Below are 54,650 nucleotides of genomic sequence, written 5' to 3' on the forward strand. Positions count from 1 at the left end.
GGCCCGCGCGGGGGGGCGGGGGGGGGGGGGGGGGGGGGGGGGGGGGGGGGGGGGGGGGGGGGGGGGGGGGGGGCGCCCGGGGCCCCCCCCGCGCCAATGCACGAGCCGCAGGTACGGGGGGAACCCCGGCTCTGTGCGACGGCCGATGACCAGTCGGCTCACTCTTAACTGCGCCGCCGCCGCTGAAAACGTCACACCCTGCGGGAAAAAAGTTCAGCGACTTTAAAAACAGCAGGTCACAGCGTTGCCTAAAGGTCAAAGCGCGCTGTACGTCGGGTCCGGGGTGGCGACGGGCTGGTTCGGCAGCAGGGGGGCGAAGCCGGTCGGGGCGGGTGAGGCGGCGCCGTCCTCGTGGTGGTCGTTGCCCCCGCCGTTGCCGTTGCCGTCTCCGCTGCCGTCTCCGCCGCCGGAGCCGCCGGTGCGGCCCGGCCGGCCGTCGCCGTCACCGCCCTGGCCGTTGTCACCGCCCTGGCCGTCACCGTTGCCCTGGCCACCCGAGCCGCCCTTGCCGTCGCCGTTCGTGCCGTCCTTGCCGGCGCTCGCGCCGGAGCCGAGGACGGTCTTGCAGAACCTGTTCACCCGGCCGGCGCCGCCCGCCAGTCCCTCCAGGGCGCGCTTGCGGTCGGCGCCCAGCGGCTTGCCGTTCAGGATGGTCCGGCAGGAGGTCAGCGCACCGCTCCACCGGCCGCCCGGGGTGCCGGCCGAGTCGGTGTCCCGCCCCCGCGGCTTGCCGGACGGGGCGGGCGAGGACGTCCCGGAGCCGCCGGACGTGGTGCCGGAGGAGGGGGTGCCGCTCTCGCCGCCGAGCAGGGACTCGGGCGAGGTCGAGCCCTGCGGCTGTGCGGGGGTGCCGGCGGCCGAGACGGAGGCCCCCGGCGCGGGGCGGTCGTCGCCGAACGGGGTCGGCAGCACACCGGTGCCCACCGCCGCGGCGACCCCGCCGAGCATGCCGACGGTCAGCGCGGCGGCGAGGGCGAACCGCGCGGGGCGGGCCCAGCCCGGGGCGCGGAGCGGTCCGGTACCGGCGCCGATCCGGAAGAGCCCCGCGTCGGCGCTCCGCCCGGTCCTTCCCGGCTGCCGCGCCAGGGCGGTCCGCTGGTCCTCGGCGGATTCGCGCGCTTTGCGGAAGGCAGCCAAAGCGGCTTCCTCACCAGGGAGTTCGGTGTCGGCGGGCACCGCCGGCACGGAGAGCGAGCCGAGCCTGCGCGCGAGGCGTTCTGCCTGGTCACGGGCGGATGCGTCGACGGCTTCCAGCGACTCACCGCGCAGCAGACGTTCCGCCGTCGCCCGGTTCAGCCACTTGTCCTGCTCGTCGGCCATCACATGTCCTTCTGCGTCCGCGAACGCGTATGCGTCACACTCGCGGATGTCACCGCACGATCATTCGGTTCCCGCGGGGGCGGCAGCGCGTCCAGGACGCCCGCCTTGTCCGGGTCGGCGCCGAGGAGTTCCGCGAGTTTCCGCAGACCCCGGTGGGCCGCCGTCCGCACGGCGCCGGCGCGCTTACCGAGGGTATCGGCAGCGGTCTTGGCGTCGAGACCCATGACCACCCTGAGGACCACCGCCTCGGCCTGGTCCTGCGGCAGCCGGGCGATGAGCGCGAGGGTGGAGTCGGTGGTCAGCGCCTCGATGGCCTCGCCGGCGGTGTCCGACTCGGCGGCCCGGCCGGCCAGTTCCGTCTCGTCGCCGCCGATCGCGGGGCGGCGGCCGCGCATCCGTATGTGGTCGAGGGCGCGGTTGCGGGCGATCCGGGCGGCCCAGCCGCGGAACCGGTCCGCGTCGCCGCTGAACCGGTCCAGGTCCCGGGCGATCTGCAGCCAGGCCTCGGAGGCGACGTCCTCGGCGTCCGGGTCACCGACCAGCGTGCGGACGTATCCGAGCAGGCGGGGCTGGACCGCACGGTAGACGACGCGGAACGCGGTCTCGTCCCCGTCCTGTGCCGCACGTACCGCGGCGGTCAGCTCCGCGTCGTCCCCCAGCACCCGATATACCTACTCTGCGCCTAAACCGGCGCCGCTCTCGCGGACGTGGTTTCTCGCCGTCGTGGTTCCTCAATTGATGTTCGGGGCCGTGGATGGTTGCGGTGGTCATGCGTCTTCCACGGCCCGGCGCGAACTGCACGTTACGCACTGAATCCGTTCCCCGTCCATGTCCGTACAAGATGCAACTGACTCGTGACGCCGTGGGGTGTGACAGAAAACGCAGTCATGGCGCTGAACGAAGTACGGGCCGCCGCGCGGTCCGTGCCGCGCGACGGCCGGGGCCTCTCCTGTGGGGGGTGGCGGCCCCGGCCGTTGCCTCGGTGCCGCTCGGCGCGTCAACGCGGAGGCACCCGGGGCCTGTTGATCATCCGGCCGCCGGCCCGCGCAGTCAGTCGCCCTTGCCGCTCGCGGACTTGCCCTTGCCCGAGTTGCCCGTGTCGCCGGGCTTCTTCGTGTTGCCGGGCTTGGCAGCCTTCTTCCCGTTTGCCGCCGTCTGTGACAGCAGCTCGGCACAGTACGCGGTTACGTTCGTCTCACCGCCGGCGGCCTGGATCAGCCGCTGCCAGGCCGTCGAATCCATCGCCCGGCCGTTGTCCTTGACCTTCTCGTAGGCCCGGCAGTGGGCCTCGGTGTCCTGCGCGGTGACGGGGCGCCCGGACGGGCCGGTGAGTCCGGGGGTGCCGGGGTCGTCCGTGGCCGGCCGGCCGGTGGAGCCGCCCGGTGCGCTCGGCGCGGAGCCGGGCCGCCGGCCGTCGTCGTGGCCGTGGTCCGAGGAGTGCACGGACCCGATCGCGGCGACCGCGACGCCGCCCAGGGTGAGGCTCGCCAGGGCCATGGTCAGGGCCGCCTTCACCGAGCGGCGGACGCGGCGCTGCTCGCGCGGGCGCCAGTCGTCCCGGCGCCGGGTCCGCGCCCGGTGCGCCCCGGCGTCCCGGGCGGTCCGGAACGCGGCCACCGCCTGCCGTTCACCCTCGGCGCCGGGGGCGTCCCCGCGGATGGCGGCGGCGAGCAGCGCCTCCAGCGCCGGACCGGCGGCCCCGGCCTCGGGCACCGTGCCGTCGGGGTGCGCGTGCCGACGGCCGCGCTCGGCATCGTCGCTTCGCGGTTCACCCATGTCCCTGTCCGTCCCTGTCCGACGGCCGCCCGTCGTGGCCACTCCTGCCGCCCCTGACGTTCCTGCCGCCGGGGGCGTTCGTCGCGTTCTCGCCGTGCGCGCCGTCCTCGGCGTTCATGTCGACTCCCCCAGCGTCCGGGGATCCTCCTGCGTCACACCCGTCGCACCCAGCCGCCGGGCCAGGCCCTTCAGCCCCCGGTGGGCGGCCGTGCGGACCGCGCCCGGGCGCTTGCCGAGCACCCGGGCGGCGGCCGGGCCGTCCAGGCCGACCACCACCCGCAGCAGCACCGCCTCCGCCTGGTCGCGGGGCAGCGAGCGGACCAGTTCCAGCGCCCGCTCGGTGGAGAGCGACTCCAGGGCCTGGTCATGGGTGCTGTACGTGCCCGGCAGGTCCAGCACGTCCTGCTCCAGCGCCGTCGACCGGGGCCGTACCTTCAGCCGGCGCAGATGGTCCAGCGCCCGGTGCCGGCCGATGGTCGCCGTCCAGCCCCGGAAGCCGGCCCCGTCGCCCTTGAACCGGCCCAGGTCCCGGGCGATTTCCAGCCAGGCGTCCGCGGCCACGTCCTCGGCGTCGTCGCCGACGATCCCGCGGAGGTAGCCGAGCAGACCGGGCTGCACCAGCCGGTACGCGACCGCGAACGCGGCCTCGTCGCCTTCCTGGGCGCGCGCCACGGCGTCACCGAGCTCAGCGTCGTGGGCCTGCGCGCGGCGGGTCCGCCCTCCCTGGCTCAACACGTTCCTCGTTCGTACCGAGTGCGAATCGGGTTCCGCGAACCCGACCTCGTGCCGTGCGCCCCGTCCGGCGGTGCGCGCGGCCCCCACGATCACCAGCGTCCGCCCTCACAGAAGTGTCACAGTCGGCCGGATCCGGCCGCCGTGAGTGACGTTTGGTCAGCTGCGGACGCTGTGTCCAAGCGTTGCCTGTGCGACAGGCGTGACAGCGCCTGGCAGGTGTGACAGCGATGGTCTTCTTCTAGGGGTGGGGACGAGTGAGTCCACGCGGGACGCGTGCGTACAGACCGCTGAGCGTGAAGCGGCGGGTGTGGCTGACGCTGGGTGCGGTGGTCCTGGGCGGCGGGGGCGTGGTGTCGTACGCCGTCGCCAGCCCGTCCGCCGGTCACGGGGCCGGCGGACAGGCCAAGCGGCCGGTGCGGGTGTACGACCTGGCGCTGACGGGCGGCGCGAGCGGCGAGCGGAAGCTGCCGCGCACGGACACCAGACAGTTCTCGCTGCTCGGCGTCTCGTGGACCGGGGCGGCCAAGCGGCTGCACGGTACGGCCCAGGTGCGCACCCGGTCCGTCGGCACGGGTGAGTGGACCGCCTGGCACGACCTGGAGGCCGCCGACCCGCTGGAGGACCCGGAGGCCGGCGCCGGCGCGCGCGGTGCCTCCGAGCCGCTGTGGGTCGGCCCCTCCGACGGTGTCCAGGTCCAGGTCGTCCACCAGGACGGCTCCACCAGCTCCGGGCTGCCCAAGGGGCTCCAGGTGAACCTGGTCGACCCCGGGGTGGTGACCGACGCGGAGGCGAAGGCCGAGCCCGCGGCGTTCGTGGTGGAGGGGAGCCCGAGCGACAGCGCGTCACCCGCCGACTCGCAGTCGCCGGCCGGCTCCGAGTCGCCCGCCGGGTCCCCCTCGGCCACCGAGTCCGCGACGGCCTCCGGCTCCGCCGCCCCGAGCGGCTCGGCCTCCGCGTCCGAGTCGCCCTCGGCGACGGCCTCCGACTCGGCATCGGCCTCGGCATCCTCGTCGGCTTCGGCTTCGGCTTCGGCTTCGGCGAGCACGTCCGCCGGTACCCCCACCGCTCCGCCGTCCACCGTCCCCGAGCCGCCGATCGTCTCGCGGGCCGGGTGGGGCGCCGACGAGTCGCTGAGCCCGGACCCGTCGGACTACAACGCGGACGTGAAGGCCGTGTTCGTGCACCACACGGACGGCACCAACGACTACACGTGCGCGCAGTCCCCGGCGATCGTCCGGGGCATCTACGCGTACCACACGCAGACCGAGCACTGGAACGACATCGGCTACAACTTCCTGGTCGACAAGTGCGGCACGATCTTCGAGGGCCGCAAGGGCGGCGTCGGCCTGCCGGTGCTCGGTGCCCACACCTACGGCTGGAACCGGGAGTCGGCCGGTATCGCCGTGCTCGGTGACTACACCACCGCCGGTGCCACGGACGCGGCCCTGGAGTCGATCGCCCGGCTCGCGGCCTGGAAGCTCGGCCAGTACGGCGCCGACCCGGCCGGGACCGTGAAGCTCACGGCGGGCGCGACCCAGACCAACTACTTCGGCACCGCCTACACCTCGGGCACCGCGTACACCTTCAACCGGATCTCCGGTCACCGCGACGGCTACAACACCCAGTGCCCCGGCAACTCGCTCTACCCGCAGCTGCCGACCGTCCGCGCCTGGGCGGCCGGCCCGGTGCAGGGCCTGAAGCTCACCTCGCTGTCCGGCGCGGGCCTGTCCGGCTCGACGTACTACACCAAGGGCACGGTCACGGCGAAGTGGTCGACGACCACGCCCGGTTCGCTGATCTCGAAGTTCCAGGTGCTGGTGGACGGCAAGCCGGCCGCCACCGCCGCCGGTACGGCGACCTCGGCGAGCGCCACGCTCACCGCGGGCAGCCACACCGTCGCCGTACGGGCCGTGCACCAGTCGGGCAGGACCGCGACGACCGCCGCGCTGACCGTCGTCACCGACACCACCGCGCCCACCTTCACCACGGCGCCCAAGCTCTCCCTGCGCACCGGCACCGTCAGCGCCACCGCCGTCCCGGTCACCCTCGGCTGGAAGGCCGCCGACAACGCGGCGCTGAAGTCGGTGAGCCTGCTCTCCCCGGCGACGGCCGCCTTCGGCCCGACCACGACCGGCTCCAGCCGCACCGCCAAGCCGGGCTCGGCGTCGACCTGGTCGATGAAGGCGGCCGACTACGCGGGCAACACCCGCACCTCGTCGCCGTCCTTCACCCCGGTGATCCTCCAGGAGACCTCGGCCGTCAGGTCCGGTACCTGGACGGCCCGGTCGTCCACCAGCTACCTGGGCGGCAAGTCGTACTCCAGCGCCTCCAAGAACGCGAGCCTGAGCTGGACCTTCACCGGCCGGTCCGCGTCCTGGGTGGTCAGCCGGGCGGCCACCTCGGGCCAGGCGTACGTGTACGTCGACGGCGCCAAGGTCGCGACCGTCGACCTGAAGTCCGCGACGACCTCCTACCGCCAGGCGATCTGGACCAAGACCTGGTCGTCCAGTGCCAAGCACACCGTGAAGATCGTGGTGGTCGGCACCAGCGGCCGCCCGACGGTCACGACGGACGGCCTGGTGTACCTCAAGTAGCCGGAGAAACGGCTCAGGTGGCCGAGTCCACCGGTTCGGGCGTCCGCTCCCGCGCTTCCAGCGGGACGGGCGCCCGGTCCGCGTTCACCACCACTCCGGCGACGAGCGCGCCCAGCAGCAGCGCGGCCATCGCCCACCAGGTCGCCACGTTGAAGCCGTGCACCGCGGCCTTCGCCTCAAGGAGCGCCCGGTCGGGGATGCTCGCGGCGTGCGCGCCGGCGTAGCGGGTGGTGACGCTCGCGGCGATGGTGTTGAGCAGCGCGGTGCCGATCGAACCGCCCACCTGCTGGGCGGTGTTGAAGGTGGCCGAGGCCGCGCCCGAGTCGCGCGGGGCGACCCCGCCGGTGGCCAGCGAGACCGAGGTCATCATCGCCGTACCCATGCCGAGGCCGAGCATCAGCATGCCGGGCAGGATGTGCGAGGCGTACGCGGGCTCGACCCCGACCTGGGCTATCAGCGCGAGCGCCCCGGCCGCCAGCAGCAGCCCGGGGACCATCAGCACGCGCGGCGGGACCCGGTGCAGCAGCCGGGCGGCGACCTGGGTGGAGCCGGTGACCATGCCGACGGTGATGGGCAGGTAGGCGACGCCGGTCTTCACGGGCGAGTACCCGAGGACGCGCTGCATGTAGTAGGTGAGGAAGAGGAAGACGCCGAACATGCCGATGGTGGTGAGCAGCACGGTGAGGAAGGCGCCGACGCGCTGCCGGTCGCGGACCACGGTCATGGGGAGCAGCGGGACCGGGGCGCGGGTCTGCCAGAGCCCGAAGAGGCCGAGCAGGGCGACCCCGCCGATCAGCAGGGTCAGGACCAGGGAGTCGGTCCAGCTCCGGGACTCCGCCTCGGAGAAGCCGTAGACCAGGGCGAGCATGCCGGCCGAGCCGAGCAGGGCGCCGGGTACGTCGAGGCGGGCGTCCGGGTGGCGGCCGCCGCCGGGCAGCAGGACCCAGGCACCGGCGAACGCGACCAGCGCGATCGGCACGTTGACGTACAAGCACCAGCGCCAGTCCAGGTACTGGGTGAGGAAGCCGCCCGCGAGCAGCCCGACCGCAGCACCCGCGCCGATGATCGCGCCGAAGATGCCGAACGCCTTCCCGCGGTCCTTCGGATCGGTGAAGGTGGTCGCGAGCAGCGACAGCGCGGCCGGGGCGAGCAGCGCGGCGAACACGCCCTGCAGCGCCCGCGCCCCGAAGAGCATCCCCTCGTTGACCGCGGCCCCGCCGAGCGCGGAGGCGGCGGCGAAGCCGACGAGTCCGGTCAGGAACGCCATCTTCCGTCCCGCCAGGTCGGCGATCCGGCCGCCGAGCAGCAGCAGTCCGCCGAAGGCGAGCGTGTAGGCGGTGATGACCCACTGCCGGTTCCCGTCCGACATGTGCAGGGCGGTCTGGGCGGAGGGGAGCGCGATATTGACGATGGTCATGTCGAGTACGACCATCAGCTGGGCCAGTGCGATGACGACCAGGACCCACCAGCGTCGGTTTTCGGCCATGGGTCAATCGTGCCCCCGCCAGGGCCAGTTGGGAACGGCCGCGTCTCCAATTACGGGGTTTTTGCCGAACCCCGGGCGCCGGGGCGGCTATGCCACCGCGTCCCGGCACAGCAGCCGCAGCGAGCCGTGGCCGCCGTAGCAGCGCCGGGCCTCGTCGATGGGGTCCCACAGCCGTCCGTCGTGGGTGCGGATCCAGTGGTCGCCGCCCGACGCCCACCACTCGGCGCCGCCCTGCCGGACGATCACCTCGCCTGCGTAGGCCCCGAGGCCGCGGAGCATCTCCCGCACGGCGTCGTACGGCGCGCCCTCCCGGCGTATGTCCTCGATCGTCCGGTCGACCCGCCACAGGCTCTGCGCCGAGTAGTCGAGCCGGACCCGCGCACCCTCGCGCATCATGGCCACCGCGTCCGCCGCCCAGCGGGCCGGTTTCACGGCGGCGTGCGGCCTGGGCTGCTGCTGTGCTGTCACGTAGTGGGCTGTCACATAGAGAAGAGCGAGGTCAGCGGCGTTTTCGTCACCCGGATCCGGGCCGTTTCCGCAACCGGCGCAGGACCCCCTCAAGTCCACCGCAGCTCCACCGCACGACACGCACAGGAACCTCTCAGGTCCGGCGGCTCAGGCCCTGCGGCTCAGACCCGGCGCCTCAGACCGGACCGCGGGCCCGACATTTCAAGCCCGGCGGTTCAGGCCCGGCGGTTCAGGTCCCTCGGTTCAGGTCCCTCGGTTCCGGCCCGGCCGCGAGCCCGACGGCTCAAACCCGGCGGTTCAGACCCGGCGGTTCAGACCCGGCGGTTCAGACCCGGCGGTTCAGACCCGGCCGCGGGCCCGGCAGTTCAGGCCCGGCGACTCAGACCCGGCCGCGGGCCCGGCGGCTCAGGCCCGGCGACTCAGGCCCGGCGGTTCAAAACCCGACGGTTCAGGCCCGGCCGCGGGCCCGGCGGGAGACCACTGCGCGCAGCACGCGGCGGCCCTCGGTGGAGATGTCCAGGGCGCGGCGCAGTCCGGACGGGCCGTGGCCGGCGATCAGTTCGAGGACGGTGACCTGCCGGCGGAGTTCGGCGGCGACCAGCGGGGACATGCCCTCGGCACCGCCCTCGCGGCGGGTGTCGGCCGGGGCCGCCGCGCCCTCGGCGGGGTCCAGGAGCCGGTGGATCTGCAGCGAGGCGACGGAGCAGGCGTCGGCCCAGACCCGGATGCCGGCCGCCTCGTGCGACTCGGGCGCGGCGGCGAGCATCCGGCGGGCGAGCATCTCGGCCTCGTCGGCGCCCCCGGCGGCCGTCCCACCGGTGCCGAGCGAGCCGCGCGCCTTCTCCAGCCCCTCGCCCCAGTCGGAGCCGTCGGCGAGGCTCGTCCACAGCGGCCGCAGCACCAGGTCGTCCCCGCCGAGCAGTGGCACGCACCGATCCAAACAGGCCAATCCGCTGGCGGCCAGTCCGCGTTCATCGGCCTGCGCGATCAGCTCCACCAGGCTCATGCCACGCCTCCCACACCGGTCCATACCAAGGCGCCGACCTTTACGGAGCCCGCACTTCCCCTAACTGCGTGCGATCCGCCGGGAGTGTCACAGCGGTACGACGCCCAGCAGGTCGAGCAGCCGGAAGAAAGGGTTTTCGGCCAACGGCGCCGACGGGTCCGGGTCGGCACCGAGGACGGCGAGCAGCGCGTCGGCGCCGACGGTGTGCCCGGCCTCGGCCGCCCAGGCGACGGCGCGGCCGGCGGCGTCCCGGGGTTCGAGGAAGTAGTCCTCCAGCGACAGGCCCTGTTCGCCGACCCCCAGATACCGGCCCGCCGCGGCCCGGCCCAGACAGGTGGTCCAGCCGCCGCTCTCCAGCCCCGCCGCCTCGACGACCACACAGGCGCCGTCCATCACATAGCCGAACAGCGCGGGCGAACCGGTGCGCGCGGCGAGGGCGTTCATGCTGCCGACGTCGGCGTCCGGGCTGTCGTACTGCCACACCTGCCAGCCCTCGGGAGCCGAGGTCCGCAGCACACCCCCGTCGGGCGGCAGCCCGCCGCGTCCGACGACGAAATACCCCCAGTGCCCCATACCGGTCCCCCCTCGTCCCGGGCCGAATACACCACAGAGGCAAGGGAGTCCGCCAGACGCGTGCGACCGCGGATCAGGGCACGCATCACGCCGCAGATCCGTGCGCAGATCCGTGCGCGGATCCGTGCGCGGATCAGAGCGCGGCCGGGGCGGCGCCCGCCATCGCCTTCTCGTGCTGCATGCGGGTCAGCCGCACCACGACGAGGATCGCGAGGACGGCGGCGGCGATGTCGAGGGAGTCCGAGATCACCATCCGCAGGGCGCCGTCGCGGACCTGGGCCGCGCCCTCGGCGTCGCCGTCGCCGGTCGTGGCGAGGCGGTCGGCGAACAGCGAGCCCAGCCAGAGCGTCCACCAGGCGTTGACCAGCGCGTGCGAACGGGTCGTGCCCCAGGGGCTGCTGGCGTCCCAGATGTCGAGGGTGATCCGGCGCGGGAACCAGAGGTTCACGACGGGCACGAACCAGCCGCCGATCGCCCAGCCCGGCGACTTGCGGTGCCCGAGCGGGTTGAAGACCTGGGAGTTGGCCCGCACCCGCTGGAACCAGCACAGGTACACGATCACGCAGGCGACCAGCGCGACGGCCTGGGCCCCGGCGGCCGCGGCAAGCAGCGAGTCGGCGCGCCCGGCCCGGCGGAAGGCGGCGGCGCTCGGCTCGCCGTCGGCCAGCGCGCCCGCGGCGTCGTACTGGAGGAGGTCCGCGCAGACGGCGAACAGATCGGCGGCGATGACGACCCCGAGCAGCACCACGGCGGCCCAGCCGAGCCCGACCGGCGAGCGCAGCCACAGCCCCGGCGAACTCCCGAACGCCGGGACGGGCTCGGACGAGTCGCCCAGGCAGCGGTGGCACAGGGTGGTGCCGGGCGCGGCGGCGAAGTGGTGACAGCGGGCGCAGATCAAGGCGGAGTCCCCCCGGGGTAGGGCACGGAACCCTCCCCCGGTCCGCGCGCGGAAGCGGAACATACGGCCCGCCACCGCCGTACGTCCACCTCTGACCCCGTATCAGCCCAGCTTGTCCGCGAGTCCCTCGAACGCCGTCCAGGACAGCGCCGGGGTGCGCGGGTCCCAGAGTTTCTGCGCGGTGGCCCGCAGCGGCATCCGGATTCCGGCGGCCACCTGGTCCTGCGTCTGGGAGTCCGCGAGGTCGCACCAGACCGCGAACGAGCCGCCGAGGATTTGCGCGTCGTAGGCGGCGGGGACGGCCGTGGTGCCGCGCAGCACGCGCGGGGTCCACTGCTGGTAGATCCGCTGCCCGGTCGGATAGACGAAGGTGTTGGGCTCGCCGAGGACGTAGTAGAGGAACTCGTCGTTGTAGTTGAGGACCTTCCGCCCGGCGCTCAGGTACTCCGCCGGCTGCCGGGCGCCGATCTCCTTGCCGGTCCAGTAGGCGACCTGGAGGTCCTCGGCGGGCTGCACGGAGGTGCCCCGGAAGAAGCCGTCGTTCCAGGCCCGCAGGGTGCGGTCGTGGGAGCGGACGGTGTCGGCGCGGTCGCCCAGCCAGCCGGTGGTGAGGTCGGCGACGGTGCCCGAGTCGCCGTACGCCTGCCGCGCGGCGTCGGCGAGCTGCGGGTAGGAGGCCTCCGGGTCGGCGACGGTCAGGGCCTGGTACTCGTCTCCGCCGAGGTTCCAGTAGGAGCCGGGGAATACGTCGGCGTACTCGTCGAGCAGGTCGTCGACGAGCTTCGCGGAGGCGTCCAGGGAGATGTCGACGGCGCCCTTGGTGGCGACGCCCTGCGCGTTGCGCAGTTGCAGTTCGGGGTGGGCGGCGAGGACGGCGCCGAGGTGACCGGGCGAGTCGATCTCGGGGACGACCTGGATGTGCCGGCTCGCGGCGAGCGCGACGATCCGCTTGACCTGAGCCTTGGTCAGGTGGTCCTTGGAGACGATCTCGGGGTGGGTGGCGGACTCGATCCGGAAGCCCTGGTCGTCGGAGAAGTGCAGCCCGAACTGGTTGTACTTGAGATCGCCGAGCTCCTTCGTCCGGGCCTCGATCCACCCGGCGGTGAACGGCTTGCGCGCGATGTCCAGCATGAACCCGCGCTGCGGCTTGGCCGGCTGGTCCTTCACGACCCCCTCGGGGGCGGTGCCGCCGCCGCGCACCTCCTGCTTCAGCGTCCGGGTGCCGTAGAAGACACCCGCGTCCCCGGGCCCGACGATCCGCACCGACCCGCCGCGCACGGTCATGGTGTACGACTCCGGGTCCCCGGTGCCGCCGAGGTCGAGCCGCAGATCACCGGCGCGTACGTCCTCGTTCGCGCCCTTCTGTCCGGCGTACGCCAGCCCCAGTTCGCCCGCCGTCAGCCGCCCCTCGTCGGCCAGCGCCGGGTCGCTCACCACGACCCGCCCGTTCTTCGCGGGGCGCCAGCCGGGTCCCCGGGCGGCGGTGTGGGAGCGCACGGCGGGGATGGTGCGCGGGGCCTGGGAGAGGGGGTAGCTGCGGGTGGGCGCGGGAGTGGGGGTGGCGGCCCCGGCCCGGTCGGCGGACGAGGCGGCCTGGCTGCTCCCGGAGGGCCGCCGGGCCGATCCGGCCGCCGTCTCGCCGTCGCCGTCGTCGGAGGCGGCCCACACCCCGATGCCCGTACCGAGCGCAACGGTCCCCACGAAGGCGGCGGCGACCACCGCCCGCCGCCGCGCGACCTGCCGTCCCGAAGGCCTGCGCCTGTGCTGGCTCACGGCCCCAACCTACGACGCGACCACCGCACCGACGTCATCCACCCGCTCCGAAACTCTCCCGTTCGGGTGAAATTCAGGCAACCAACGGACACACCGTGAACGTCCTCGATAACGTCGACGACACATCTCTCCCAGCATCCCCTGCCACACCGCATGTGACGCGAGGACCCACGCTGCCCGCCCACCGTCTGCCCCATCTCCCCACCCCGCTGGACGCCTTCAACGCCGCCCCCGACGCCGAGGCCGGCGCGCTGCTCCTGCACTGCCTCCACAGCCTGCGCTGGTCCCGCCGCATCGCCGACCACCGCCCCTACCCCGACGTGGAGTCCCTCCTGGCCGCGGCGGACGAGGCGGCGTACGACCTCTCCCCGGCGGACCTGTCGGAGGCACTGGCGGGCGAGTGCCTGCCGGAGCTGCCGGAGGACACGTACTCGGCGGCCCACACGGCCCTGACGGCGGCCCACGCCGCCTACGAGGCCAAGTTCGGGCACGTGTTCGTCATCTACCTGGGAGACACGCCGCCCACCGAATCCCTGGACCGCGTCCTGGAAGGCATCCGGTCACGTTTGACAAACGATCCGGAAGAGGAACGGATCATCGCGGCAGAGGAACTCCGGCGCCTTGCCGGGCAACGGCTCGCCGAGAAACTCAGGGGCGCGGGGAACTGCGCGACCAGCCCAAACGCACCCGCATCCGGCAAATGACCGAACCCGGCACCCCGGACACCGCCCGGCTAACCCATCCGCGTGCCACTTTGATCACACCGGTAGGCCCGGCGTAAGCCCAGCGGCAGCGCATCGCTACGATGCTGGGGGCCGGTGGACCGTACCCGGCCGGGCCCGACCGACACCCACAAGCCGGCGCGGCCCCGATACCCCGCTCCCGGAGGGACTTCCGTGCCGGCTGGAACGCTGTACCGCGGCCGGGAAGGAATGTGGTCCTGGGTGGCTCACCGAGTCACCGGCGTCCTCATTTTCTTCTTCCTGTTCGTTCACGTGCTGGACACCGCTCTCGTCCGCGTCTCCCCCGAGGACTACGACAAGGTCGTAGCCACGTACAAGACGCCGATCGTCGCACTGCTGGAGTACGGCCTCGTGGCCGCCATTCTCTTCCACGCGCTCAACGGCCTGCGTGTCATCGCCGTCGACTTCTGGTCGAAGGGCCCGCGCTACCAGAAGCAGATGCTCTGGACGGTCGTCGGTGTCTGGGTCGTCCTCATGGTCGGGGCCATCTACCCCGTTCTCGGCCACGCCGCTCGTGTCCTGTTCGGGAGCTGACGCAGATGTCGACCACTGAAACCACCGCCGGCGTCGGCCCCGTCGAGGGCGCGCCCCTCTTCAACGTCGACAACCCGGCCCCCCTCATCGAGGCCCCGCGCAAGCGCACAAAGAAGACCCCGCGCTCCACCCGCGGCAACTTCGAGATGGCCGCCTGGCTGTTCATGCGCCTGTCCGGCGTCGTGCTGGTCGTCCTCGTCCTCGGCCACCTGCTGATCCAGCTGGTGCTCGACGGCGGCGTGTCGAAGATCGGCTTCGCCTTCGTGGCCGGCCGCTGGGCGAGCCCGTTCTGGCAGGTCTGGGACCTGCTGATGCTGTGGCTCGCGATGCTGCACGGCGCGAACGGCCTGCGCACGATCATCAACGACTACGCGGAGCGCGCGAACACCCGGCTGTGGCTCAAGGGCCTGCTCTACACGGCCACGGTGTTCACCATCCTGCTGGGCTCGCTGGTGATCTTCACCTTCGACCCGAACATCCGCTAGGCACGGGGCTGAGGTACTAACGACATGAAGATCCACAAGTACGACACCGTCATCGTCGGCGCCGGCGGCGCGGGCATGCGCGCGGCCATCGAGTCGACGAAGCGCAGCCGCACCGCGGTCCTGACGAAGCTCTACCCCACCCGCTCCCACACGGGCGCCGCGCAGGGCGGTATGGCCGCCGCGCTCGCCAACGTGGAGGAGGACAACTGGGAGTGGCACACCTTCGACACGGTCAAGGGCGGTGACTACCTGGTCGACCAGGACGCCGCCGAGATCCTGGCGAAGGAGGCCATCGACGCCGTCCTCGACCTGGAGAAGATGGGCCTGCCGTTCAACCGGACGCCCAACGGCACCATCGACCAGCGCCGGTTCGGCGGTCACAGCCGCAACCACGGCGAGGCCCCGGTCCGCCGGTCCTGCTACGCCGCGGACCGCACCGGCCACATGATCCTCCAGACGCTGTACCAGAACTGCGTCAAGGAGGGCGTGGAGTTCTTCAACGAGTTCTACGTCCTGGACCAGCTGATCACCGAGGTCGACGGCGTCAAGAAGTCGTCCGGTGTGGTGGCGTACGAGCTGGCCACCGGCGAGATCCACATCTTCCAGGCGAAGGCGGTCATCTACGCCTCCGGCGGCACCGGCAAGTTCTTCAAGGTGACGTCGAACGCCCACACGCTGACCGGTGACGGCCAGGCCGCGGTCTACCGCCGTGGTCTGCCGCTGGAGGACATGGAGTTCTTCCAGTTCCACCCGACCGGCATCTGGCGCATGGGCATCCTGCTGACGGAGGGCGCCCGCGGTGAGGGCGGCATCCTCCGCAACAAGGACGGCGAGCGCTTCATGGAGAAGTACGCGCCGGTCATGAAGGACCTCGCGTCCCGTGACGTCGTCTCCCGCTCCATCTACACGGAGATCCGTGAGGGCCGCGGCTGCGGTCCCGAGGGCGACCACGTCTACCTCGACCTCACCCACCTCCCGCCGGAGCAGCTGGACGCGAAGCTGCCCGACATCACGGAGTTCGCGCGCACCTACCTCGGTATCGAGCCGTACACGGACCCGATCCCGATCCAGCCCACCGCGCACTACGCGATGGGCGGCATCCCGACGAACGTCGAGGGTGAGGTCCTCATCGACAACACCACCGTCGTCCCGGGCCTGTACGCGGCCGGCGAGGTCGCCTGCGTCTCGGTCCACGGCGCCAACCGCCTGGGCACCAACTCGCTGCTCGACATCAACGTGTTCGGCCGCCGGGCGGGCATCGCGGCCGCCGAGTACGCGCACACCGTGGACTACGTCGACGTCCCGGAGAACCCGGCCGAGTTCGTCGTCTCCCAGATCGAGCAGCTGCGCACCTCCACGGGCAACGAGCGGGTCGCCACGATCCGCAAGGAGCTGCAGGAGACCATGGACGCCAACGTCATGGTGTTCCGCACCGAGCAGACGATCAAGACGGCGGTCGAGAAGATCGCGGAGCTGCGCGAGCGCTACAAGAACGTCTCGATCCAGGACAAGGGGCGTCGCTTCAACACGGACCTCCTCGAGGCGATCGAGCTGGGCAACCTGCTCGACCTCGCCGAGGTCATGGCGGTCTCCGCGCTCGCCCGCAAGGAGTCCCGCGGCGGTCACTACCGCGAGGACTACCCCAACCGCGACGACGTCAACTTCATGCGCCACACCATGGCGTACCGCGAGGTGGGCGACGACGGCACCGAGTCCATCCGTCTCGATTACAAGCCGGTCGTCCAGACCCGCTACCAGCCGATGGAGCGTAAGTACTGATGGCAACCCCCGTTCTGGACAAGGTGGAGGCGGAGGCCGCGGCCTCGGACCACCTGATCACCGTCACCTTCCGGGTCCGCCGGTTCAACCCGGAGGTCTCGGCGGACGCGGTCTGGGAAGACTTCCTGCTGGAGATCGACCCGAAGGAGCGCGTCCTCGACGGCCTCCACAAGATCAAGTGGGACGTCGACGGCACGCTGACCTTCCGCCGGTCCTGCGCGCACGGCATCTGCGGCTCGGACGCGATGCGCATCAACGGCAAGAACCGCCTCGCGTGCAAGACGCTGATCAAGGACATCAACCCCGAGAAGCCGATCACGGTCGAGCCCATCAAGGGCCTGACGGTCCTCAAGGACCTGGTCGTCGACATGGAGCCGTTCTTCCAGGCGTACCGGGACGTCATGCCCTTCCTCATCACGAAGGACACGAACGAGCCCACGCGCGAGCGTCTCCAGACCGCCGAGGACCGCGAGCGCTTCGACGACACCACGAAGTGCATCCTCTGCGCCGCCTGCACCTCCTCGTGCCCGGTCTTCTGGAACGACGGCCAGTACTTCGGCCCGGCCGCCATCGTCAACGCACACCGCTTCATCTTCGACAGCCGTGACGAGGCGGGCGAGCAGCGCCTCGAAATCCTCAACGACCGCGACGGCGTCTGGCGCTGCCGCACCACCTTCAACTGCACCGACGCCTGCCCCCGCGGCATCGAGGTCACCAAGGCCATCCAGGAAGTCAAGCGCGCCCTGATCACCCGCCGCTTCTGATCCCCTTCCCTCACCCCAGAGCCCCGTCTCCGCCACTTCGGAAACGGGGCTCTCTGGTGTTTCTGGCCAGTTATCGCCATCTACTGAACGAGTCGTTCCGTCTGTCACACTCCGGGGACATTGCCCAAAAGGTGGGGGGCGGTTCATGATCAGAAGGGCGAAGCCGGATCCGGGGCCTAGAGTTCCCTATCCGCTCGGTTACGCGGAGGCCACGACCTCAAGCCTCACGGTGGCGGCTCCTCTGCTCGCAGGAGCGGCGCTTTCCCTGGTCGGTGTGATCATCGTGGAGGGCAAGCACTTCCGGTACGCCGACCTGACGCTGTTGCTCGTCGTCGCAGCCGCCGTCGCGTTGATCGCGAGCATTCAGATCGGGGCGGACGCCCGCAGGTACCTCTACAACAAGGCGACGATCGAAGACTGGTACGGGAAGGACCGCGTCGACGGCAGCAAGGCCGCGAAGAGCCATGCGAAGCACTTCATCAAGTGGAGGTCACGGATCCGGAAGGCCGTCATCGCCTTCAACACCGGCACCATGCTGTTGATCCTCGCCGTGACCACCTCGCTGATTCCTCGCGACAACCACGCGATCGCGCGTTGGGGCGCTGTCGGCCTAGCGTTCACGGGCGCTGCCATCGAACTGTGGTGGATCCGCCGCCTGTTCCACGAGGAAATCGACCAGGCCGCCGAAGAACCCAAGTCACTGGACGGAGGCGCAAACTGATGCTCTACGACGTGACGCTCCCGGGCAACGCACCCCCGACAAACCTGTGCCCCCAATACGGCTGCGAGGCTCCGTTTCCGGGCGGCTACGCCCAGCCGGACATCGCCGCCTGGAACACTGTCGTCGAGCGCGACAACGTCGCCGAAGTGAAGGCATTCCTCCAGGCGTCGGGTGCCCTGGCGGTGAGGCACACCGAGGACTGCCCCTACAGGTTTCTGCCGCCGGCCGTTCTCGAGCTCTGCGAAGGCAAGGACCTCACGGCCCAGCACGACAAGGTCTGGGCGGTCCTCGACGGCGCCTAGTCCTCCGGCGGTACGTTCGGGTCGCCGGTCGGCGCATGGCCGTACGGCTGCCGGCGCCGCCGCCCCGTGAATTCGTCCGACACCTCGCCGAACAGTGCTTCGGCGCTCGCCGGATCCGCGGGCAGCGGATAGTGCAGGGCGTCCAGCAGATCGAAGCGGTGGAGGTCGTATACGACGTGCATCAGGCCGGAGTAGGCCTGCGCCGTGGTCACCGCGCCCTTGTACGCCACGGCCGCCAGTACCAGGCCGGCGGCGCACAGCCACCAGGCGGACGATTCGTCGTACAGGGCCACCGCACTCGCGGCCGTGAGGGCCGAGAACGCCCAGCAGAGGTTCACGGCGCTGTCGAGCGCGTCGCGGGCGGAGTGGAGCGCCTCGGCGAGGGGGTCGGACACCTGGGGGTAGATGCGCGGCCAGGAGGTCAGCGTCGTCAGACCGTAGCGTTCGCCGGCGCTCACCTCCCCCGCGCGCAGCGCGTTGCCCAGGGCCGTGGGCAAAAGGATGTCGACCGTCGGCAGGGCGGCGAGGCGTCGGCGCGCGTCGGCCCGTGTTCTCCGGTCCGCGTCCCCGTCCGCGGACGCCACCGCCCGCCGCCGCAGCGCCTGCCACCGTCTACGCTGCAGCGCGGCCAGCACCCCCGCGAGCCGGGCCGTGAGCGGCCACCGGTCCCAGTACCCCTCCAGCACCCGCACCGCCCGCACCTGGAACGGCTGCAGCAGCAGGCCGAGGAGTGCGGCGGTGACGGTGATGGTCGTGAGGAGGGCCAGCGCTGCCGTGGGATCGGCCGGGCACACGGCACCCCAGTCGCTGTGCCCCGAGAAGCTGCCCGCGCGTATCAGGGCGAGCACCCCGGCGACGAACAGGGCGGACGGCGCGAAGTGCACCGACAGCACTCGTCGCACGGCGCCCCGTCCTCCCCGTACCCCACCACAGTTCTGAGCGGTGTTCAGTATGAGGGCGGCGCCGAGGTCAGCTCACGGCAGGTCTCTGCCACTCGCGGGCGCCTGCCGCGCGCATGAGGGCGAAGGCGGTGTCGGGGTCGCCGGAGACGACGGGGTGGACGAGTTCGAGGTAGCGGACCTGGCCGGTGAGGGACCTGCGGAGCTGGCGGAGGGTGCGGGCGCCGAAGGAGACCCGGCCGGGGCGGTCGACAACGCCCGCCGCCAGAGCCAGGCCCTCGACGCCGACCTTGCATTCGGTGAGGGCGGTGCGGCGGCAGGCGTGGATCTCGACGTCCCCCTGCCACAGGCCGAGGACCACCTTGTACGTCACGGCCGAGCCGATGTAGGTCGCGACGGCGAGATGCCGGTCCGTCTCCGCCTCGCCCGGCCCGTCCAGCCCCAGCCGCTCGGCGACCCCGGCGAACGCCGCCCGTACCTCGCCGCAGAAGGCCTCTGCTCCCGGAGCCATCCCCGCCCCCTCGCTCGCGCGGCACCGACGAGGGCACAGCGTACCGACGGGGCGGACCGTGTCTCGGCCCATTGAGTGACCCGACGGTCAGCCCGCCCGGCAACTGTCATCTTCGCTCCTAATCTGATCGCATGTCAGATGACGAGTCGTACGAACTGCTCGGTTTCGACAATGTGCTGATCCCCGTCGGGGATCTCACGGCCGCCGTCGCCTTCTACGAGCGGGCCGGGTTCGCGGTCGGGTTCCGGTTCGACGAGGGCGGGATCGCGTTGCTGAGGGTCGGGGGCGAGACGCCCGGGATCCTGCTGCGGGTCGAGGAGGGGCTGGGGCACCGGCCGGCGGTGTGGGCCGCGCCGCGGGTGTGGCTGGAGGTGCCGGACGCGCGGGTCGCGGCGCGCAGGCTCAAGGACGCCGGGATCGCGGTGCTGGACGAGCCGTTCTCGGTGGCCACGGGGTGGACCGTCGAGGTCGCCGACCCCTGGGGGAACGTCCTCGGGTTCACCGACTACATCAAGCGGCCGGAGCTCGCCCGGCGGGCGTGAACGGGGTCACTCCACAACCGAGTTGAACACGTTCAAAAGCAGGTCTACAGTCATCCCCGTCAGCGTTTTGAACGCGTTCAAGAAGGGGTGGGGCATGGACCGTACCGTCATCGCCTACGTCATCTACCTGCTCGTCAGCATCGGGCTCACCGTCTGGGTGGCCCGCACCCTCAGCCACAACGGGCGGATCTTCCTCTCCGACGTCCTGCAGGGGAACGAGAAGCTCGCCGACGCCGTGAACCACCTCCTGGTGGTCGGCTTCTACCTCGTCAACCTCGGCTTCGTCGCGCTCTACCTGCACACCAGCGACACGATCGAGGACACCCGCGGGATCTTCGAGGCGCTGTCCTCGAAGATCGGGGTCGTGCTGCTCGTGCTCGGTGTGATGCACCTCGGCAACGTGTACGTGCTGAACCGGATCCGGCGCCGCGGGATCATGGAGAAGGAACAGCTCCCGCCGGTCCCGCCGCAGGGCTGGACCGCGCCGGCGGCCGGGGCGTGAGCACCGTGACCACCACCGACGACCGGGGCGCCGCGCGCGTCCCGGTCCGCGGGCTCACCGTGCTCTACGACGCCGAGTGCTCCCTCTGCACCCACCTGCGCGACTGGCTGGCGCGCCAGCCGCAGCTGGTGCCGCTCACCCTCGTCCCCGCCGGGTCGGACGAGGCCCGGGCCCGGTTCCCCGGGCTCGACCACTCGGCCACCCTCGACGAGGTCACGGTCGTCGGGGACGGCGGGCAGGTCTACCGGGACACCGCCGCCTGGATCGTCGTCCTGTGGGCGCTGCGGGAACAGCGGCCGCTCGCCCACCGGCTGAGCACGCCGGCGGGGGCGCGGCTGGCCCGGGGCGCGGTGCTGGCCGCCGCCTGGTGGCGGGGCGGGCTGGGGAACGGGAAGGCCTTCCGGCGGGAGGACGGGTGGGTCTACGAACCCGGCATCGGGTGGATCTACGAGCCTCCGGGCTGTGCCGGCGGCGTCTGCGCCACTCGTTAGGCTCTGTCCGTGTCCGCGAAGAACGACGGTCCCGCCGAGGCCGCTGCCCAGAGCAAGTCCGAGCAGACCCGCGCGCTGATCCTGGAGACCGCGATGCGGCTGTTCCGGGAGCGCGGCTACGAGAAGACCACGATGCGGGCCATCGCCACGGAGGCCGGGGTCTCCGTGGGCAACGCGTACTACTACTTCGCCGGCAAGGAACACCTGATCCAGGGCTTCTACGACCAGCTCGCCGCCGAGCACCGGGTGGCGGTCCGCGAGGTCCTGGACCGGGAGACCGACCTGGAGGCGCGGCTCTCGGGCGTGCTGAAGGTGTGGCTGGACCTCGCGCGGCCGTACCACGAGTTCGCGGTCCACTTCTTCAAGAACGCCGCCGACCCGGACAGCCCGCTCAGCCCGTTCTCCCCGGAGAGCGAGCACGCGCGCGAGGAGGCGATCAGCGTGCACCGGGAGGTGCTGGCGGGGGCGAAGACCAAGGTGGCTCCCGAACTGCGGGATGTGCTGCCGGAGTTGATGTGGCTGTCGCAGATGGGCCTGGTGCTGTACTGGATCTTCGACCGGACCGAGGGGCGGGAGCGCAGCTACCGGCTGGCCGAGCGGGGGGCCCGGCTGACCGCGCGAGGCGTCTCCCTCGCGCGGTTCCGGGTGCTACGACCGCTCGTCCTCGAGGTGCACGAGCTGTTCACGGACTTCCTGCCGGGGATGACCCGGGTGCTGCCGGATCCGGTGGGCAGGGAGCGCCGGTGACCCCCCTCAGGGCCGGTTGACCGCGTCCACCTCCCCCTCCGCCAGCTCGACGTCGTACACCATCGGCCCCTCCGTCACCGTCACCTGCCGGGCCTTCGAGCCGTACGACTCCGAGGTCACCGCGAGCAGATAGGCGCCCGGGGACGGGACCGACACGATGTACGAGCCGTCCGCGAGGGAGGTGACCCGGTCCAGCTGACGGCCGCCCTTGGACATCAGGGTGACCGAGGCGTCCTCCACCGGGTCGCCGTCCGGAGTGCGGACGAAGCCGTGGATCGCGGTGGCCGGGCCGGTCGGCCCGGCCGGCTCCGGGGCCGTCTCCTGGGGCTCCACGGCCAGGTGCGGGAGCCGCTTGTCCAGCCAGGCCGGCAGCCACCAGTTCGAGTTGCCCAGCAGGTGCATCGCCGCCGGGACCAGGGCCGTACGGAGGATGAAGGCGTCCAGCGCGACCGCCGCCGCCAGGCCCACGCCCGCCGTCGCCGCGCCCGAGTCGCCGCTGAGGACGAAGGCCAGGAAGACGCAGACCATGATCAGGGCGGCGGAGTTGATGACCCGGCTGGTCTCCGCGAGGCCGACCCGGACCGCCCGCGCGTTGTCCCTGGTGTGCACCCACTCCTCGTGCATCCGGCTCACCAGGAACACCTGGTAGTCCATCGAGAGGCCGAAGAGCAGGGAGAGCATGATGACCGGGAGGAACGCGTTGATCGGGCCCTCCTTGCCGAGACCCAGCAGGTCCAGGCCCCAGCCCCACTGGAAGACCGCGACGAGGACGCCGAACGAGGCCGCCGCCGCGATCAGGTTCATCAGGGCCGCCGTCAGCGGGACCACCAGGGAGCGGAAGGCGATCAGGAGGAGCAGGAAGCCCAGGGTGATGATCGTCGCGATGAAGAGCGGGAGCCGGTCGCCGGTGACCGAGGCGAAGTCCTTCGACACCGCCGTCACCCCGCCCACATGGGCCTCGGCGCCCGCCTTCGGGATCACCTGGTCGCGCAGGGTGTCGATGAGGTCGTCGGTCTCCTTCGACTGGGGCGAGGTGGTGGGGACCACCTGGATGACCGTGACGCCCTGGGACGGCGGCAGTTCGGCGACCTGGGCGATCCCCGGGGTCGACTTCAGGCCCTGGACCAGCTTCGCCGTGTCGCCGCCGACGCTGACCACCTGGAGGGGGCCGTTGAAGCCGGGGCCGAAGCCATCGGCGAGCAGGTCGTAGGCCTTCCTGGTGGTGGTGGACGCGTCGTCGTTGCCCTGGTCGGTGGCGCCCAGGCGGAGCGAGAGGACCGGGATGGCGAGGACGGCCATGACGACCACGGCGAGCGCGGCGATGCGGCGCGGGCGCTTCTGCACGTTCGCCGACCAGCGGGCCGCGAGCCCGCTCGCCTTCTCCGGCTCCGGGCCCTCGGCGGCCAGCCGGCGGCGCTGGCGGCGGCTGAGGACGCGCGGGCCGAGGAAGCCGAGCAGGGCGGGCAGGAGGGTGGTGGCCGCTAGGACGCTCAGCACGACCGTCAGGGACGTGCCGATGACCACGCCCTGCAGGAAGGCCAGCCGCGTGACCAGCATGCCGGCCAGGGCGATGCAGACCGTGCCGCCCGCGAACAGCACCGCCCGGCCGGAGGTGTTGAGGGCGGTGACCGCCGACTCCTCCGGGTCCATGCCGCGCAGGATGCCGCGCCGGTGCCGGGTGACGATGAACAGGGCGTAGTCGATGCCGACACCGAGGCCGATCAGGGACGCGAGCAGCGGCGCGATGTCGGGGATGTCGGTGACGTGGCTGAGCAGCTGGGTGGAGAACAGGCCCATGCCGACGCCGAAGACGGCGATCGCGATGGGCAGGGTCATCGCGAAGAACGAGCCGAAGGCGAGGAACAGCACGACGGCCGCGGCGATGATGCCGACCATCTCGGACAGGCCCTGCGGCGGCTCCTGGACGCGCTGGATGGCCTGGCCGCCCAGCTCCACCTGGAGGCCGTCGCGTTCGGCGGCCTGCGCGGTGTCGAGGACCTTCTGGACCTGTTCCTTCGGGATCTCGTTGGCCCGCTTGGTGAAGGTCAGCTGGGCGTAGGCGATCCTGCCGTCCTTGCTGATCTGCGCCGCGCCCCGGTCGCCGGCGTAGGGGCTGGTGACCGCGCCCACGCCGGGCAGCTTCGCGATCTTGTCGAGGGCCGGCTGGACGCGGTCCTTGACCGCCTGGTCCGTCACCGAGCCGCTGTCGGCCTTCCACACCACGGTGTCCGTGTCACCGGAGGTGTTCGGGAAGGCCTTCTCCATCAGGTCGTACGCCGTCTTGGAGTCCGTGTCGGGGAGGGAGAACACGTTCGCGTAGTTCGTGCCCGCCGAGGAGGCCGAGAAGCCCACGCCGACGAGTGCCCCCACCCACAGCAACAGGACCACCAGCCGGTGCCGATAGCACCACCGTGCCAATGCCGTCACGCTCAACAGCTCCTTGTCGTAGATCACTTCGGTCGGTCGGTCCCCCAGGTCCTGGGCAACAGGATCGGCAGCGGGCCGCGTGCCGGGACACGGGGCGCGCATGACTCTCAAGGAACTCCAAAGCTGCGCGCCCCCGGCTGTCGGTGGCGGCGCCGATACTGGGGGCATGACGGCTCCAGGCAGCACCGTGCTGATCGTGGAGGACGAGCCGAGCATCGCGGACGTCCTCGCCATCGCCCTGCGCTACCACCGGTTCGAGGTGATGACGGCCGGCACGGTCCGGGACGCCCTCGCGCTGGCCGAGCGCACCCGGCCGGACGCGGCCCTGCTCGACGTGATGCTGCCGGACGGCGACGGCCGCGCCCTCGCCCGTGAACTGCGCGCCCGGCAGCCGGACCTGGCGCTGGTGTTCCTCACCGCGCGGGACGCGCCCGCCGAGATAGTCGGGGCGCTCGGCTACGGCGACGACTACATCACCAAGCCCTTCAACATCGACGAGGTCGTCGCCCGGATCGGCGCGGTGCTGCGCCGCACCCGCCCGGCCGACGTCATCCAGCAGCGGCCGCCGCTGTGCTACGGCGACCTGGAGCTGGACGAGACGACGTACTGCGTGCACCGCGCGGGCCGCACGGTCGAGCTGACCCCGACCGAGTACGCGCTGCTGCGCTTCCTGGTGCGCAACGGCGGCCGGATCGTGCCGAAGGAGCAGCTGCTCAGGCATGTCTGGCAGTACGAGCACGCGCCGTCCGAGTCGACCGTCGTGGAGACCTACATCAGCTATCTGCGGCGCAAGCTGGACACCCTGGGGGCACCGGTGATCACCACCCGGCGGGGCGTCGGATACGGGCTGACATGAGCCTCGCCAAGCGCCGGCAGCGGCACGGGATCCACTCGCTGCGCGGCGGGCTGACCCTGGCCAACGTCGGTCTCCTCGCCATCGGCATCATCGTGGCGACCACCGCGAGCATCATGGGCATGCGGCTGTACCTGCTCGACCAGGTGGACTCCGAGCTGGTCAAGATGCGGACCTCGCTGGGGAGTTCGGGCCTGACGCTACGGCAGGTCGACTCGCTGAGCGCGCTCGGCGTGATCCGCGAACGGATCACCCCCGCCGAGTCCGATCCGGCCCCGGACTCGATCTTCGCCGTCATCGACGCCAAGGGCGACCCGGTCACCGTCTTCGACATAAGGCCGACGCAGGCCCAGCGGGCCCTCGCCCACGCCGTGCACGACCCGCGCGCCCTCGCCGCCGGGCCCGACCCGCACGACGTCGAGGTGCACGGCGCGTCCTACCGGGTGACCGCCACCCGGCTCGCCGACGGCCCCTACATCCTGCTGGCCACCTCGACCGAGCTGCTCCACAAGGGCATAGCCAAGGCGCTCAAGCTCGACTTCGCCGTGGGCACCCTGCTGCTCGCGCTGCTGTGCTGCCTGACCATGTACAGCGTGCGGCGCCGGCTGCTGCCGCTGGAGGACATGGTCGAGACGTCGTCGGCGATAGCCGAGGGCGACCTCACCCGGCGGGTGCCCTCCAGCCAGCATCCGACCCAGGAGGTCGAGCAGCTGCGGCTGGCCCTCAACTCCATGCTGCACCAGGTGGAGACGGCGTACCGGACGCGCGAGCGCAGCGCGGCCCAGCTGCGCCGGTTCGTCGCCGACGCCTCGCACGAGCTGCGCACGCCGCTCGCCGCCATCCGCGGCTATCTCCAGCTGTACGAGAAGGGGATGCTGCGCGAGCCCGGGGAGCGGCGGCGGGCCTGGGACCGGATGCACGGGGAGGTGGACCGGATGGGGCGGCTGGTGGACGAGCTGCTGCTGCTGGCGCGGCTCGACCAGCGGCCCGAGATCCGGTTCCAGAACGTGGACGTGAGCCGGCTGGTGCGGGACGCGGCGGAGGATCTGCGGGCGCAGCAGCCGGGGCGGCCGGTGGTCGTGGCGGCCGAGGGTGCGGTGCTGGTGCGGGCCGACGAGTCCGGGCTGCGGCAGGTGCTGGGGAACCTGCTGGCCAACGTGCGGACGCATACCCCGGCCGAGGCGGGGGTGACCCTCGGGGTGGAGCGGTCGGACGGGGTGGTGCGGGTCTGTGTGGCCGACGAGGGGCCGGGGCTGGCGGAGGAGGACGCGGCGCGGATCTTCGACCGGTTCTTCCGGGTGGGGAGTGCGGAGGGGAGCGGCCTGGGGATGGCGATCGTGCAGGGGGTGGTGGAGGCGCACGGGGGTGAGGTGGGGGTGCGGACGGCGCCCGGGGAGGGGTTGGCTGTGACGGTTACGTTGCGATCGGTCTGAATGCCGCTGCGGGCCGGTGGGGGCTTGTCGCGCAGTTCCCCGCGCCCCTGACGGGGCGCTCCACTACGGGTCGGCCAGGACCAGAACCCAGACTGTCTTGCCGTGAGATCCCCTGCTCCATACTCCCCAGGCGGCCGCGATCGTCTCCACCAGGTGCAGGCCCCGGCCCGTCTCGTCGTCCTCTCGGACGAGCCTCAGGCGGGGCTCGACGCGGCCCTCGTCCGAGACCTCTATCAGGCACGACCCGTCCGCCAGCGCCGTCACCGCCACCTCGAACTCGCGCTCCAGGAGCGGGCCGTGGCGTACGACGTTGGTGGCCAGCTCCGACACCAGGAGTACGGCGTCCTCGACCGCCGGGGCGTCGGGGCCGTGGCCCCAGGCGGCCAGATGGTCCCGGACCCGGTGCCGGGCCAGGCCGACGGAGGCCGGGTGCCGGGGGAGCCGGAAGGAGTTGCGTCTCAGCACGTCTGCTCCGAGGACCACCGCCGGGGGCGTCAGATCCAGTTCAGACTCCACAGGCGGAACACGCCCGTGCTGTCGTTGAGGTACTGGCTGCCGCCGATGTCCTCACTGCTGAGGACGTAGTCCGTGCGCTGCCAGAGCGGGATCAGCGGCACGTCGTCGGCCACGTCCGTCTGGATGGTGCTGAAGTCCTGGTCGACGCGGCTGCGGTCGGCGTACTGCCGGCTGTTCTGGATGAGGTGGTCGACGGCCTTGTTGCTGTAGCCGGTGCTCATCACGGAGTCGGTGCCGACCAGGGAGGCGCCGAAGGTGTCCGGGTCGGGGTAGTCGGCGACCCAGCCGACGGCCCAGGCGTCCATCTTGCCCTCGGCCCAGGACTTCTGGAAGTCGGTCCACTCGTACCCCTTGACGTCGACCTTGAACAGGCCGCCCGCCTCCAGCTGCTTCTTCAGCGCGGCGGCCTCCTCGGCACCGGAGCCGTGGCCGATGCCGTAGCCGAAGGAGAACTCGACCGGCGTGCTGACGCCGGCCTGCTCCAGCAGCGCCCTCGCCTTGGCGACGCTCTGCGTCGGGTACTCGTCGAAGAAGGACGTGGTGTGGCCGGTGAGACCGGTCGGGATCAGCGAGTACAGCGGCTCGACCGTCCCGTCGTACACGGTGTGGGCCAGCTGCTCGCGGTTGACCAGCCAGGCCAGCGCCCGGCGGACGAGGGGGTCGTGCAGGGGGGAGTTCTTGCGGGTGTTGAGGTACAGGTTGCGGGTCTCGGAGCTGTCGGACTCGGTGACGCGCTGGGTGGGGTCGCTGGGATTGAGCTTGGCCAGCATGGCCGGCGGCAGCGTCCGGGTGGCGACGTCGATGTCCTTGGCCTTGTACGCGGCCGCCAGCTTGGCCGAGTCGGTGAAGTAGTCCAGCTTGATGGGGCGGCCGGTACCGCTGAGCTCGCCCTTGTAGTGCCCGTTGGGCCGCAGGGTCGCCTGCTTGTTCCTCGTGTACGACGTCAGGGTGTACGGGCCGGTGCCGTCCACCCCGTTGTCGGTGCGCAGGCCGTTCGCCGGGTACTTGTCCTTGTCGACGATCGAACCGGCGCCGGTGGCCACCTTGAACGGGAACGTCGCGTCCGGCGAGGACAGGTGGAAGGTGACGGTCCGGCCGGCGGCGGTCACCGAGGAGAGCGTCGAGAACAGCGACGCCGGGCCGACATCTGAGTTGATCTTCTTGACCCGGTCGAAGGAGTACTTGACGTCCTCCGCGGTCATCTCCCGGCCGCTCGGGAAGGTGATCCCCTCGCGCAGCTCGCAGCGGTACGTCTGCAGGCCGGAGTCCGTGAACTTGCAGCTCTCGGCCGCGTCCGGGACCGGCTGCACCCCGTCGGGCTCGAAGGCGAGCAGCGACTGGAAGACGTTGTTGAACAGCGCCCAGGAGCCGGCGTCGTAGGCGCCTGCCGGATCGAGCGAGGTGACGGCGTCGGTCGTACCGACGGTGATCGTCTTGTTCTTGTTCTCCTGCGACGGCAGCAGCTGCCAGCCGCCGATCCCCACGATCGCCAGAACGAGAAGCGTCACGAGAATCCGCATGCGAACAGATCGCATGGTTGGTGCCCTCCCCACAAGTGCCACTCCCCTAAGTGACGCGGCTCACCTAACCACAGGTGTTTGATGTGGGGGAAGAGTGATCTGGCGAGATGTGGAAGAACTTACCGAGGGCTTGTTTCGACCGGATTTCACAGGCTTTCCACAGGCGCCCGGTGGTCAGGCCTGCTTCGACGCGAGCTCGATGACGGTGATGTCCGAGGGTGCCCCGACCCGCGTGGGCGGGCCCCAGGCGCCCGCGCCCCGGGAGACGTACAGCTGGGTGTCGCCGTAGCGGTCCAGTCCCGCGACCGTCGGGTTGGCCGCGGCCGCGATGAGGTTGCCGGGCCAGAGCTGGCCGCCGTGGGTGTGACCGGAGAGCTGGAGGTCGACGTGGTGGCGGACGGCCTCGTGGATCTGGACGGGCTGGTGGGCGAGGAGCACGCAGGCGCGGGCCGGGTCGCGGTCGGCCAGCGCCCGCTCGAAGTCGGGGCCCTGGCCGGTGCTCTCCCCGGCCAGGTCGTTGACCCCGGCGAGGTCGAAGTGGGCGAGTTCGGCGCGGGCGTTCTCCAGCGGGTGCAGGCCCAGACGGCGCACCTCCTCGACCCACTGGGCGGCGCCGGAGAAGTACTCGTGGTTGCCGGTGACGAAGTACGCGCCGTGCCGTGCCGACAGCTGGGCGAGGGGGGCGGCGGCCGGGCCGAGGTTCTTCACGCTGCCGTCGACGAGGTCGCCGACGACCGCGATCAGGTCGGGCCGGGTGGCGTTGATGGTGTCGACGACGTGCTGCGCGAAGCCCTTTCCGAGGATGGGGCCGAGGTGGATGTCGCTGACGACGGCGATCCGGTAACCGTGGGCGGCCCTGGGGAGTTTGGCGAGGGGGACGGTGACGCGTTTCACGCGGGGTCCGCGGAGGACGCCGTAGGTTCCCAGGCCGACGGTGGCCGTGGCGGCGGTGGCGGCTGCGCCGCCTACCACTCGGGAGACGAAGAGGCGGCGGGAGGGGGCGGGGTTCTGCGCGCGGGTGAGTTCTTTTGGGGGTGCTTCGGTCTGTAGTGACAGTTGCGCGCCGTCGTGGCTGGTCGCGCAGTTCCCCGCGCCCCTGGCGGGGCGCTCCGGTGCGGGGCGCTGGAGAGCGAAGCGTTTCGAGAGACGAGTGACCAGCGGTCGTAGCGCCTCCCCCGCCACCACCGCCAGCAGCAGGTACAGGGAGAGGGCCATCCACAGGAAGCCCGGCCAGGCGAGGGTGCGCTGGAGGAGGAAGGGGGCGTGGCCGACCTCTGCGAAGAGGGCTGCGAACATCAGGATCGGGCCGACGACGAAGAGGACGGTGCCCAAGCGGCGGGTCCGGCCGGGGCCTGTCGTCGTGTCGCGGACCAGGCGGCGCCACAGGTACCAGTACAGGCCCGTCACCACGGTCAGGGCGAGGAGCCCGAGGACGATGATCACCCTGACGTGCCTCTTTCTATGACGTACGGCGCAGTGCGCGAACTCCGCGCAACCCGATGACCCCGATGACCGTCCCCAATACGAAGGAAACGACGGCCAGCGTCAGGTGGATCCAGAAGTACGCCGTGGGATGGCCGTCGTCGAAGGCGAGTCCGCTGCCGTCCTTGACGAGATTCTTGACGAAAGTGATCCAGATGAACCAGCTCCACACCCCGAACGCGAGCAGGAACCAGGAGACCGGACGGCTGAGCTTCATGGGTTCAGTATCGCCGTCCGCTGTCCGGTTCCGTCCCCGGGGTGGGGTCGGTGGTGGGACTTCGCGGTCCGTGCCAGGTACGTTCTCGTCCGTGTCCGCTCCGAAGCCCCACGCCGGCCGGTCCCTGCTGGTCGCCTCCGCCGCCCTGTTGTCCCTGTCGCTCACCGCTCCGGCCGCGCTCGCCGCGCCGTCGCCCTCGACGAGTCCGTCGGCCACGCCGCCCGCGACCATGTCGACGGTCGGCGGCACCCGGCTGGGGCAGCCCGGTACCCAGGTCGACCTGGGTACCGGGGCGCCGGTGCTGCCGAAGGACATCACCGCGCGGTCCTGGATCGTCTCCGACCCCGAGTCCGGCCAGGTGCTCGCCGCGCACAACGCGCACTGGCGGCTGCCCCCGGCGAGCACCCTGAAGATGCTGTTCGCGGACACCGTGCTGCCCCGGTTCCCGAAGTCGACCCCGCACAAGGTGGTGCCGGCGGACCTGGCGGGCATGGGCGCCGGTTCCAGCCTGGTCGGGATAAAGGAAGGCCAGACGTATACGGTCCGCGATCTGTGGCTCGGGGTCTTCCTCCGCTCGGGCAACGACGCCGTGCACGTGCTGTCCGCGATGAACGGCGGGGTCGAGCAGACCGTCAAGGACATGCAGGACCACGCCGACGAGCTGCAGGCGCTGGACACGCATGTGGTGAGTCCGGACGGGTACGACGCGGCCGGGCAGGTGTCGTCGGCGTACGACCTGTCGCTGTTCGCGCGGTCCGGGCTGCAGAAGAAGGACTTCCGGGAGTACTGCTCGACGGTGCGGGCCTCGTTCCCGGGCGACACGACGAAGAACGCCAAGGGCAAGTCGGTGCGGGGCTCCTTCGAGATCCAGAACACCAACCGGCTGCTGAGCGGGGACACCGACGTGTCGGTCTACCCGGGCATCGCGGGGGTGAAGAACGGCAACACCACCAACGCGGGTGCCACCTTCACCGGGGTCGCCGAGCGCGGCGGCAAGGTGCTGCTGGTCACCGTGATGAACCCGGAGAAGAAGGAGCACAACGAGGTCTACAAGGAGACCGCCAAGCTGTTCGACTGGGGGTTCCAGGCGCTGGGCAAGGTGACCCCGGTGGGTGAACTGGTCCCGCCCAAGGGGGCCGTGGGCTCCAGCGCCCAGCCGAGGGTGACGCCGTCGGCGACCCCGGTGGGCAAGGACGGCGGCGCGAGCTCGCGGCCGGTGGCCGCCGCCTCGGCCGACGGCTCCGGCGGGGTCGGGGTCGCGCTGGCGATCACGGGCGGGGCGCTGGTGCTGCTGGTGGGCGCCGCGTTCCTGGTCAACCGCCGGTGGCCGCTGCCGGATCTGGTGCGCCGTCGGACTCGTCCCTGAACTGGCCGGTGCTCTCCGTCGCCGTCCAGGCCGCGCAGAACAGGACGAGTTTCGCGGTGAAGTTGATCCACAGCAGCAGGGCCACCGGGACGCCGAACGCGCCGTACATGCTCTTCCCGGCGATGCCCTGGATGTAGCCGCTGAGCAGCAGCTTGAGGAGTTCGAAGCCGACCGCGCCGATCAGGGCCGCGACCAGCAGCCGGCGGCGCGGCGGTTCGACTCCGGGCAGCAGGGTGAGGACGTAGAGCAGGAGCAGGAAGTCGGCGGTCACGGCGACGACGAAGGCGGCGACGCGGAGCAGCAGGCTGCCCCAGCTGTGCTGGTGGATGCCGAGCTGTCCGGCCGCCCAGCCGACCGCCGCCGAGGCGATCGTGGAGACGGCGAGGGTGACCAGCACCGCGCCGCCGAAGCCGACCAGGATGACGGTGTCCTTGACCTTGGCGAGGATCGGGTTCTGGTCCCGGTCGGGCAGTTCCCACACCGTGCGCAGGCAGTCCCGCATCTGGCCGACCCAGTTGATGCCGGTGAACAGCAGGACGGTGCCGGCGATGAGACCGACGGTGCCGGCGTTCTGGACCAGGGAGTTGATGTCCAGCTGGTCGGAGATGCCGGGGACCTGGTCGGCGATCTTGTTCTGCAGGTCCTCCTGCTGCGACGTGCTCAGCGTGGCGGCGGCGATCGCGGCGCCCACCGTGAGCAGCGGGAAGAGCGAGACGAAGCTGATGAAGGTCATGGCGGCGGCCAGCCGTGACCACTTCACCTCGTCGAGCCGCTCGTATGACCGCCACACGTGCGTGACCGTCAGCCGGCCGACGAGCGGGCCTACGACGGGGAGTTTTCTCAGCCAGTCCATGACCCGACTCTGCCCTCCGCGCGGAACACCAATGTACGGGTGCCCCAGAAGCGCAGAACTGTGGCGAGCGCCATGCCGACGACCGCGCCGGAGACGGTGTCGGCACGCTGCGAGGTGAGGCCGAGTCCGTAGTGGCTGACGGCGAGGCAGAGCAGCTGGACGAGGGCGCCGGCGAGGTTCACGGCGACGAAGACGGCGTAGGGGCGCACCCCGGTCGCGCGGGTGTGGCGGTAGGTGGTGCGCGCGTTGCCGAGGTAGGCGACCGTGCAGCCGGCCACGAAGGACAGCGACTTGGCGGTGAGCGGGCCGAGGGCGGCCGGGCCGCGCAGGCAGCTGAAAAGGGCGAGGTCGACGGCGTAGGCGAGCAGGCCGACGGCGGCGAAGCCGGCCAGCTCACGCCGGTCGGTGCTCACCAGTGGGCCACCGCGAGGCCGTACATCGCGAGCCAGGCCAGTCCGATCAGGGCGAGGGCGCGGTCGCGCAGCACGACGTCCTCGGGTTCGCCGGCGGTGCCCCGGTCGGCGAAGACGGCGTAGCGCAGGACGGCCAGGATGAACGCGACCATGGAGAGCTGGCGCCAGGGCAGCAGGCCCGCGGCGGGGGTGCGGTGGCCCTCCAGGGCCCACAGGCAGTAGGCGAGGACGGCGACACCGGCGGCGAGCTGCCAGACGAAGCGCAGGTAGCCGGTGGTGTACTCGGTGAGCAGCGCGCGGGTGGCACCGGCTGTCCCGGCCATCTGCACGGCCTCGGAGTAGCGCTTGGCCGCGACCATGAAGAGCGCGCCGAAGCCGGTGGTGATCAGGAACCAGCGGGACAGCGGGATGCCGAGGGCGACCCCGCCGATCACCGCCCGCATCACGAAGCCGGTGGTGACGACGACGAGGTCGACGACGAGGACGTGCTTCAGCGTGACGCAGTAGGCCAGTTGCATGGCCAGGTAGGCGATCAGGAGGGCCGGGACGAGGGGCGGGATCAGCCGGGCGGCGAGCAGCGGGCCGAGGACGGCCAGGACGGCTCCGGCGGTGTAGGCGACGGGGACCGGGACCTGGCCGGCGGCGACCGGGCGGCGGCATTTGACGGGGTGGGCGCGGTCGGCCTCGGCGTCCCGGGCGTCATTGATCAGGTAGACGGCGGCGGCGCAGGCCGTGAAGAGGACGAAGGTGAGGGTGAGGCGGACCAGGGCGTGCACGGAGAAGAGCTGGCCGGCGGCGGCCGGGGCGGCGATGACGAGGGTGTTCTTGACCCACTGCTTGGGGCGGGTGGTCCGCAGCAGGCCCTTGACGAGACCGGCGGGGGTGACCGGTACGCGGACCGGTCCGTGCGGCGGGCGGCCCGGGCGGCTGCGCTGCCCGTGCAGATTCGTTTCAGCAGACCCGTCGGCCCTGGCTTCCGCACCCGCGTGCGCGGTCTCGGTCACACCCACCTCCCCACGTACGGGACACCCGGCAGCGCGGCGCGCGAGGCACCCGCCACTCCGGCGCGCATCCATCGCGCCCCGGCACGGGCCGTGAGCATCCCCAGGGCCACGCCCGCCGCCACGTCCGTCGGGTAGTGCACGCCGACGACGAGCCGGGAGAGGCACATCGCGGTCGCGACGGGGGCGAGGGCGGGCATGCCGAGGGCCCCGAAGGCGACGGCGGCGGCCGTGGCGGAGGTGGCGTGCGAGCTGGGGAAGGAGTGCCGGCCGGCGGTACGCACCCGGGGCCGGACATGCGCGGGGCGCGCACGGCGCACGATCCGCTTGACGCCCATGCTGGCGAGGTGCGCGCCCGCGACCAGCGCCGTGCCGCGCAGCCAGGCGCCGCGCCGCGCGCCGTCCACGGCGGCCCCGGCGAGGCCCGCCGCGAGCCAGAGCGCGCCGTGCTCACCCGCGAGGGAGAGACCGCGCGCGGCCGACGCGACGCGTGGATCGGCACCGCAGGCGTGCAGTGCGGAGAGGATCCGGTGGTCCATGTCGTCCATTGGACTCACTGTTCACCCTCACCCCGCCAAAGCTACGACCATATTGAGCGACATTCCGATAATCACCCGTTTCGGGGAGTCAGGTGATCTTCCGTAACCAATCACCCATAGCACTCATCACACCCATACGGCAGCGATACGGTCGCTCCCATGCCTGGAACGCCCGGAGGGCCCACCGTCCCCGTCACCGGCTGGGGCCGCACCGCCCCCACCGCCGCCCGCCTGATCCGCCCCCGGACCTACCAGGAGGCGGCGGACGCGATCCGCACCTGCGGGGCGCGCGGCGGGATCGCGCGGGGCCTGGGGCGGGCGTACGGGGACGCGGCGCAGAACGCCGGCGGTGTCGTGCTCGACATGACGGGCCTGGACCGCGTCCACGCCATCGACGCCGACGGCGGCACCGTGCTCTGCGACGCGGGCGTCTCGCTGCACCGCCTCATGGAGGTGCTGCTGCCGCTCGGCTGGTTCGTCCCGGTGACCCCGGGGACCCGCCAGGTGACGGTGGGCGGCGCGATCGGCGCCGACATCCACGGCAAGAACCACCATGTCTCGGGATCGTTCTCCCGTCACGTGCTGTCCTTCGAACTCCTCACCGCCGACGGCCAGGTCCGTACGGTGAGCCGCGGCACCCCGCTGTTCGACGCGACGGCCGGCGGCATGGGTCTGACCGGAGTGATCCTCACGGCGACCGTCCGCCTCCTCCCCGTCGAGACGTCGTACCTGTCCGTCGACACCGAACGGGCCGCCGACCTCGACGACCTGATGGCCCGTCTCACCGCCACCGACCACCGCTACCGCTACTCGGTCGCCTGGATCGACCTGCTCGCCCGCGGGGCGTCCACCGGGCGCGCGGTGCTCACCCGGGGCGACCACGCGCCCCGGGAGGCGCTCGGCAAGCACACGCGCGCCGGGCGTGCACCACTCGCCTTCCGCCCCCGACAGCTTCCGGCCGCCCCCGCGTTCGTCCCCGAGGGCCTCCTGGGCCGCACCACCGTCGGCCTCTTCAACGAACTCTGGTACCGCAAGGCACCCCGCGCCCGCACCGGCCAGCTCCAGCACGCCGCCACGTTCTTCCACCCCCTGGACGGCGTCCCGCACTGGAACCGCGTCTACGGCCGGTCCGGCTTCGTCCAGTACCAGTTCGTCGTCGGATACGGCCAGGAGGACGCCCTGCGCCGGATCGTGGCCCGGATCGCCGAGCGCCGCTGCCCGTCCTTCCTGGCCGTCCTCAAACGCTTCGGCGACGCCGACCCCGGCTGGCTCTCCTTCCCCGTGCCCGGCTGGACCCTCGCCCTGGACATCCCGGCCGCGCTGCCCGGCCTCGCCGGCTTCCTCGACGAACTGGACGAGGAGGTCGCGGCCGCCGGCGGCCGCGTCTACCTCGCCAAGGACTCCCGGCTGCGCCCCGAGCTGCTCGCCGCGATGTACCCGCGGCTCGCCGAATTCCGCGCCCTGCGCGCGGAGTCGGACCCCCGGGGCATCTTCGTCTCCGACCTCTCCCGCCGTCTCGGTCTCTAGCCCCCGGTCCTCCCCCAGTCCTCCCCCAGCCCTCAGGAGTCGCCGTGAAGGACGCCTTCGGATTGCCCCAGTCGCTGCTCGTCCTCGGCGGTACGTCCGAGATCGCGCTGGCCACCACGCGCCGGCTGATCGCCCGCCGCACCCGCACGGTCTGGCTGGCCGGCCGCCCCTCCCCCGCGCTCGACCGGACCGCCGAGCGGCTGCGCGCCCTCGGCCCCGACGTCCACACCGTCGCCTTCGACGCCCTCGACCCCGAGTCCCACGAGACGGCCCTCGGCAAGGTCTTCGCCAACGGCGACATCGACATGGTCCTGCTCGCCTTCGGCGTCCTCGGCAACCAGGCGACGGACGAACGCGAACCCGTGAACGCGGTGCGCGTCGCGCAGACCAACTACACCGGCGCGGTCTCGGCGGGCCTGGTCGCCGCACGTGCCCTGCAGGCGCAGGGCCACGGCTCGCTGGTGGTGCTGTCCTCGGTGGCCGGGGAGCGGGCGAGGCGCTCCAACTTCATCTACGGCTCCAGCAAGGCCGGCCTCGACGCCTTCGCCCAGGGCCTCGGCGACGCGCTGCACGGGACGGGCGTGCACGTGATGGTCGTACGGCCGGGGTTCGTGCGGTCGAAGATGACACAGGGCCTGGAGGAAGCTCCGCTCGCGACGACCCCGGAGGCGGTGGCGACGGCGATCGAGCTGGGCCTGCGCCGACGCTCGGAGGTGGTGTGGGTGCCGGGCACGCTGCGGGTGGTGATGTCGGCGCTGCGGCACGTGCCGCGGGGGTTGTTCCGCAGGATGCCGATCTAGGACGTCCTGCTTTCAGGGGCGCTTTCAGGGGCTCGGGGCTGTATTCGATATGCGGCTACCGCCGCGTGGGCGCGACCAGCCCCCACCGGCCCGCACGCTACCGACTGGCGATGCTCCCCCGCTCCGCATGCCCCACCTGAGGCGGCACGACAGAGCTCCCGAAGGCGTAGTCCCGCAGCTTCCGCCACACCCCGTCCGCCCCCTGCTCGTACAGCGCGAACCCCGTACACGGCCACTCGGCCTCGAAGTCCGCGAGCTCGGCGAACGCCCGGTCCATCGCCGCCTCGTCGATCCCGTGCGCGACGGTCACATGCGGGTGGTACGGGAACTGCAGCTCCCGGTCGAGCGGCCCCGACGCGTCCCGGATCCGCTGCTGGAGCCAGGCGCAGCCGTCCGCGCCCTGGACGACCCGGACGTAGACCACCGGGGACAGCGGCCGGAACGTACCCGTGCCGGACAGCCGCATCGGGAACGGCCTGCCGACCGCGGCGACCTCGCTCAGGTGGGCCTCGACGGCGGCCAGCGACCCGTCGGCGATCTCCGTGGGCGGCAGCAGCGTGACGTGGGTGGGGATGCCGTGGGCCGCGGCGTCGCCGAAGCCCGCGCGCCGCTCCTGGAGCAGGCTGCCGTGAGGCTCCGGGACCGCGATCGACACGCCGATCGTTACGGTCCCCACGTCATCTCCCGTCGGTCGTGATGGCCGGTCGTGATGGCCGGACGGGTGTCGGGTTCGTACCCCGCCGTCCGGCTATCGACTGTACGGCCACGGCCGCCTTCCGGGCAGCCGTGGCCGAAGTGATGTGCAGCGCTCCCGTGCGCTCCCCGGAGCGCCCCGGGCGCCCCCGGCGCTCCGCCCGGCGCCGTCGGCGCCCGCGGCGGTCCGCTCAGTGCTTGGCGGGCAGGAAGCCCACCCGGTCATAGGCCTGGGCGAGGGTCTCCGCCGCCACCGCACGGGCCTTCTCCGCGCCCTTGGCCAGGATCGAGTCCAGCGTCTCCGGGTCGTCCAGGTACTGCTGGGTGCGCTCCCGGAACGGGGTCACGAACTCGACCATGACGTCGGCGAGGTCCGTCTTGAGCGCGCCGTACATCTTGCCCTCGTACTCCTGCTCCAGCTCGGCGATCGACCTGCCGGTGAGCGTGGAGTAGATGGTGAGGAGGTTGCTGACGCCCGGCTTGTGCTCGGCGTCGTAGCGGATCACCGTGTCGGTGTCGGTGACGGCGCTCTTGACCTTCTTCGCCGTGGCCTTCGGGTCGTCGAGGAGGTTGATGAGGCCCTTCGGCGTGGACGCCGACTTGCTCATCTTGATCGACGGGTCCTGGAGGTCGTAGATCTTCGCCGTCTCCTTGAGGATGTACGGCTTGGGGATGGTGAAGGTGGCGCCGAACCGGCCGTTGAAGCGCTCGGCGAGGTCACGGGTGAGCTCGATGTGCTGGCGCTGGTCCTCGCCGACGGGGACCTCGTGGGCCTGGTAGAGCAGGATGTCGGCGACCTGGAGGATCGGGTACGTGAACAGGCCGACGGAGGCGCGGTCCGCGCCCTGCTTGGCCGACTTGTCCTTGAACTGGGTCATCCGGCTGGCCTCGCCGAAGCCGGTGAGGCAGTTCATGACCCAGGCGAGCTGGGCGTGCTCGGGGACGTGGCTCTGCACGAAGAGGGTGCAGCGGTCCGGGTCCAGGCCGGCGGCGAGCAGCTGGGCCGCGGCGAGCCGGGTGTTGGCGCGCAGGTCGGCGGGGTCCTGCGGGATCGTGATCGCGTGCAGGTCGACGACCATGTAGAAGGCGTCGTGGGACTCCTGGAGGGCTACCCACTGGCGGACGGCGCCGAGGTAGTTGCCCAGGTGGAACGAGCCGGCGGTGGGCTGGATGCCGGAGAGCACGCGGGGTCGATCAGAGGCCATGTTCACCATTCTCTCAGAGGGTGAGGGTGGGAATGGCCCGTCGGGTGGGGGGTGGTTTCGGAGCGCGGGGGACTGCGGGCCGGTGGGGGCCGTTCGCGCAGTTCCCCGCGCCCCTTTCAGGGGCGCTGCCCCTGAGGGCGTCGATCAGCCGAGGTCGATCTCCGGGTACAGCGGGAAGCCCGCGACCAGGTCGGTCGCGCGCTGGGCGATCTCCGTGGAGACCTTCTCGTCGAGGATGTGGGAGGCCTTGGAGGGGGCGCCGGACTTCGTCGTGCCCGGCTCGGTGGCGGTGAGGACGCGGTCGATGAGGCCCGCGACCTCGTCCATCTCCGCCGTGCCCAGGCCGCGGGTGGTGAGCGCCGGGGTGCCGATGCGGATGCCGGAGGTGTACCAGGCGCCGTTCGGGTCGGCGGGGATCGCGTTGCGGTTGGTGACGATGCCGGAGTCGAGGAGGGCGGTCTCGGCCTGGCGGCCGGTGAGGCCGTAGGAGGTCTCGACGTCGATGAGGTTGAGGTGGTTGTCGGTGCCGCCGGTGACGAGGGTGGCGCCCCGGCGCATCAGGCCCTCGGCCAGCGCGCGCGAGTTGTCGACGATGCGCTGGGCGTAGTCCTGGAAGGCGGGCTGCCGGGCCTCGGCCAGGGCGACGGCCTTGGCGGCCATGACGTGCGGGAGCGGGCCGCCGAGGACCATCGGGCAGCCGCGGTCGACCTGGTCCTTGAGGGAGTCGTCGCACAGGACCATGCCGCCGCGCGGGCCGCGCAGCGACTTGTGGGTGGTCGTGGTCACGATCTGGGCGTGCGGGACCGGGTCGAAGTCACCGGTCAGGACCTTGCCGGCGACCAGACCGGCGAAGTGCGCCATGTCGACCATCAGCGTGGCGCCGACCTCGTCGGCGATCTCGCGCATGATCCGGAAGTTCACCAGCCGGGGGTACGCGGAGTAGCCGGCGACGAGGATCAGCGGCTTGAAGTCACGGGCCTGGACGCGCAGCGCGTCGTAGTCGATGAGCCCGGTGGCCGGGTCGGTGCCGTACGACCGCTGGTCGAACATCTTGCCGGAGATGTTGGGGCGGAAGCCGTGGGTGAGGTGGCCGCCCGCGTCCAGGGACATGCCGAGCATCCGCTGGTTGCCGAAGGCCTGGCGCAGCTCGGCCCAGTCGGCCTCGGAGAGGTCGTTGATCTGGCGGGCGCCGGTCTTCGCCAGGAAGGGGACCTCGACGCGGTCGGCGAGGACGGCCCAGAAGGCGACCAGGTTGGCGTCGATGCCGGAGTGCGGCTGGACGTAGGCGTGCTGCGCGCCGAACAGCTCGCGGGCGTGCTCGGCGGCGAGGCCCTCGACGGTGTCGACGTTGCGGCAGCCGGCGTAGAAGCGGCGGCCGATGGTGCCCTCGGCGTACTTGTCGCTGAACCAGTTGCCCATCGCGAGCAGGGTCGCCGGGGAGGCGTAGTTCTCGGAGGCGATCAGCTTGAGCATCTCGCGCTGGTCGGCGACCTCCTGGCCGATGGCGTCGGCGACCCGCGGCTCGACCGCGCGGATCACGTCGAGGGCGGCGCGGTACGCGGTGGACTCGGTGGACAGGGGTGCGGGCTGGTCGGACATTCGGGACCTCCGGACATGGCGTTCGGCATTCACGGTTCGGCCCAGGCGCACGGCACTCGATCACGACGCGGGCCGCTCCCCGATGGTCGGTCCCATCCCAGCGCGCCAGTCACGGCCCGCCGATCACATTACCGGGCACGCCGGGCCCGGGGGCCGTGGCGTCCACCAGTCGGGCACGGACAGACGGTATTAAAGGGATCATCTCGCCGCGTTCACTGGAGTCGCCGTGACCACTACGGAAGCCCTCATCGCCGCCGCCGACGCGCACAGCGCGCACAACTACCACCCGCTGCCGGTGGTGATCGCGACCGCCGACGGCGCCTGGATGACGGACGTCGAGGGCCGCCGGTACCTGGACTTCCTGGCCGGCTACTCGGCGCTGAACTTCGGGCACGGCCACCCGCGCCTGGTGGCGGCGGCGAAGGCGCAGCTGGAACGGGTGACGCTGACGTCCCGGGCCTTCCACCACGACCGGTTCGCCGCGTTCTGCACGGAGCTGGCCGAGCTGTGCGGGATGGAGATGGTGCTGCCGATGAACACGGGGGTGGAGGCGGTCGAGACCGCCGTGAAGACCGCCCGGAAGTGGGGGTACCGGGTCAAGGGGGTGCTCGCGGAGATGGCGAAGGTGGTGGTGGCGAGCGGGAACTTCCACGGCCGTACGACGACCGTGATCAGCTTCTCGACCGATCCGGAGGCCCGGGCGGACTTCGGTCCGTACACGCCCGGCTTCGAGATCGTGCCGTACGGCGACCTCACGGCGATGCGGGCCGCGCTGACCGACAACACGGTCGCGGTGCTGCTCGAACCGATCCAGGGCGAGTCGGGGGTGATCGTGCCGCCGGCCGGATATCTGCGGGCGGTGCGGGAGCTGGCCCGGGAGCGGGACGTGCTGTTCATCGCCGACGAGATCCAGTCGGGGCTGGGGCGGACCGGGCGGACGTTCGCGTGCGAGCACGAGGGGGTCGTACCGGACATGTACGTGCTCGGGAAGGCGCTGGGGGGCGGGGTGCTGCCGGTGTCGGCGGTGGTGTCGAGCGCCGAGGTGCTCGGGGTGTTCCGGCCCGGTGAGCACGGGTCCACGTTCGGCGGGAATCCGCTGGCCTGTGCGGTGGGCCTGGAGGTGATCGCGATGCTGCGGACCGGGGAGTTCCAGGAACGGGCGGCCGAGCTGGGGGATCTGCTGCACCGGCGGCTCGCGGAGATCGCGGGGAGCGGACGGGTGACGGCCGTGCGGGGGCGGGGGCTGTGGGCGGGGGTGGACGTCGATCCGGGGGTGGGGTCGGGGCGGGTGGTGTCGGAGCGACTGCTGGAGCGGGGGGTGCTGGTGAAGGACACCCATGGGGCGACGGTGCGGGTGGCTCCGCCGTTGACCATCGAGGAGGAGGATCTGGAGTGGGGGGTTGAGCAGTTGTGGGGGGTGCTGAGCGCCTAATGGGGTGCCGCTGAGGTTTGATCGCGAGTGCCGGTCCGTCGTGGCTGGTCGCGCAGTTCCCCGCGCCCCTGACGGGGCGCTAAAGGATCACGTGGGGCAGGAAGCGGGCGTAGTCGTCCGTCACCAGGCCCTGTGACTCGCGGATTCCCAGGCCTGCGGCCTCCTCGCCCACCACCCACGCGCCCAGGACGACGCGGTTGCCGTCGAAGTCGGGTAGGGGGGCCAACTGCTGGTAGCAGCAGGGCTCTTCGCGTATGACGGGAGGGTGGCCGGGTTCGTGTACGAGGATGCCGGCGCCCTCCCGGCCCAGCAGGGGCTTGCTGACGTAACCCGTCGTGGTGGCCAGTTCCCTGGGCCCGTCCAGGTATGCCGGGAGCAGGTTCGGGTGTCCTGGGTACAGCTCCCAGAGGATCGCGAGGAGGGCCTTGTTGCTGAGGAGCATCTTCCAGGCCGGTTCGATCCACATCGTCGTGCCGGTGCCGCCGCCGTTGTCCAGGGTGGCGAGGGCGTGGTCCGCGAAGGTGTCGGTCGTGAGCCATTCCCACGGGTAGAGCTTGAAGCAGGCGCGGATGAACCGGAGCCGGTTGTCGACGAAGCGGCCGGAGAGGGTGTCCCAGCCGATCTCCTCCATGGAGATCCAGTCGGTGTCGAGGCCGGCCTGTTCGGCGGTCTCCTTGAGGTAGGCGACCGTCATCAGGTCCTCGCCGAGTTCGTCGGCGGCGGAGTGGGCGAAGTGGAGGGGGGCGCCGGGCGGGAGGAGGTGGGACTGTCTCCGCCAGGTGGCGACCAGGCGTTCGTGGAGGCTGTTCCACTGGTCGGCGCCGGGGAAGCGGTCCTCCATCCAGAACCACTGGGCCGAGGCCGCCTCCACCAGGGAGGTGGGGGTGTCGGCGTTGTACTCCAGGAGTTTCGCGGGGCCCGTGCCGTCGTGACGGAGGTCGAAGCGGCCGTAGAGGGAGGGGAGTTCGGTGCGGCGGTGCCAGGCCTCGGTGACGGCGGCCACGACGCGCGGGTCGGTGATGCCGAGGTCGGTGAAACGGTTCTTCGCCACGATGTGATCGGCCGCGGTCAGGCACATCGCGTGCAGTTCCTCGACGACCTCCTCCAGCGCCTCCACTTCCGGCAGGGTGAAGACGTAGTAGGCGCTCTCGTCCCAGTAGGGGCGCAGGACGCCGTCGGGGTGGCGGGTGAGCGGGTAGATCAGGCCCTGTTCCTCGACGGTCCGCTGCCAGTCGGGGCGGGGTTCGGTGGTGCGGCGCTCCATGGCGGCGGTCAGCCGCCGGAGCTGCCGTGGCCGCTGCCGAAGCCGCCGCGGTGGACGCTGTGACCGCCGCCGGACGAACCGCCGGACCCGCTGCGGGGCTTGGTGAAGGAGCCACCGCTGACCCAGCCGCTCTTCTTCTTGCCGCCGTAGTAGTAGCCGGCGTTGACGGCGGACTTGGTGGAGCCGCAGTTCTTGTCGGAGACGACCTGGTAGCCCTTGGCGGCGGTGTAGCTGTCGCGGTCGACGCAGCGCTTGTCGGGGTCGGAGGAGCAGGCGGTCAGGGCGGCGGCCAGCAGGCCCATCCCGCCGAGGACGACCGTGCCCGAGCGCAGTTGCCGGCGTGCGTCCGCCATCTTCGTGTTCCCCCGTGTGATCGTCGGCCAGCTGTTCGGCGACAGCTTAGACGAGCGGATCAAGCCACCCCTGGGTTGTCATGTACAGGTAAGAAAATCATGTGAAGTGGCGGGAGATCCTGTCGGCGTTCCGGGCCTCGCGGGTACCGTCCAGCTGTCCCTGGGTGAACGATCAACTTCCACTCTACGCGCGAAGACCACCCCGTGGACGCGTACCACCGACGCCGTACCCGCACCGCCATCCCTCTCGCACCCCCCACCGATGGAGGAATGACAGATGCCCCGCTTCGTTGCCTCGCGCAGCAGACTCACCACGGCCGCCGCGGTGTTCGGCCTGCTCGCGGCCGGTGCCGCCGTCCAGGCCACCAGCGCCGCCACCCCCGCCCACGCGGCCTCCACCTACCGGGTCCTGTTCGACGACGGCCACGCCGAGGAGGCGGGCAACGCGGACTGGATCATCTCGACCAGCAAGCCCGACCCGCTCTCCCAGGACTCCTCCCCGTCCGACGAGACGGACTGGACCGGCGCGCTGTCGTCGTGGGGCGTGGCCCTGCAGCAGACCGGCGACTACAGCCTGAAGACGGCCACCAGCGCGCTGACGTACGGCGGTTCGTCGACGACCGACCTGTCCAAGTTCGACGCGCTGGTGCTGCCCGAGCCCAACACCAAGTTCACGACCGCCGAGAAGACGGCGATCATGAACTTCGTGAAGGCCGGCGGCGGTCTGTTCATGATCTCCGACCACACCGGGGCCGACCGCAACAACGACGGCTACGACGCGGTCGAGATCCTCAACGACCTGATGACCAACAACAGCGTGGACAGCGACGACCCGTTCGGCCTCTCCATCGACTCGCTGAACATCAGCTCCGGCTACCCGAAGGCCATCAGCGACAGCGGCAACGCCGTCCTGCACGGCTCCTTCGGCACCGTCACCAAGAGCCTGATCGCCAACGGGACCACCGCCACCCTCAAGCCCGCCGACAACTCGGCCGTCAAGGGCCTGGTGTACCGCAGCGGTTATTCCGGCAACACCGGCGCCTTCTTCGCCACGTCCACCTACGGCAGCGGGCGCGTCGCCTTCTGGGGCGACAGCTCCCCGATCGACGACGGCACCGGCCAGTCCGGCAACACGCTGTACGACGGCTGGAACGACTCCGGCGCCACCAACGCCGCCCTCGCCCTCAACGCCACCGCCTGGCTGGCCGGCGCCAGCTGACCCGCCGGGGAAGGTGACGAGCGGGTCCGGGGTTCGGCTCCGGGCCCGCTCTTGCTTTCGCTCCGATCTCCGTTTACTCCCCTCCCCTACAGTCCTTTTGTGCTCTTCGGAATGGTGTGCGCCCTCGCGGCGGCGATCTGCTTCGGTACGGCGACGGTCCTGCAGGCGATGGCCGCGCGGGCGGCCGGCGACGGCGCGGGCGGGGAGGCCGCGCTGCTGCTGCGGGCCGTGCGGCAGTGGCGGTACGTCGTCGGGCTGGGGCTCGACGGGCTCGGCTTCGTGTTCCAGGTGCTGGCCCTCAGATCGATCCCGATCTACGCGGTGAGCGCGGCGCTCGCGTCGAGCCTCGCGGTGACGGCGGTGGTCGCGGCGCGGCTGCTGCGGGTGCGGCTGACCGGGGCGGAGTGGGCCGCGGTGGGTGTGGTGTGCGCGGGGCTCGCGATGCTGGCACTGGCCTCGGGGCCGGAGGGGGACCGGGCGGGGTCCATGACGTTGAAGTGGGCGATGCTCGGCGCCGCCGTGGGCGTGCTGCTGCTCGGGCTCGCCGGCGGGCGGCTGTCCGGGCGGTGGCGGGCGCTGCTGCTCGGCCTCGGGTCGGGGTTCGGGTTCGGGGTGGTGGAGGTGTCGGTGCGGCTGATCGACACCCTGCGGCCGGCCGAGCTGCTGGCCAATCCCGCGGCCTACGCCCTGCTGATCGGCGGTGGCGGCGCCTTCATGCTGCTGACCTCGGCGCTGCAGCGCGGTTCGGTGACCACGGCGACGGCCGGGATGGTCATCGGCGAGACGATCGGCCCGGCCGCGGTGGGGGTCGTCTGGCTCGGCGACCGCACCCGGGAGGGGCTCACCTGGCTGGCGGTGCTCGGCTTCACGGTGGCCGTGGCGGGGGCGCTGGCGCTGGCCCGGTTCGGGGAGGCGCCGGGTGCCGAGGACGCCGGCGCCGGGGCGGCGGAGCCGGTCAGCCCATCGCGTCGGTGATCCCGTCCCAGAGCCGGGACCGGGCCTCCAGGGCGACCAGGACGGTCTCCACGGCCTCGCTCCAGCGCTGTTCGTCGGTGCCGCACAGGTCGGCGACCATCTGCAGGGCCATGGGGGTGTGCTCCTCGCCGTCGACCTCGATATGGCGGGCCAGGTAGTCGCGGAAGAGCGGGAAGCTCTCGGTTCCTTCCTCCTTGACGACCTGGTCGAACATGTCCGGGATCAGGTCCTCGCGGGAGAAGGCGAAGGCGGCGGCCCGGCAGTGCAGCGGGCGGTCGGCGATGATCTCGAAGGTGGTGCGCACGAACTCGGCGGCGGGGGCGGGCACCTGGGCCACCCGGAGGGCGGCGGGGACGTCGTGGCCCTCGGCGACCAGCGCGAGGAAGGTGTCGACGGGGACGGCGTCGGCCGACGCCTCGGCCATGGCCGCGCGGTAGAGCTCGAAGTGGCTGGTGAAGCCGCCGTTCAGGGCGTCGCTCTCCTCGACCAGCACGATGTCGTTGATGAGCCGGCGGGCGACGGCGGAGCCGTGCGGCACCCAGGGCACGTCGACGCAGGTCAGCTCGCGCTGGAGCGACTTGAGCAGGGACATGAAGTCCCAGACGGCGAAGACGTGGTGGCTCATGAACGTGGCCAGCCGGTCCCGGTCGGATATCCGCCGGTAAAGCGGGTGGGCGGTCACTTCTTTTCGCGCGGATTCGATCACCGAACGCGCCTGGTCAATTGCCTCGCTGCCTTCTCGGGTCAGATTCCAGTCGTACCTCGACATGACGGCTCTCCTTTGTTCCGGGACGGCGATCGTGCAACTTTCACGACCCCCGGGCAAGCACTTTCTGGAATTCCGCGAGAGTTACCCGAAGTAGCGGACGACAGAAGGCGCCAACACCATAGAAAGCGCTATAAAAAGTTACGTTCCGGACACGTTCCCGGCGCCAAAAAATCTCGTTGAACCTTTGAACGCCATGTGTGTCCATTCCGTAAAGGACACCGTGACCAGTAATCCCGTCACCGTCACCGTGGCCTATCACGTGATGCCGGGCCGTGAGGGCGACTTCCACTCGTGGGGGTGGGCCATGCTGGGCGCGAGCGCCCGACAGCCGGGGTTCCTCGGCGGCGGCGTCCTAGTCGACCAGGAGGCGGAATGGCATGTCGTGTATCGCTTCGCCACCGAGGACTCCGCACTGGCCTGGGAGAACTCCCTGGACCGCGGGGCGTGGGAGACCCGGACGGACGGCATCGCCCGGCCCACCGGTCGCCGTAGCGTACGCGGCTCGAAGGTGTGGTTCGACTCGCTGGCCGGGCCGACTCCCCCGCCTCCGCCGCCCAGCCCTCCGGCGAAATGGAAACTGTGGTTCATCAACATGAGCGCGGTTTTCCCACCGGTGCTGCTCTTCAACATCATCGTAATTCCCCATCTCGGCGGCCTCAATCCGCTCATTCGCACTCTGCTGCTCTGCCTCTGTGTGACCGCGCTTGTCACCTGGATTCTCATGCCGCGACTCCAGCGTTTCTTCAAGAAATGGCTGTATCCGCCGCTGCAAGCACTGCGCGGGCGGCACAAACGACGGGCTGCGTAGGCCCGGGAACGACCCAAGGGAGGTGGGCGGGTGAAGACCCTGCTCATCGACAATTACGACTCGTACACGTACAACCTGTTCCAGCTGATCGCCGGGGTCAACGGCGAGGAACCGGTGGTGATCCGCAATGACGAAGGGGGAGAGACACTCGCTGGTCTCCCCTTACTCGCGGAGTTCGACAACGTGGTGGTGTCGCCGGGACCCGGCCATCCGGGGAACGGCCGTGACTTCGGCATCAGCGCCCGGGTGATCGCCGAGTCCACGGTCCCCGTGCTCGGGGTGTGCCTGGGCCACCAGGGCATCGCGCTCGGCGAGCAGGCCCGGGTGGCGCCCGCACCGCAGCCGAGACACGGGCATCTGACCCGGGTCCGGCACGACGGGCGGGACCTGTTCGAGGGACTGACCCAGGACTTCACCGCGGTGCGCTACCACTCCCTCGCCGTGCACGAGCCGCTGCCCGCCGCCCTGGAGGCCACCGCCTGGGCCGAGGACGGCGTCCTGATGGGCCTGCGCCACCGCGAACGGCCGTTGTGGGGCGTGCAGTTCCACCCCGAGTCGGTGCTCACCGAGTACGGCCACCGCATGCTGGTCAACTTCCGCAACCTCACCGCCCGCCGAGCCCGCCGCGCCCGCACCAAGAACACCGCCGTCCCCCCGACCTCAGCGGTGATACCGAGGCCCAGGCCGGCAACGGACAGGCCCGAGCCCGGAACAGGCACGCTCGGCTCAGGGACAGGTCCGGTCGACGCAGGGAACGGCGCGCTCGGCTCAGGGACAGGTGCGCTCGGCTCCGCGCCCGACACACCCGGGTCCGCGCCCTCCAGGCCCGGCTCCGCACCCGATGCGCTCGGCTCCTCGGCGGCCACGCCGGGGGCGGGATCCGCACCCGCCACATCCGCCGCACCGGCCGCACCGGCCGTGCCCACCGAGCCCGCGGCCACGCCCACCGCAGCCTCACCCGCAACCGCACCCGCCGCCGCCGAGGCCACACCCGCCACACCCCCCGCAGTCCCCACCGCGGCCATCCCGCGCCCCCGCCAGGGCGACCGCCCCCGAGGGGACCTCCCCCAGGGGAACCGCTCCCGGCAGGACGACCGCCCTCGGCAGGGAACCCATCCTCGCCAAGGCGACCGCCCCCGGCAGGGAACCCACCCCCGCCCCGCTCACCGCCTCCACACCCGGCAGATCGCCGGTGCCGTGGACACGGAGGCGGCCTTCGGGCGGCTGTTCGCCGGCTCGGCCCGCTCCTTCTGGCTGGACAGTTCGCTGGTCGAGCGGAGCCGGTCGCGGTTCTCGTTCCTCGGGGACGACAGCGGTCCGCTGGCCGAGTTCGTGCGGTACGACGTGACGGCCGGGCGGTGCGAGGTGGAGCGGGCGGGTAGGCCGGCGCGCAAGGTGTCGGCGAGCGTCTTCGACTACCTGAAGCGGCAGCTGACCAGCCGCCGGGTGGACGCCGACGGGCTGCCCTTCGACTTCACCGGCGGCTATGTGGGCTACTTCGGGTACGAGACCAAGGCCGACTGCGGCTCCCCGAACCGGCACCGCGCCGAGACCCCGGACGCCTGCTGGCTGTTCGCGGACCGGCTGCTCGCCGTGGACCACGAGGAGGACGTCACCTACGCGGTCTGCCTGGCGGAGGACACCCCGCAGGCCGCCCGGGAGGCCGAGGAGTGGCTGGAGGCCACCCTGGCCCAGCTGACCTTCCTGGCCCCGGGCGGCCGCCCGGCCCCGCCCGCCGCCTCCGCCGCCGGGGGATCGGACCTGGAGGCCGCCGAGCCCTGGCTGGTGCGGGACCGGGAGACGTACCTCGCGGACATCGAGGCCTGCCAGCGGGAGCTGCGGGCCGGCACCAGCTACGAGGTCTGTCTGACCGACGCGGCCCACCTGCCCGCCCCGGCCGACCCCTACGCCTTCTACCGGGAGCTGCGCCGCGTCAACCCGGCGCCGTACGCGGCCTTCCTGCGCTTCGGCGACCTGGACGTGGCCGGTTCCTCGCCGGAGCGGTTCCTGCGGATCACCCGGGACGGGGTGGCCGAGGCCAGGCCCATCAAGGGGACGGCACCGCGCGGGGCGACCCCGTACGAGGACGACCGGCTGCGGGACGCGCTGGCGGCGGACGCCAAGACCCGCGCCGAGAACCTGATGATCGTCGACCTGCTCCGCAACGACCTGGGCCGGGTCTGCCGTACCGGATCCGTCCGGGTGCCCCGGCTGATGGCCACCGAGACGTACGCGACCGTGCACCAGCTGGTGTCGACGGTGACCGGGCGGCTGCGGGCCGGGACGGACGCCGTGGACTGTGTGCGGGCCTGCTTCCCGGGCGGCTCGATGACGGGCGCGCCGAAGCTGCGCACGATGGAGATCATCGACTCGCTGGAGACCGAGGCCCGGGGCGTGTACTCCGGGGCGCTCGGCTACCTCGGGTGCAGCGGCGGCGCGGACCTGAACATCGTGATCCGTACGGCCGTGATCGCGGACGGCCGGCTGCGGCTGGGCGCGGGCGGGGCGATCGTCCTCGACTCCGATCCGGCCGCCGAGTACGACGAGATGCTGCTGAAGACGGCCGCGCAGATGCGGGCGCTGCGGGAGCACACCGCGACGGCCGCGGCAGACGCCGTGCAGGAGGCCGCCCGATGACGCTGCCCCTGTACCGCACGGACACCGTCAACCTGGCCGGCCGGCTGGCGGACCTCGCCGAGCGCAGCGGCTGGACCGGCCGGCCCGCCTTCCACCAGGGCCATCGCGCCTGGAGCCACGGCGAGGTGCACGACCTCGGGGCGCGGGCCGCGACCGTCCTCGCCGCGCAGGGGGTCCGCCCCGGCGACCGGGTGGTGCTGGCGCTGCCGGACGGGATCGCCTGGGTGGTGGCCTTTCTCGCGGTCGCCCGGCTCGGGGCCGTCGCCGTCCTGGTCAACCCCGAACTGCCCGCCGGTGACCACGCGTTCATGGCCGCCGACACCGGGGCCGCGCTGTGTCTGACGGGACCGGGCCTGGAGGATCGTTTCATCGGCCACCCCGTCCTCGGCGCCGACCAGCTGCTCGCGCTCGCGCCCGCCGCCGAACCGGCGCCCGTCCACCCGGTCGACGCGGACGGCCCGCTGTATGTGCAGTACACCTCGGGGACGACGGGCAGGCCCAAGGGTGTCGTGCACACCCACGCCCACCCGGCCGCGTACCACGACCTCATCGGCTGGCCACTGCTCGGCATCGGCCCGAACGACGTCACCCTGTCGGTGTCCAAGCTGTACTTCGCCTACGGCTTCGGCAACGCCTTCGTCTTCCCGCTCTTCTCGGGGTCGAGCGCGGTCCTGGTGGACCGGCGCCCGACGCCCGCCGCCGTGGACGAGCTGATCGCCCGGCACCGGGTGACGCTGCTGTACTCGGTGCCGTCGGCGTACGCGGCGCTGGTCGCGGACCGGGGCACCGGGCAGCACCAGGCCTGCTTCGCCTCCGTACGGGCCGCCGTGTCGGCCGGTGAGGGGCTGCCGGCCGGGCTCGGGGCGCGGGTCACGGAGCTGCTGGGCGCGCCGGTGCTGGAGCAGATCGGCTCCACCGAGGCCGGGCACGCCTTCTGCGCCAACAGCCTGGACCACAACCACCCGGGCACCGTGGGCCGTCCGGTGCCCGGCTTCGAGGTGGAACTGCGCGACCGCGACGGACGGCCGGTGCCCGACGGCCACGAGGGCGAGCTGTGGGTGCGCGGGCCCACGGTGACACCGGGCTATCTCCACCGGCCCGAGGAGACCGCGCGGACCCTGGTCGGCGGCTGGCTGGCCACCCACGACCGGGCGGTCCGCGAACCCGACGGCAGCTACCGGCACCTGGGCCGCACCGACGACATGGAGATGGTCGGCGGGATCACCGTCTCCCCGCTGGAGGTGGAGGCCGTGCTGCGCACCCATCCGGCGGTGCGGGAGGTCGCGGTGGCGGCGGTGCCGGACGGGACCGGCTCCACCCGGCTGCGCGCCTTCGTGGTACCCGCCGTCACCCCGGCGCCGGCCGGGCTCCAGGAGGAGCTGCTGCGGCTGGCCCGGGAGCGCCTGGCCGCCTTCAAGGTGCCGCGCAGTGTCAGCCTCCTGTCCTCCCTGCCCCGCACCCCGACCGGAAAGCTGCGCCGCCATCTGGTCCGCCAGGGCGCCTGGTGACCATGACCGCCTCGGAAAGGAACGTCTCCATGCAGGAGTCGCAGGTGTCCCTGATCGGCGACCGCGGTTTCTACCTCGGCCCGCTCTTCCGGCGGGCGGCCCAGCGGCACGGCGGGGTGTTCGTCACCCTCGACCGGCCGCTGGACACCCACCCCGACCTCGGCGTGCGGCTGAGCTACGCGGAACTCGCCGACGCCGTCGACGAGTTGTCGGGGCGGCTGTGGGCGGCCGGGGTACGGCCCGCCGAGCAGGTCGTCGTCCACAAGACCGACAACGTCGACATCGTGCTGCTGACCTGCGCGATCTCCCGGATCGGCGCGGTGCCCGTGCTGCTCTCCCCCATGCTGGCCGGCGAGGTGGTCGGCAAGCTGCTCGGCAGGCTCCGGGAGCCGTGGCTGGTCACGGACGCGGCGAAACTCCGAGGGCTGGACGTCAAGGGCCTGGTACGGCAGACGCTGACCGTCGACACGGCCCCCGGCACGGTCTCCCTCGCGGAGCACTCCGGGGCCGAGGTCCCGGCGCCGATCCGGCTGCACCCGCGCGAACCCGCCCTGATCACCCACAGCTCCGGCACCACCGGCGTCCCCAAGCTCGCCGTGCACTGCCCGCAGACCATGTGGAACCGGCTGGTCCCGCAGCAGGCGATGGGCTGGCCCACCCGCGGCGAGGTCGCCGCGCTGCACATGTCCTTCGTGCACTCGCGCTTCTACCATCTGCTGGGCGTCCTGCTGCACTTCGGCAGCCCCCTGCTGCTCATCACCGACCCGGACCCGGCGAAGGTCGGCCCGATGCTGGCCCGGCACCGCCCCGGCATCGTCGAGACCCACCCCAACACCTTCGTCCTGTGGGAGGAGCTGGCGGACGCGCCCGGCGCCCCGCTGTCGCGCGTGAAGTCGTACGGCTCGACGTTCGACGCGATCCATCCGCGCACGGTACGGCGGCTGCTCGGCGCCTCGAAGCGCCGTGCGCCCTGGCTGATCCAGCTGTACGGGCAGAGCGAGACCGGTCCGGTCGCCTTCCAGTGGTTCACGCGCCGGAGCGTGGCCCGGGCGGACGGGCGGCGGGTCGGCATCGGGATTCCGGGGTTCACCCGCGTCCGCGTCACCGGCCCGGACGGGCTGCCCGCCGCGCCCGGGAGGCCCGGCCGGATCGAGGCCCGCACCCGGGGCCGGATCCTCACCTACCTCGGCGCCCGCGACCAGTACGAGCGCCAGCTGGACGGCGAGTGGTGGCAGATGGGCGACATGGGGTACCGGAGCCGGCTGGGCGCCCTGTACCTGATCGACCGCGAGATCGACCAGATCGACTCGGTGCACAGCAATCTGGAGGTCGAGGACACCCTGATGGACCGGCTGGAGGAGCTGCGCGAGGTGGTCATCGTGCCGGGCGCGGACCGCGAGCCGGTGCCGGTGGTGTGCGTCCGCGGCGAACGGCCGCTGGATCCGCGGCGGTGGCAGGAGGCGACCGCCGACCTGCCCGCGATGGCGGAGCCCCGGCAGTGGCGGTTCGAGGAGCTGCCGATGACGGCGACCTGGAAGGTGAAGCGGGTGGAGATCACCCGGATGCTCGCGGAGGGGGTCCGCGCATGACCCCGACCCCGGTCGTGGTGGTCGGCGCCGGTCCGGTGGGCCTGTCGGCGGCGCTGGCGCTGCGCGCGCGGGAGCTGCCGGTGCTGCTCCTCGAAGCGGACCCGGAGAACCGCGAACGGCCGGGCAGCCGGGCCCTGTTCGTGCACCGCGAGACCCTCGCGCTGCTCGACGCCATGCGGCCGGGGCTGGCCGGGGAGATCACCTCGTACGGCCGGACCTGGCACACCCGGCGCACCCTGTACCGGGGGCGGGAGGTGTACTCCCGCACCTTCCCGCCCCCTTCCGGCCGGCCGCCCTTCACCAGCCTGCGCCAGGTGGACACCGAACGCTTCCTGCGGGACGCGTGCGAGCGGGCGGGGGTGGAGTTCGCCTGGAACGCGCGGGTGATCGGCGTCCGTACCACCGCCTCGGGTGCCTCGCTGAGCTGCGCGGACGGGCGGGAGGTGGCGTGCGGGTACGTGATCGCCGCGGACGGCGCCCGCTCGGCCGTGCGGGCCGGGCTCGGCATCCCCATGGAGGGCACGCACGGCGAGGGCTTCCATGTCGTCGTCGACGTCGCCGACCGGCCGGGCGCGGAGCTGCCCCTGGAGCGGGTCTTCCACTACGAGCATCCGGGCGTCGGCGGCCGCAGTGTCATGCGGGTGCCGTTCACCGGGGGCTTCCAGGTGGACCTCCAGTGCCATGCCGGGGACCGGGCGGAGGAGTACGGCACCCAGGAGGCGGTCCGCGGCTGGCTGCCCGGGGTGGTCGGCGAGGGCTACGCGGACCGGGTCCTGTGGGTGTCGACGTACCGCTTCCTGCGCAAGGTCGCGGCCTCCTTCACCGACCCGCACGAGCGGGTGCTGCTCGTCGGGGAGGCCGCGCATCTGTTCCCGCCGTTCGGGGCGCGGGGCATGAACAGCGGGATCGCCGACTCGGCGGCGGCAGCGGAGGCGGTGGCGACCGGGACCGTGGCCGAGTTCGCGGCGGTACGGCGGGCCGCGGGCCTGTTCAACAGCGAGGCGGCCGGGGTCGCCCTGGACCATCTGCGGCCCCGGCGCCGGATCGTCCGGCTGCGGCAGCGCGCGGCGGCGGCGCTGGCGCCGGTCCTGCCGTCCTGCGGGTCCTGGCTGGAGCACGCGCCCTACGGTCCCCGGCACGGGGCGCCGGCGCTGGCGGGCCGGAAGTACTGAGAATCGAGGAGGCGGGCGTGGGCTCACAACTGACGTTCGGGGAAGGGCTGCTGGCCTGGTCGCCGGCGGGAGGGCTGCGGCCCGCCGAGGACCCGGGGCCCGGCGGGCGGCTGCTCGTGGCGGACTCCTGGCTGGTCCGGGACGGCAGGGTGCGCGACCTCGGCCGGCACCGGGAACGCTTCCTGCGGTCCTGCGGCGCGTGCGACGGGCCGCCGCTGCGCCGGCTGCTGGAGTTCTGGCAGGACATGACGGCCGCGCTGCCCCGCACCGGCGCGTGGTTCCCCCGGGTCGAACTCGCCCCCGGATCCAAGGAGTTGCGGCTACGGCTGCGCCATGCGCCGCCGCTGGGGTCCGGGGTGCGGGTGTGGGCGGCCGGCCAGTCGGACCCGCGGACCGTCCCCCGCCGCAAGGGGCCGGACCTGGACGTCCTGGCCCGGGTGCGCGGCCGGGCCACCGGGGCCGGTGCGGACGAGGCGGTGCTGGTCGCGCCCACCGGGATCGTGCTGGAGGCGGCCACCGCCAGCGTGCTGTGGTGGGAGGACGGCACCCTGTGCCTGCCCTCGCCGCAGCTGCCCGTCCTGCCGGGGGTGACCGTCGCCCTGATCCAGGAGCGGGCCCAGCGGGCCGGGATCCGGCTGGCCCACCGGGAGCGGACCCTGGCCGAGCTGGACGGCCGTGAGGTGTGGCTGGTCAACGCGCTGCACGGGATCCGGCCGGTCACGGAGTGGATCGCCATTCCCCGGCGTGCGCCCCGCGGCGCGGACCCCGCGGAGACGAGGGCCAGCCAGGCGGGGGCGGTGGCCGCGCCCCCGGCAACCACGCCGACGAAAA

Annotated in this window: 52 protein-coding genes, 1 pseudogene and 1 riboswitch; of the genes and pseudogenes, 26 read left to right on the top strand and 27 right to left on the bottom strand. The window is 72.0% G+C overall.

The window, feature by feature from the left end:
• Window positions 1-255: 255 nt before the first annotated feature.
• The 4 genes from ACGFZS_RS12920 to ACGFZS_RS12935 all read right to left on the bottom strand — a co-directional run bounded on the left by ACGFZS_RS12920 (window position 256) and on the right by ACGFZS_RS12935 (window position 3,828).
• The gene (locus ACGFZS_RS12920) at window positions 256-1,320 is read right to left on the bottom strand and encodes a hypothetical protein (RefSeq protein ID WP_393795113.1); all 1,065 of its coding nucleotides are present in this window, start codon (window positions 1,318-1,320) and stop codon (window positions 256-258) included.
• Window positions 1,320-1,982 carry an RNA polymerase sigma factor gene (locus tag ACGFZS_RS12925; RefSeq protein ID WP_393663757.1) on the bottom strand — a complete coding sequence of 221 codons (663 nt, stop codon included), beginning with the start codon at window positions 1,980-1,982 and terminating at the stop codon, window positions 1,320-1,322. Before ACGFZS_RS12925 ends, ACGFZS_RS12920 begins: the two co-directional genes overlap by 1 nt.
• A gap of 388 nt (window positions 1,983-2,370) precedes the next feature.
• Window positions 2,371-3,096 carry a hypothetical protein gene (locus tag ACGFZS_RS12930; protein ID WP_393795114.1) on the bottom strand — a complete coding sequence of 242 codons (726 nt, stop codon included), beginning with the start codon at window positions 3,094-3,096 and terminating at the stop codon, window positions 2,371-2,373.
• A gap of 114 nt (window positions 3,097-3,210) precedes the next feature.
• Entirely contained in the window at window positions 3,211-3,828 is a 618-nt protein-coding gene (locus tag ACGFZS_RS12935; protein WP_393795464.1) for an RNA polymerase sigma factor, read from the bottom strand.
• Window positions 3,829-4,124: 296 nt separating this feature from the next.
• Between ACGFZS_RS12935 and ACGFZS_RS12940 the strand changes: the two genes are divergently transcribed.
• Window positions 4,125-6,425 carry a peptidoglycan recognition protein gene (locus ACGFZS_RS12940; protein WP_393795115.1) on the top strand — a complete coding sequence of 767 codons (2,301 nt, stop codon included), beginning with the start codon at window positions 4,125-4,127 and terminating at the stop codon, window positions 6,423-6,425.
• A 13-nt stretch (window positions 6,426-6,438) separates the two neighbouring features.
• Here the strand turns inward: ACGFZS_RS12940 and ACGFZS_RS12945 are convergent, their stop codons facing one another.
• The 6 genes from ACGFZS_RS12945 to ACGFZS_RS12970 all read right to left on the bottom strand — a co-directional run bounded on the left by ACGFZS_RS12945 (window position 6,439) and on the right by ACGFZS_RS12970 (window position 12,629).
• Entirely contained in the window at window positions 6,439-7,911 is a 1,473-nt protein-coding gene (locus ACGFZS_RS12945) for an MFS transporter (protein WP_393795116.1), read from the bottom strand.
• An 87-nt stretch (window positions 7,912-7,998) separates the two neighbouring features.
• Entirely contained in the window at window positions 7,999-8,379 is a 381-nt protein-coding gene (locus ACGFZS_RS12950) for a hypothetical protein (protein WP_393795117.1), read from the bottom strand.
• Window positions 8,380-8,827: 448 nt separating this feature from the next.
• Complete coding sequence (locus tag ACGFZS_RS12955; RefSeq protein WP_393795118.1) at window positions 8,828-9,385, bottom strand: hypothetical protein; 558 nt, start codon at window positions 9,383-9,385, stop codon at window positions 8,828-8,830.
• A gap of 87 nt (window positions 9,386-9,472) precedes the next feature.
• A complete protein-coding gene (locus tag ACGFZS_RS12960) occupies window positions 9,473-9,958 on the bottom strand; it encodes a hypothetical protein (protein WP_393795119.1) in 486 nt (161 codons plus the stop codon).
• A 133-nt stretch (window positions 9,959-10,091) separates the two neighbouring features.
• A complete protein-coding gene (locus ACGFZS_RS12965) occupies window positions 10,092-10,856 on the bottom strand; it encodes a DUF4328 domain-containing protein (RefSeq protein WP_393795120.1) in 765 nt (254 codons plus the stop codon).
• A gap of 102 nt (window positions 10,857-10,958) precedes the next feature.
• Entirely contained in the window at window positions 10,959-12,629 is a 1,671-nt protein-coding gene (locus ACGFZS_RS12970) for a glycoside hydrolase family 20 protein (protein WP_393795121.1), read from the bottom strand.
• 155 nt (window positions 12,630-12,784) lie between these two features.
• Between ACGFZS_RS12970 and ACGFZS_RS12975 the strand changes: the two genes are divergently transcribed.
• The 7 genes from ACGFZS_RS12975 (at window position 12,785) to ACGFZS_RS13005 (ending at window position 17,957) form a co-directional block, all read left to right on the top strand.
• Window positions 12,785-13,333 (top strand): 2-oxo-4-hydroxy-4-carboxy-5-ureidoimidazoline decarboxylase, encoded by a 549-nt coding sequence (locus tag ACGFZS_RS12975; RefSeq protein ID WP_393795122.1) that lies wholly within the window; start codon window positions 12,785-12,787, stop codon window positions 13,331-13,333.
• Between the two features lie 192 nt (window positions 13,334-13,525).
• A complete protein-coding gene (gene sdhC, locus ACGFZS_RS12980; RefSeq protein ID WP_362312441.1) occupies window positions 13,526-13,906 on the top strand; it encodes a succinate dehydrogenase, cytochrome b556 subunit in 381 nt (126 codons plus the stop codon).
• Window positions 13,907-13,911: 5 nt separating this feature from the next.
• On the top strand, window positions 13,912-14,391 hold the full coding sequence (locus ACGFZS_RS12985; RefSeq protein ID WP_351714984.1) for a succinate dehydrogenase hydrophobic membrane anchor subunit: 480 nt from the start codon (window positions 13,912-13,914) through the stop codon (window positions 14,389-14,391).
• A gap of 24 nt (window positions 14,392-14,415) precedes the next feature.
• Complete coding sequence (gene sdhA / locus ACGFZS_RS12990; RefSeq protein WP_393795123.1) at window positions 14,416-16,170, top strand: succinate dehydrogenase flavoprotein subunit; 1,755 nt, start codon at window positions 14,416-14,418, stop codon at window positions 16,168-16,170.
• Window positions 16,170-16,934 carry a succinate dehydrogenase iron-sulfur subunit gene (locus tag ACGFZS_RS12995; protein WP_393795124.1) on the top strand — a complete coding sequence of 255 codons (765 nt, stop codon included), beginning with the start codon at window positions 16,170-16,172 and terminating at the stop codon, window positions 16,932-16,934. The genes sdhA and ACGFZS_RS12995 overlap by 1 nt, the downstream gene beginning before the upstream one ends.
• Before the next feature lie 274 nt (window positions 16,935-17,208).
• Window positions 17,209-17,655, top strand: coding sequence for a hypothetical protein (locus tag ACGFZS_RS13000; RefSeq protein ID WP_393795125.1), 447 nt, complete (start codon window positions 17,209-17,211; stop codon window positions 17,653-17,655).
• A complete protein-coding gene (locus ACGFZS_RS13005; protein WP_393795126.1) occupies window positions 17,655-17,957 on the top strand; it encodes a hypothetical protein in 303 nt (100 codons plus the stop codon). The genes ACGFZS_RS13000 and ACGFZS_RS13005 overlap by 1 nt, the downstream gene beginning before the upstream one ends.
• Here the strand turns inward: ACGFZS_RS13005 and ACGFZS_RS13010 are convergent.
• Window positions 17,954-18,859 carry a hypothetical protein gene (locus ACGFZS_RS13010; protein ID WP_393795127.1) on the bottom strand — a complete coding sequence of 302 codons (906 nt, stop codon included), beginning with the start codon at window positions 18,857-18,859 and terminating at the stop codon, window positions 17,954-17,956. The genes ACGFZS_RS13005 and ACGFZS_RS13010 overlap by 4 nt on opposite strands.
• A 67-nt stretch (window positions 18,860-18,926) precedes the next feature.
• Window positions 18,927-19,367 carry a hypothetical protein gene (locus ACGFZS_RS13015; RefSeq protein WP_393795128.1) on the bottom strand — a complete coding sequence of 147 codons (441 nt, stop codon included), beginning with the start codon at window positions 19,365-19,367 and terminating at the stop codon, window positions 18,927-18,929.
• Window positions 19,368-19,498: 131 nt separating this feature from the next.
• On the opposite strand from ACGFZS_RS13015, the gene ACGFZS_RS13020 reads away from it, so the two are divergent.
• The 4 genes from ACGFZS_RS13020 (at window position 19,499) to ACGFZS_RS13035 (ending at window position 21,649) form a co-directional block, all read left to right on the top strand.
• Window positions 19,499-19,909 carry a VOC family protein gene (locus ACGFZS_RS13020; protein ID WP_393795129.1) on the top strand — a complete coding sequence of 137 codons (411 nt, stop codon included), beginning with the start codon at window positions 19,499-19,501 and terminating at the stop codon, window positions 19,907-19,909.
• 94 nt (window positions 19,910-20,003) lie between these two features.
• Complete coding sequence (locus ACGFZS_RS13025) at window positions 20,004-20,411, top strand: hypothetical protein (RefSeq protein ID WP_365694889.1); 408 nt, start codon at window positions 20,004-20,006, stop codon at window positions 20,409-20,411.
• Window positions 20,408-20,902 carry a thiol-disulfide oxidoreductase DCC family protein gene (locus ACGFZS_RS13030; protein ID WP_393795130.1) on the top strand — a complete coding sequence of 165 codons (495 nt, stop codon included), beginning with the start codon at window positions 20,408-20,410 and terminating at the stop codon, window positions 20,900-20,902. The genes ACGFZS_RS13025 and ACGFZS_RS13030 overlap by 4 nt, the downstream gene beginning before the upstream one ends.
• Window positions 20,903-20,911: 9 nt before the next feature.
• Window positions 20,912-21,649, top strand: coding sequence for a TetR/AcrR family transcriptional regulator (locus ACGFZS_RS13035; protein ID WP_393795131.1), 738 nt, complete (start codon window positions 20,912-20,914; stop codon window positions 21,647-21,649).
• 6 nt (window positions 21,650-21,655) lie between these two features.
• On the opposite strand, the gene ACGFZS_RS13040 is transcribed toward ACGFZS_RS13035, so the two are convergent.
• A complete protein-coding gene (locus ACGFZS_RS13040; protein WP_393795465.1) occupies window positions 21,656-24,067 on the bottom strand; it encodes an MMPL family transporter in 2,412 nt (803 codons plus the stop codon).
• A gap of 175 nt (window positions 24,068-24,242) precedes the next feature.
• Between ACGFZS_RS13040 and ACGFZS_RS13045 the strand changes: the two genes are divergently transcribed.
• Window positions 24,243-24,932 (top strand): response regulator transcription factor, encoded by a 690-nt coding sequence (locus tag ACGFZS_RS13045; RefSeq protein ID WP_393795132.1) that lies wholly within the window; start codon window positions 24,243-24,245, stop codon window positions 24,930-24,932.
• Window positions 24,929-26,362 carry an ATP-binding protein gene (locus ACGFZS_RS13050; RefSeq protein WP_393795133.1) on the top strand — a complete coding sequence of 478 codons (1,434 nt, stop codon included), beginning with the start codon at window positions 24,929-24,931 and terminating at the stop codon, window positions 26,360-26,362. Before ACGFZS_RS13045 ends, ACGFZS_RS13050 begins: the two co-directional genes overlap by 4 nt.
• A 63-nt stretch (window positions 26,363-26,425) precedes the next feature.
• Here the strand turns inward: ACGFZS_RS13050 and ACGFZS_RS13055 are convergent, their stop codons facing one another.
• From ACGFZS_RS13055 to ACGFZS_RS13070, 4 genes are all read right to left on the bottom strand, one after another.
• Window positions 26,426-26,827, bottom strand: a complete 402-nt coding sequence (locus ACGFZS_RS13055) for an ATP-binding protein (RefSeq protein WP_393795134.1) — start codon at window positions 26,825-26,827, stop codon at window positions 26,426-26,428.
• A 29-nt stretch (window positions 26,828-26,856) separates the two neighbouring features.
• Window positions 26,857-28,413: an ABC transporter substrate-binding protein gene (locus ACGFZS_RS13060; protein WP_393795135.1), complete on the bottom strand. Its 1,557-nt coding sequence runs from the start codon at window positions 28,411-28,413 to the stop codon at window positions 26,857-26,859.
• A gap of 159 nt (window positions 28,414-28,572) precedes the next feature.
• Entirely contained in the window at window positions 28,573-29,841 is a 1,269-nt protein-coding gene (locus ACGFZS_RS13065) for a metallophosphoesterase (protein WP_393795136.1), read from the bottom strand.
• Between the two features lie 16 nt (window positions 29,842-29,857).
• Window positions 29,858-30,097: an SCO4848 family membrane protein gene (locus ACGFZS_RS13070; RefSeq protein WP_294011328.1), complete on the bottom strand. Its 240-nt coding sequence runs from the start codon at window positions 30,095-30,097 to the stop codon at window positions 29,858-29,860.
• 91 nt (window positions 30,098-30,188) lie between these two features.
• Between ACGFZS_RS13070 and ACGFZS_RS13075 the strand changes: the two genes are divergently transcribed.
• Complete coding sequence (locus ACGFZS_RS13075) at window positions 30,189-31,463, top strand: D-alanyl-D-alanine carboxypeptidase family protein (RefSeq protein ID WP_393795137.1); 1,275 nt, start codon at window positions 30,189-30,191, stop codon at window positions 31,461-31,463.
• On the opposite strand, the gene ACGFZS_RS13080 is transcribed toward ACGFZS_RS13075, so the two are convergent.
• The 4 genes from ACGFZS_RS13080 to ACGFZS_RS13095 are packed head-to-tail and all read right to left on the bottom strand — an operon-like array spanning window position 31,411 to window position 34,278.
• Window positions 31,411-32,316: a YihY/virulence factor BrkB family protein gene (locus ACGFZS_RS13080; RefSeq protein WP_393795138.1), complete on the bottom strand. Its 906-nt coding sequence runs from the start codon at window positions 32,314-32,316 to the stop codon at window positions 31,411-31,413. The genes ACGFZS_RS13075 and ACGFZS_RS13080 overlap by 53 nt on opposite strands.
• On the bottom strand, window positions 32,304-32,729 hold the full coding sequence (locus ACGFZS_RS13085) for a GtrA family protein (RefSeq protein ID WP_393795139.1): 426 nt from the start codon (window positions 32,727-32,729) through the stop codon (window positions 32,304-32,306). The genes ACGFZS_RS13080 and ACGFZS_RS13085 overlap by 13 nt, the downstream gene beginning before the upstream one ends.
• Complete coding sequence (locus ACGFZS_RS13090; RefSeq protein WP_393795140.1) at window positions 32,726-33,733, bottom strand: decaprenyl-phosphate phosphoribosyltransferase; 1,008 nt, start codon at window positions 33,731-33,733, stop codon at window positions 32,726-32,728. Before ACGFZS_RS13090 ends, ACGFZS_RS13085 begins: the two co-directional genes overlap by 4 nt.
• Entirely contained in the window at window positions 33,730-34,278 is a 549-nt protein-coding gene (locus ACGFZS_RS13095) for a phosphatase PAP2 family protein (RefSeq protein WP_393795141.1), read from the bottom strand. The genes ACGFZS_RS13090 and ACGFZS_RS13095 overlap by 4 nt, the downstream gene beginning before the upstream one ends.
• Before the next feature lie 150 nt (window positions 34,279-34,428).
• On the opposite strand from ACGFZS_RS13095, the gene ACGFZS_RS13100 reads away from it, so the two are divergent.
• Together ACGFZS_RS13100 and ACGFZS_RS13105 are read left to right on the top strand one after the other, a co-directional pair.
• Window positions 34,429-35,796, top strand: a complete 1,368-nt coding sequence (locus ACGFZS_RS13100) for an FAD-binding protein (RefSeq protein WP_393795142.1) — start codon at window positions 34,429-34,431, stop codon at window positions 35,794-35,796.
• Between the two features lie 44 nt (window positions 35,797-35,840).
• The gene (locus ACGFZS_RS13105) at window positions 35,841-36,596 is read left to right on the top strand and encodes a decaprenylphospho-beta-D-erythro-pentofuranosid-2-ulose 2-reductase (protein ID WP_393795143.1); all 756 of its coding nucleotides are present in this window, start codon (window positions 35,841-35,843) and stop codon (window positions 36,594-36,596) included.
• Window positions 36,597-36,693: 97 nt separating this feature from the next.
• On the opposite strand, the gene ACGFZS_RS13110 is transcribed toward ACGFZS_RS13105, so the two are convergent.
• The 3 genes from ACGFZS_RS13110 to ACGFZS_RS13120 all read right to left on the bottom strand — a co-directional run bounded on the left by ACGFZS_RS13110 (window position 36,694) and on the right by ACGFZS_RS13120 (window position 40,093).
• Window positions 36,694-37,272 carry a 2'-5' RNA ligase family protein gene (locus ACGFZS_RS13110; protein WP_393795144.1) on the bottom strand — a complete coding sequence of 193 codons (579 nt, stop codon included), beginning with the start codon at window positions 37,270-37,272 and terminating at the stop codon, window positions 36,694-36,696.
• Between the two features lie 208 nt (window positions 37,273-37,480).
• On the bottom strand, window positions 37,481-38,494 hold the full coding sequence (trpS, locus tag ACGFZS_RS13115) for a tryptophan--tRNA ligase (protein ID WP_393795145.1): 1,014 nt from the start codon (window positions 38,492-38,494) through the stop codon (window positions 37,481-37,483).
• Window positions 38,495-38,638: 144 nt separating this feature from the next.
• Window positions 38,639-40,093, bottom strand: coding sequence for a glycine hydroxymethyltransferase (locus tag ACGFZS_RS13120; RefSeq protein WP_393795146.1), 1,455 nt, complete (start codon window positions 40,091-40,093; stop codon window positions 38,639-38,641).
• Between the two features lie 32 nt (window positions 40,094-40,125).
• Window positions 40,126-40,216: riboswitch (ZMP/ZTP riboswitch) on the bottom strand.
• 103 nt (window positions 40,217-40,319) lie between these two features.
• On the opposite strand from ACGFZS_RS13120, the gene rocD reads away from it, so the two are divergent.
• Window positions 40,320-41,525 carry an ornithine--oxo-acid transaminase gene (gene rocD / locus ACGFZS_RS13125; protein ID WP_393795147.1) on the top strand — a complete coding sequence of 402 codons (1,206 nt, stop codon included), beginning with the start codon at window positions 40,320-40,322 and terminating at the stop codon, window positions 41,523-41,525.
• Between the two features lie 79 nt (window positions 41,526-41,604).
• Here the strand turns inward: rocD and ACGFZS_RS13130 are convergent, their stop codons facing one another.
• Both ACGFZS_RS13130 and ACGFZS_RS13135 read right to left on the bottom strand, forming a co-directional pair.
• Window positions 41,605-42,789 carry a glutathionylspermidine synthase family protein gene (locus tag ACGFZS_RS13130; RefSeq protein ID WP_393795148.1) on the bottom strand — a complete coding sequence of 395 codons (1,185 nt, stop codon included), beginning with the start codon at window positions 42,787-42,789 and terminating at the stop codon, window positions 41,605-41,607.
• An 8-nt stretch (window positions 42,790-42,797) separates the two neighbouring features.
• Complete coding sequence (locus ACGFZS_RS13135; RefSeq protein ID WP_393795149.1) at window positions 42,798-43,142, bottom strand: hypothetical protein; 345 nt, start codon at window positions 43,140-43,142, stop codon at window positions 42,798-42,800.
• Between the two features lie 277 nt (window positions 43,143-43,419).
• On the opposite strand from ACGFZS_RS13135, the pseudogene ACGFZS_RS13140 reads away from it, so the two are divergent.
• Window positions 43,420-44,358 (top strand): annotated as a pseudogene (locus ACGFZS_RS13140) (hydrolase); the annotation flags it as partial.
• Between the two features lie 114 nt (window positions 44,359-44,472).
• A complete protein-coding gene (locus ACGFZS_RS13145; RefSeq protein WP_359215420.1) occupies window positions 44,473-45,336 on the top strand; it encodes a DMT family transporter in 864 nt (287 codons plus the stop codon).
• Here the strand turns inward: ACGFZS_RS13145 and ACGFZS_RS13150 are convergent.
• Complete coding sequence (locus ACGFZS_RS13150; RefSeq protein WP_393795150.1) at window positions 45,317-46,105, bottom strand: DUF3050 domain-containing protein; 789 nt, start codon at window positions 46,103-46,105, stop codon at window positions 45,317-45,319. The two genes, ACGFZS_RS13145 and ACGFZS_RS13150, sit on opposite strands and share 20 nt — an antisense overlap.
• A gap of 220 nt (window positions 46,106-46,325) precedes the next feature.
• On the opposite strand from ACGFZS_RS13150, the gene ACGFZS_RS13155 reads away from it, so the two are divergent.
• The 6 genes from ACGFZS_RS13155 to ACGFZS_RS13180 all read left to right on the top strand — a co-directional run.
• Window positions 46,326-46,913 (top strand): hypothetical protein, encoded by a 588-nt coding sequence (locus ACGFZS_RS13155; RefSeq protein WP_393795151.1) that lies wholly within the window; start codon window positions 46,326-46,328, stop codon window positions 46,911-46,913.
• Between the two features lie 30 nt (window positions 46,914-46,943).
• Window positions 46,944-49,550: an aminodeoxychorismate synthase component I gene (gene pabB, locus ACGFZS_RS13160; protein WP_393795152.1), complete on the top strand. Its 2,607-nt coding sequence runs from the start codon at window positions 46,944-46,946 to the stop codon at window positions 49,548-49,550.
• Window positions 49,547-51,058 carry an AMP-binding protein gene (locus ACGFZS_RS13165; RefSeq protein ID WP_393795153.1) on the top strand — a complete coding sequence of 504 codons (1,512 nt, stop codon included), beginning with the start codon at window positions 49,547-49,549 and terminating at the stop codon, window positions 51,056-51,058. Before pabB ends, ACGFZS_RS13165 begins: the two co-directional genes overlap by 4 nt.
• A 29-nt stretch (window positions 51,059-51,087) precedes the next feature.
• A complete protein-coding gene (locus ACGFZS_RS13170) occupies window positions 51,088-52,647 on the top strand; it encodes a class I adenylate-forming enzyme family protein (RefSeq protein ID WP_393795154.1) in 1,560 nt (519 codons plus the stop codon).
• Window positions 52,644-53,819, top strand: coding sequence for an FAD-dependent monooxygenase (locus ACGFZS_RS13175; protein ID WP_393795155.1), 1,176 nt, complete (start codon window positions 52,644-52,646; stop codon window positions 53,817-53,819). Before ACGFZS_RS13170 ends, ACGFZS_RS13175 begins: the two co-directional genes overlap by 4 nt.
• Before the next feature lie 17 nt (window positions 53,820-53,836).
• Window positions 53,837-54,650, top strand: an 814-nt coding sequence (locus ACGFZS_RS13180; protein WP_393795156.1) for an aminotransferase class IV, incomplete at its 3' end; no start/stop codon positions are given.

Origin of the sequence: Streptomyces sp. NPDC048288 (genome assembly GCF_043201555.1) — a bacterium.
Lineage (GTDB): Bacteria > Actinomycetota > Actinomycetes > Streptomycetales > Streptomycetaceae > Streptomyces.

Bases quoted from the DNA above. Each gene is read 5' to 3' on its own strand.
- ACGFZS_RS12985 (WP_351714984.1), top strand. From the start codon at position 13,912: ATGTCGACCACTGAAACCACCGCCGGCGTCGGCCCCGTCGAGGGCGCG.
- ACGFZS_RS13080 (WP_393795138.1), bottom strand. From the start codon at position 32,316: ATGGACTGGCTGAGAAAACTCCCCGTCGTAGGCCCGCTCGTCGGCCGG.
- ACGFZS_RS13165 (WP_393795153.1), top strand. From the start codon at position 49,547: ATGACGCTGCCCCTGTACCGCACGGACACCGTCAACCTGGCCGGCCGG.
- ACGFZS_RS13045 (WP_393795132.1), top strand. From the start codon at position 24,243: ATGACGGCTCCAGGCAGCACCGTGCTGATCGTGGAGGACGAGCCGAGC.
- ACGFZS_RS12945 (WP_393795116.1), bottom strand. From the start codon at position 7,911: ATGGCCGAAAACCGACGCTGGTGGGTCCTGGTCGTCATCGCACTGGCC.
- ACGFZS_RS13100 (WP_393795142.1), top strand. From the start codon at position 34,429: ATGCCTGGAACGCCCGGAGGGCCCACCGTCCCCGTCACCGGCTGGGGC.
- ACGFZS_RS13095 (WP_393795141.1), bottom strand. From the start codon at position 34,278: ATGGACGACATGGACCACCGGATCCTCTCCGCACTGCACGCCTGCGGT.
- sdhA (WP_393795123.1), top strand. From the start codon at position 14,416: ATGAAGATCCACAAGTACGACACCGTCATCGTCGGCGCCGGCGGCGCG.
- ACGFZS_RS13020 (WP_393795129.1), top strand. From the start codon at position 19,499: ATGTCAGATGACGAGTCGTACGAACTGCTCGGTTTCGACAATGTGCTG.
- ACGFZS_RS13070 (WP_294011328.1), bottom strand. From the start codon at position 30,097: ATGAAGCTCAGCCGTCCGGTCTCCTGGTTCCTGCTCGCGTTCGGGGTG.
- ACGFZS_RS12960 (WP_393795119.1), bottom strand. From the start codon at position 9,958: ATGGGGCACTGGGGGTATTTCGTCGTCGGACGCGGCGGGCTGCCGCCC.
- ACGFZS_RS12995 (WP_393795124.1), top strand. From the start codon at position 16,170: ATGGCAACCCCCGTTCTGGACAAGGTGGAGGCGGAGGCCGCGGCCTCG.
- ACGFZS_RS13170 (WP_393795154.1), top strand. From the start codon at position 51,088: ATGCAGGAGTCGCAGGTGTCCCTGATCGGCGACCGCGGTTTCTACCTC.
- ACGFZS_RS13175 (WP_393795155.1), top strand. From the start codon at position 52,644: ATGACCCCGACCCCGGTCGTGGTGGTCGGCGCCGGTCCGGTGGGCCTG.
- ACGFZS_RS13135 (WP_393795149.1), bottom strand. From the start codon at position 43,142: ATGGCGGACGCACGCCGGCAACTGCGCTCGGGCACGGTCGTCCTCGGC.
- ACGFZS_RS12930 (WP_393795114.1), bottom strand. From the start codon at position 3,096: ATGGGTGAACCGCGAAGCGACGATGCCGAGCGCGGCCGTCGGCACGCG.
- trpS (WP_393795145.1), bottom strand. From the start codon at position 38,494: ATGGCCTCTGATCGACCCCGCGTGCTCTCCGGCATCCAGCCCACCGCC.
- ACGFZS_RS13060 (WP_393795135.1), bottom strand. From the start codon at position 28,413: ATGCGATCTGTTCGCATGCGGATTCTCGTGACGCTTCTCGTTCTGGCG.
- ACGFZS_RS13015 (WP_393795128.1), bottom strand. From the start codon at position 19,367: ATGGCTCCGGGAGCAGAGGCCTTCTGCGGCGAGGTACGGGCGGCGTTC.
- ACGFZS_RS13025 (WP_365694889.1), top strand. From the start codon at position 20,004: ATGGACCGTACCGTCATCGCCTACGTCATCTACCTGCTCGTCAGCATC.
- ACGFZS_RS13050 (WP_393795133.1), top strand. From the start codon at position 24,929: ATGAGCCTCGCCAAGCGCCGGCAGCGGCACGGGATCCACTCGCTGCGC.
- ACGFZS_RS13150 (WP_393795150.1), bottom strand. From the start codon at position 46,105: ATGTCGAGGTACGACTGGAATCTGACCCGAGAAGGCAGCGAGGCAATT.
- ACGFZS_RS13120 (WP_393795146.1), bottom strand. From the start codon at position 40,093: ATGTCCGACCAGCCCGCACCCCTGTCCACCGAGTCCACCGCGTACCGC.
- ACGFZS_RS13130 (WP_393795148.1), bottom strand. From the start codon at position 42,789: ATGGAGCGCCGCACCACCGAACCCCGCCCCGACTGGCAGCGGACCGTC.
- ACGFZS_RS13005 (WP_393795126.1), top strand. From the start codon at position 17,655: ATGCTCTACGACGTGACGCTCCCGGGCAACGCACCCCCGACAAACCTG.
- ACGFZS_RS12955 (WP_393795118.1), bottom strand. From the start codon at position 9,385: ATGAGCCTGGTGGAGCTGATCGCGCAGGCCGATGAACGCGGACTGGCC.
- ACGFZS_RS13145 (WP_359215420.1), top strand. From the start codon at position 44,473: ATGGTGTGCGCCCTCGCGGCGGCGATCTGCTTCGGTACGGCGACGGTC.
- ACGFZS_RS12920 (WP_393795113.1), bottom strand. From the start codon at position 1,320: ATGGCCGACGAGCAGGACAAGTGGCTGAACCGGGCGACGGCGGAACGT.